This is a genomic window from Serratia sp. S4 (assembly GCF_000347995.1).
Classification (GTDB): domain Bacteria; phylum Pseudomonadota; class Gammaproteobacteria; order Enterobacterales; family Enterobacteriaceae; genus Serratia; species Serratia quinivorans.
This window is the reverse complement of sequence record NZ_KB661120.1, coordinates 3392527-3449333: the sequence shown is the minus strand read 5'-3', so window position 1 is coordinate 3449333 and position 56807 is coordinate 3392527. Positions and strand designations below refer to the sequence as shown.

Sequence of the window (56807 nt, the reverse complement as noted above, 5' to 3'; positions counted from 1 at the left end):
CAGTGCTGGGCTTCACGCTGGCGCTGCTTCTGGCATTGGCGATTGCCTTTATCTCCAACCTGACCGGTTTTGGCTGGCTGAGAGCGGCGCTGCAGTCGCTGCCGTCGCTGTTTGTCTCGGTGCCGACCTTCTGGCTGGGGATTGTGCTGATCCAGGTTTTCTCGTTCCAACTCAAGCTGATCCCGGTGATCAATCCGGGTGAGTGGCAGGGGCTGATCTTGCCGATTGTGACATTGGCGGTGCCGATCTCCGCCCCCTTGGCGCAGATCCTGATCCGCAGCATTGATCAGGTGCAGACTCAGCCGTTTGTTGCCGTAGCTCGGGCCAAAGGTGCCAGCCGTAGCGGGGTGCTGTGGCGGCATGTGGCGCGTAACGCCATGCTGCCTGCACTGACCATCGCCGGCATTCTGCTGGGTGAATTGATAGCCGGGGCGTTGATTACCGAAACCGTATTTGGCCGTAGCGGGCTGGGACAACTCACCTTACAGGCGGTGCTGAACCAGGATGTGGCGGTGTTGCAGGCGATAGTCGTCATTTCCGCCGCCGCTTTCGTCACCCTCAATCTGCTGGTGGATCTGCTGTTCCCACTGTTGGATCCACGACTGAAAACCCATACAGGAGCCGCCGTATGAGCAGTATCTCCTTTGAAAAGACCGTCGTGCCGGAGCGTGACCTGGGGGGCGTGGAAAGCGAAGGCACGTTATCGACCAGCCGTTCACGTCGTCGACGCGTGCCTCTGACGTTGCTGCTGGCCTGGGGGGTGATCGCCATCGCGGTGCTATGGGCGCTGGCCCCTCAGTTATTCACCGCTTACAGCGGCACTGAAGGCATCGCCGGGGCGCAGCGCCTGGCGCCGGGTGGCGCACACTGGCTGGGTACCGATCAACTGGGTCGCGACCTGTACGCACGCATCGTTTATGGCGCCTCGCAAACGCTGTCCGCGGCGCTGGTGGCGGTCGCATTGGGGCTGCTGCTGGGCACTGCGCTGGGGCTGATTGCCGGTGCGGTGGGGGGCATTGCGGACGAGGCGGTGATGCGCTTTGTCGACGTCTTGCTGTCGATCCCTGGCCTGCTGCTGTCGCTGAGCATCATTATTTTACTGGGATTTGGCACGGTGAATGCCGCCATCGCCGTCGGTATTACCTCGGTTGCCAACTTTGCCCGCCTGGCGCGTGCCGAGGTGGTGCGGGTGCGCCACAGTGATTACGTCGAGGCGGCCTATGGCAGCGGCGGCACCTTCTGGGCGGTGCTGTGGCGGCACATCCTGCCGAACTCGCTGACGTCGGTGATCGCCTTCTCGGCGCTGCAGTTCGGCAGCGCTATTTTGGCGATCGCTACCCTGAGTTTTCTGGGTTATGGCACCCCGCCGCCGACGCCGGAATGGGGACTGTTGATTGCCGAAGGGCGCAACTATATTTCCACCGCCTGGTGGTTGACCACCTTTCCGGGGTTGGCGGTAGTGGCGGTGGTGCTGGCGGCCAACCGCATTAGCCGTGCGCTGGGGAGAGGGCAACCATGAGTATTCAGACGGCATTACAACGGGCGGCGGCCACGCCGGTGCTGGAGCTGGAGCAGGTGTCGATTGCCTACCAGGGCGCGAACGGTAGCCAACGGGTGGTGCATCAGGTGTCCTTCGCCATTCAACCGGGGGAAGTGGTGGCGCTGGTCGGTGAGTCTGGATCGGGGAAAACCACTACCGCGCAGGCGATCATTGGCCTGCTGACGGAAAACGGCCGTCTGGAGCAGGGCGCCATCCGTCTCAACGGTACCGATATCAGCCGCTGGTCGTCCCGACGGCTGGACGCGGTGCGCGGCGCGCAAATCAGTTTGATCCCACAGGATCCGTCCAGCTCGCTCAATCCGGTGAAAACCATTGGCGAACAGGTGGCGGAGATCCTCAATATTCATCACAGGTTACCGCGTAAGCAGGTGCAACAGCGGGTGGTGGCTCTGTTGACCCGCGTAGGTCTGACGCACCCGGAGCTGCGGGCTCGTCAGTATCCACATGAGCTTTCCGGTGGCATGAAACAACGGGTGTTGATCGCTATTGCCATCGCGCTGCAACCGGCGCTGATTATCGCCGATGAGCCGACCAGCGCGCTGGATGTCACGGTGCAAAAGCGCATTCTCGATCTGATCGACGAGCTGCGGCAGGAATTTGGTACCGCGGTGTTGCTGGTGACCCACGATCTGGCGGTGGCGGCAGAGCGTGCCGACCGGCTGCTGGTGTTTCGCCATGGTCGGGTGCAGGAGCAGGGCGTGACCGCCGAAGTGCTGCGTGCACCCACCAGTGACTACACCCGGCGGCTGTTTGCCGACGTGCCGTCGTTGACCCGTGCGGCTGTGCCAAAACCTAGCGAGGGCTTGCAAGAGTTGGCGATCCAGGTGAATGGGCTGGTGAAAGATTTCCGCCTGGCTGGTGTCGGGGGAAAAACTTACCGCGCGCTGGATCAGGTGTCGTTCAGCGTGCCGCGCGGCACCACCCATGCGCTGGTGGGGGAGTCTGGTTCCGGCAAGACCACACTGGCGCGCTGCCTGCTCGGTTTCCAACGGCCGGACGCCGGGCAAATCATTATCGACGGCGTCGATTTCACCCAGTTGAAGGGCGAGGCGCTGCGGCAGTTCCGTCGCCGTATTCAGTTGGTGTACCAGAACCCGTTCGGCTCGCTCGATCCGTCGCAGACGCTGTATCAGGTGATTGAAGAGCCATTACTGAACTTTGAGCCGCTGGGCAAAGCCGAGCGCTATCGCCGGGTACGTGAGCTGTTTGAGCGTGTGGCGCTGCCGGACGAGCTGCTGAGCCGTAAACCCCGCGAACTGTCTGGCGGCCAGCGCCAACGGGTGGCGATTGCCCGGGCACTGGTGCTGCAACCCCGGGTGCTGGTGCTGGACGAAGCGACCTCGGCATTGGACGTTACGGTGCAGGCGCAGATCCTGCGGCTGTTGCAGGATTTGCAGCAGGAACTGGGGCTGACCTATTTGTTTATCTCACACGATCTGGCCACGGTGCGGCAGATTTCACACAGCGTTTCGGTATTGCACCGGGGGATACAGGTGGACAGCGGCGCGACCGGCGAGCTGTTCGCCATGCCGGGCAGCGATTACACCCGTCAGTTGATTGAGGCCATTCCCGGCCGTCAGTTTTATGCCGAACAGCCCAAGAGTGAGGACGTATTCTATGAGCAGTAAAAGACTGGGGTTTTTCACCCGCCTGTTGGATCAGGGCAGTGCGCAACAGCGCTACCGGTTGGCGACAGAGCAAATCCTGCATGCCGAGCGGGCCGGGTTTGATAGCGCCTGGGTGGCGCAGCACCATTTTCACGAAGATGAAGGCGGTTTGCCCTCACCATTGGTGTTCCTGGCGCAGGTGGCGGCACGAACTCGTCATATCCGGCTGGGCACCGGGGTGATCACGCTGCCGATGGAGTCGGCCATTCGGGTGGCGGAGGATACCGCGGTGTTGGATCTGCTGTCCGACGGCAGGCTGGAGGTGGGGATTGCCGCCGGCGGTACGCCGTCTGCGTTTGGCGCCTTCGGTCTTGACGCTCAGCAGCGCCACGCGGTGTTTGCCGACAACTTCAGTACCCTGCTGCGCGCCTGGCGCGGCGAGGCATTGGGTGGCGAAGATAACCGGTTGTACCCGGCAGCGCCACAGTTGGCAGAGCGGGTGTGGCAGGCGACTTTTTCTGTCGAGGGGGGTGAACGTGCGGGGCGGGCCGGCGATGGTTTAATGCTGTCGCGCACGCAACCGCGCCCGGCGGATGTGCCAGATCTGCCGCTGGACGAATTGCAGAACCCGATTATTGACGCCTATCTGGCGGCGCTGCCGCCCGGCATCGCGCCGCGCATTATGGGCTCACGTACTGCATTAGTGACCGATAATAGCCAACAGGCGCGGGATTTTGCCGCGCAGGGGCTGGGCCGGGGGCTTGAACGTCTGCGTGCCAGCGGCCACCGACCGGCTGACGAATCGCTCGATGGGCTGATCCGCGCCTTTGACGTGCATCTTGGCACTCCGGATCAGGTGATTGCTTCGTTGCAGCAAGACAGCGCGTTGGCGCGCGTGACCGACTTGGCCTTCCAGGTGCATTCCATCGATCCGCCGCATGCCCACATTCTGCGTTCTATTGAGCTGATTGCCCGTCACGTTGCCCCTGAACTGGGCTGGCAACGTCGCACTCCTGTTTCGAACTCCTACGAACATCACGCTGAGGAAAAGGTATGACTGCAACATTGAATAATGACGACCTGCTGGCCGTGCTGGCAGAGATCGCACCCGATTCCGCATTGGCGCAGGCCAGAGTGACGCGGCAGGCGGCGACGGATGCGATTCAGGCCAGCTATCTGGCGTTGTTCGCACCCGCCGATGCCGGCGATTTTCCGATAGCGCAGCGGCTGCAGACAGCGCTGCGCATCAGCGAATGGCATGCGGACAAACCCCTGGCGGCCCATTATGCGGCGTTGCTGCAACAGCAGGGCGGTGCAGAGGATAGTCCGCGTTTGCAGGCGGCGCTGGATCATGCCGAACGGTTGGCGTTCAAACCCGCCAGTGCTGACGCGCAGCATTTGCAGGCATTGCAGCAGGCCGGTTGGTCACTGGATGATATTGTCACCCTGTCGCAACTGATCGCTTTTGTCAGCTTCCAAAGCCGTTTGCTGACGGGCTATCGGCTGCTGAGTGGCAAGCCGGTCGAAAGTGGCAGTGCCTCATCCGTCAGAGCCGGCAGTTGGCGTACCGAGTCCGCTACCCTGAGCGGCCGCCATGCTCCGCCAAAGTTCACCCGTCAGGAGTTGGGTTGGGAACCGTGGATCGCCGCCAAACCGCTGGCGGAGTTTGATGCATCAGGTCAGGCGTTGTTAACGCGTTTCGGGCATAGCGACTCGGATTATTTTCGCCTGTTGGCACGTAACCATCCGGTACTGGAACAGCGAACGCTGGCGGACCGAGCCATTTTCTATACTCCGGGCGGGTTGGAACGTAAGGATCGCGAACTGGCGGCGACGGTCGCCAGCAAGGTGAATGGTTGTATCTATTGTGCCTCTGTACATGCACGCAAGGCGGCCCAGTTGTCCAAGAAAACGGACGAGGTGCAGCGCCTGCTGGACGTGGCTCCGGGCGGTGTATTGAGTGAGGGGCAAGGGGAAGCGTGGCGCGCACAGATAGACTTTGCCGCCGCGTTGTCCGCTACGCCGCCGCAGGCTAATGCCGATCATCTGGTAGCGCTGCGTGCGCAGGGGCTGGATGAGCTGGCGCTGCTGGATCTGGTGCAATCGACGGCGTTCTTTGCCTGGGCAAATCGGCTGATGCTGACCCTCGGCGAACCCTTCGACGATCGCTAAGCCTTCTGCCGATAATTCCCGTTTAAACCGGGGCGAAAGTTTTCGCCCCTGAGCAATTTAAGATAATAATTACTTTTTTAGTCAAGCTTTTAACGTTATTAACAAATTGAAATAACTCTTTTCGTAATCATGTCGAATAACTCAAATTGCATAAATTGCCCGCTGTCATGAATGCTCAGATACTCAACCCATCAATGAATTTAATTTTTATCAGATAAATCTTTGTTGGCATGGATGCATTTTTGATGGGAAATAGGCTCGATGGGAAGTTTTTTTAAGCAGATATATCGTTATTCTCATTCTCGCCCTTACAGGCATAATGAAAATCTCTGGCCCTATGTGAAAATTGAACGTGCAGCCAGTGGAGAGATTAGCGTACTTCATTATAAACATCAGAGTGTTCCTATAGTCGGGCTGTCCGCTTTGAAAGACAGTTGTCAGGGCCCAATACTGTTGACGGCTACTGGGCCATCGGTAAATTCCATTTGTTTTGACGATATTCCTGAAATGCCGGCTCTTGGGGTCAATGGTGCTTATTATTTAAGCGCCAAGGTGAGTTTTCGCTTTTATGTCATTGTCGATATGGGGTTTATCGATCAACGCCCCGACATTATAGAAGAGATCATTCTGGCAACGGATTTAATCCTGTTCACTACGGTCCACGGCGTGGCGAAAATAATCGATCGTTTCTCGTTGGCTGGTGTGAAGTGCCAATTCGCCGTAATCGAAGATGCGACCTTCAAAATCTATCGCCCAAAAATAAGTCCGTCGGCACTCTGGGATCATTACCGCCACGACGGCAACGTTCATTTTTCTTCTGTCTGTAAATTCATCGCCTTTAGCCATGATATTCGACGTGGCATCTTCGATGCGGGGACGGTAGTTTATTGGGCCTTGCAGATCATTTCCTTCCTGGGGTTTAAACAACTTTTTATTGCCGGGCTGGATATGAACAATTTCCATTTACCGCGATTTTATGAAACGCCAGAGAATAAATTGCCGACACTTTTGCCTGAGAAAGTGGATGACCTGATCATTCCGGCTTTTAGCCATGCGAGTGAAAGAATGAAAATCAACAATATCGCTATAAAGAATTTTTCATTGGCGAGCGCCATAGACACCCGTATTTTTGAAAAGGTTGATTGCAGTGATTTTTTCAAAAAAAACTGATGTCACCAACCTGATCGCTGTTTACGCTTTTTTTGCCTTTTCATTTTTTAGCGCCATTTATTGCGGCCACACCCGGGTGAATAATTTATTCCATATCTCAGCGATTTTTTTCCTGCTGACGCTGGCCACCCGACCGGAATTCCGTCAGGCCTGGCTTGGCAGGCGTGCTGCACTCATCGGTATAGCCTTGGTAGCGTATTTTTTGGCGTACTACTCCGCCAGTAATTTCTGGGGAGGCACGCCGGAAGATGCGCTGTCTGCCCTGACGCACAGCGCTTATATTCTGATTTATCTCGGCCTGTTGGTCTCGGTGTTGGATAGCCCTCGCCGCAATCTGTTACTTTGCGCCGTGATTGCCGGTATCACCTTGCTGTGCCTTTATCTGGCATGGGGGGATTACCACCAAATTTATACCCTCAGAGAGACCTCGGACATTAACCCCGGTCCGCGCAACGTGATCGATCTTGCCGGTTATGCTGCATTGGGCATTATTTTAAGCCTGATGGTTTTTCGGGATACACAACAGAAAAAGGTCCTGCTGGCGATCCCGCTGCTTTTTGCCTTTATGGTACTGACACAAAGCCGCGGGCCGCTAATTGCCTTATTGGCGGCGCTGGCGTTAACCACATCTTACCGGGCGCTGAATAAAAAGTCGGTAATGTTCATTGTGGCCGCAATGATATTTACGGCAGGCGTAGTGCTATGGTCGTCCATCGGTGAAATGCTGATAACGCGGTTTACCCAGCTGTATCAGCAGAGCTTTGTGCGGATGAGCATTTGGCGACACAGTTTCTCGTTGATAGAGCAGGCACCGTTTTTTGGCTATGGATTTGATAGAGAGCTGACTTTTACCAACTATACCGGCGAGTTTATTCATACCACTCACAGCCTGTATCTGGGCGCGTTGCTCAAAGGCGGGTTGGTGGGCTTTTGCCTGTTCATCGCGTTGCTGACTTTTGGCGCGCGGCTTGCCGTGGTTCACCTTAAGGCAGGCCGACGTCTGGAGGCGGCGTTATACCTGTTTATGCTGATCTTCTACTGTTCGCAGGGCATGTTTGTTATCGCGAATCCGGCCGAATTTTGGTACCTGTTTTGGTTCCCCCTGGCGGTGGTGTTCGCACAACCCACCTCAAATGCGCGTTAGTGCCAACGCGCTCGTCACTTTTTCAAACACCTGACTTTCAGTGATGATGCTGAGGGGTTGGCGGCGTTGAGCCGTAGTGAGCGTTTGTGCATCAACCGACACGTTCATTACCTGATGCAGGTCGCGATTTTGATAAGGGCCGGTGTGCTGCGGATTGGCGGTGACAAACAGGCTGATGGTTGGGGTTTTCAGGGCAATGGCCAGGTGCAATGGGCCGGTGTCGCCAGTGACCAATACCTGCAGGTTCGACATTACTGCCAGCAGTTGTGGCAGGGTGGTTTTGCCGATATGGCTGACCACGCGTTGCCGTTCGGCTTCTGTCAGCCCCGCGATAAATTCTCGCTCAATAGGCAGCTCTTTTGGCGAGCCGATTAATTCGATTTGGTGATGCGGCGACTGCGCCAGCAACAGTTTTGCCAGGCGAATAAACTGACCGACGGGCCAGCAACGCAGCGTTTCAGAAGCGCCCATTTGAAAACCGATCGGGATTTTATCCGCGGTTTTGCTAATCGGCGCAAACTCAACGGGAATAAACATTTCGCTGTTGTCGGTCTTGCAGCCCAACTGTGCTACTAAATCCAGCTTGCGCTGAATTAAATGGCCGCCGGTACTTTGGCTCACGCCGCTCAACCAGGGCTCCATGCCGGTGGCCTTGTTGCCATAGGCGTCCTTGAACACATATTGGCAACCGGCAGTAATGGCGACAATCACGTCGTAAGGGGATTTGGAATGCAGGATGATCGCCAGTTGCGGCTTATGTTTACGCAACTGGTGAATAATGCTGAGCATGTCTTTGGCTTTATGATCCCAATAAATGACGGCATTAAAGTAACGGCTGGTCGCGACCAGCTGTTTATTTTTATGGCTGGAAATCAGGGTGATACTGGCCGTTGGGTAGCGTTCGCGCACCGCGCGGATGGCCGGGGTATTAAACATCAGGTCGCCAAGGGCGGTGGTAGAAAAAATAACGATACGCTCAAAGGCCAGTTCCGGCTTGAAACTGGCTTTCTGCTGGAAGTTGCCGCCCAACCGGGTGTACATCTTAAGACAGGCGTTTGCCGCTGTTATTTTCCACTGTTTCGACATCTTGTTCACTTCGAGTTAATTGGCGCGCCGGTCTGGCATCTGCATCATATGATGTTTGTCCTGGTGGGCCAATGGTCGGCAATAGTTTGCTACATATGCTTGCGCAACCTTGATAAAGGGGCAGCAGACGTGCCCCATGTATTGAGTCAATCTTGCCAAACCTGCGGGCTACGTGGCGTATCCATCCGGTAATCAGAATAGTGACGCGTGAAAATTTCGCGGCCCAGATCGCGGGCGGCCTGTAGTGGATTACGCGGATCACGGCTGACCTCACCCCGATTGTTGCCCGCACCCTGAACCATCCCTACAAACTCGCAATGCGAATAACGGCTGAATTCCTGAATTTGATGCACGATCCCCATAGCTCCGCCGGGGTAGGTTTCCTCCGAGGCTACCGTCAGCCCGATGCGTTTGCCACTCATACGCTGATGTACCTGTTCGGCATCAGGGTAGGCGTTGGAGTAATAGCTGAAAGAGCGATCGAAAAAGGCTTTGGTTTGCGCCGACATGCCGTACCAGTAGAGCGGGGTACAAAATACCGCCGCATCCGCCGGCAAGAAATGCTCCAGAAACAGTTCGCCATAGCGATCGGCTGGTGGCGCGGCATTACGTTCATCCGTCAGAAAACCGCTGATGTAATCATCCAAAAAATGCAGACTGGCTTCGGTGCCGGCTTCGGCGGCTCCTGCCATCACGGCCTGTGCCAATGCTGCACTGTTGCCGTCACGCCGTGGGCTTCCGACCAGGACGATAAGGCGCTTGGGTTGTTGAGATGAATTCATGTCACTCTCCGTTTTATTGGTCATGGATATACGATTGCCAATTTACGGTGCTCAAAGAGTCAGTGACAAATGACGGCTATTCTTTCAGGATGAGTTAAATTCATCTGTATGGGATTTAATCATGTTTGCCACGCTTCCGGTTACTGCATTGCGCACCTTTGAATCCGCCGCCCGCCTGCGCAGTTTTAAACAGGCTGCACTGGAGCTGGCTGTAACCCCGACGGCGGTATCGCATCAGATCAAGGCGCTTGAGCAGCAACTGGGTTTTGCCTTGTTCGATCGGGTGCCGCGCGGTGTGCGGTTAACGCAGAAGGGCGAGCGTTTGTTCGCTGGGGTGCATACCGCTTTGCTCGATGTGGCAACCACGCTGGATGCGCTACGACCGGTTCCCAGTACCGGCTCACTGTGTGTTTCCGTCACCCATTCTTTCGCTGCATTGTGGCTGGTCCCGCGCCTGGGGCGCTTTTATCAAGCTTACCCGTACTACCTGGTACGCCTGGAGGCCTGCGGTGAGGTGATTGATCTGCAGCAGGACGCCAGCGTGGACATTGCCATTCGCTACAGCAGCACTGACTATCCGCAGTTGCATCGGGCAGCGCGGTTGGAAGAGAGCTTTGGCGTTTACGGCGCCCCGGATTTGTGTGCAACTGAGCAACAAGCGCCCACGCTGATCACCGTTCACTGGCATGACTCCACTCTTTATGAAACCGGCTGGCGCCAGTGGTGCCAGGCTGCGGGTGTCGACTGGTGGCAACGGCATACCGCGTTGCGGGCTTATGACGAAGAGCATTATGCTTTGCAGGCAGCGGTGGCCGGGCAGGGGCTGGTGCTGGCCAGTTCGGTGATGGTGTCGGATCTGGTGCGTAACGGGTTGCTGGCATCCTATCGGCCGGAAATTTGCGTACCGGGTGCGGCTTATAGCGCGCTGTGCGTGCCTGGGCGCGAACGGCATCCGCCGGTACGGGCGTTCCTGGCCTGGCTGCAACAGGAAATTTTGCGCTGAACCACAGCACAAAATAGAAATTCTTCTGGCGTGAGGCATGGGAATATCAGATAACTTTGTTATTCCCTTCCCATGAGAGAGATGTCCATGAGCCAGCCAAGAGTTTCTGATTACCCCATTGATGCACAGTTTATTGAACGTTGGTCGCCGCGCGCGCTGGCAAATGATGCAATCGACGATGAGACCCTGCTGAGCTTCTTTGAAGCGGCGCGCTGGTCACCTTCGGCCTATAACATTCAGCCGTGGCGCTTTGCCTACAGCAAGCACGGCTCTGCCAGCTGGGACAACTATCTGGATTTCCTGATTGAGTTCAATCGCGGTTGGGCGCAGCACGCTTCGGCGCTGGTGGTGGTGATATCCAAAACCACCAGTCTGAACGGTGACCAGGAAGTCAGTAACCCGAGCCATGCTTTTGATGCCGGGGCTGCCTGGGCCAACCTGGCGCTGCAGGCTCATCTGAAAGGTTGGCTGACCCACTGCATGGGCGGTGTTCATCACGACAAAATCAAGGCTGCGTTAAACCTGCCGGACAACTATCAGGTACACGGCATGGTGGCGATCGGCAAAGCGGGTGATAAATCCCTGCTGCCGGAGTTTCTGCAGCAAAAAGAGATCCCTTCAGGGCGCTTGCCGCTGGAGCAGACGGTGGTGGAAGGGCTGAACTTTACCCTGTAATTATCCGGATTTGAGGCTTACAGGCCCGCTGAGTTTCGCTCTGCGGGTTTTTTTATGCGCTCACATGACGAGGTAAAACTTTGTGAGTATGTCCAGCGGCGCGATAATCGTTATATAATTATTTATATAGCGATTATCAAAGGAGGGGGATGTCATGAACAATCACTTCGGCAAGGGGCTGATGGCCGGTTTGGCCGCGCAGAACGCCGGACCAGCTTCGGAGCTTTCCCGGTTTTGTTGTGATTACAAACGTGGCTTCGTGCTGGGGTATGCACACCATTTGGCGGAAAGCCTGGGTGACGAAAATCAGGCCGCATTCGAAGCAGGCTTGCTGTGCCGGGCGTACAGTCTCAATGGGGAAGTGATGAGCGAGTTCTTTTCTGGCGGCGCTAATCGTCTGGCCGAAAAGTTTTTCTGCGCCGGATATAACCGCGAGCAGTAAAACCAGGCCTGACTATCATATGGCCTGACAGGCTCAGGCCATATTCAGTACTGGGGCGAACGCAAGTTTCAGGATAAGGCAGCGGCAACATTGCGTAGCTCCGGCAAAATCCCCAGATTTTTTTCCTGCACCAGATCCTGGTAAATTTTAAGGATCACCGCTTTCACCACATCAGAATTCCGTGTCAGGCTCTGTTGTTCCATTATGCTATTTAATTCAGCCAGTTGCTTTTTACTGACTTTCATCGACAAGCGCTTCGATGATTTTGCATTCGCCAGCTCGCTGCCTAACAGCGTTTTCAGTTCTTGCTGCTGATAGCGGCCGGTGGTGAGCGCATGGAGGTAGTAAAGGATCAGCGTTTTATGAAAGTTTTCATCCAGCGAATCATCTATTTTCTGCGTGGCAACGTTCAGAATATCGAGATAGTGCGCCGGAACTCGCACTTCCAGCGCTGATTTAGCCTGCTCAAACTCACTTTTAATGCGCGGCGTGGACTGGGCAGGGACACTGACCACCGCATTACACTGATTGCAGACGGCGGCTAAAATATTTCTTACTGTGCCGCAGCGATCGCTGAAGTCCACATCACGTAAACGATAAGTTGCCATTGTTCGGCCGCAGTTTTGGCACAGAACGCTGCGCGTATCGCCTTCTTTAACAATTCTCATTGTGAGCTCCTTGCTGAAGACAGCGTATGGCGAGTTGTTTTACGTCCTTGAATCCCATCTTACCTCCCTATGATGTACGATAACTTACGTACACGCAAGTCGTTAGACGAATTTCATCGCAGCCAAGTGTACTGAGGGAAGAGGCAGGACAGCCAAGCAATGTGGGTGAATAACCGGAGAAAAAGATGAAAAGGCGGGAAGCCTCGCAGACTAATGTAACGGGCATTTTCCTGCATATTCAGTTTGACGGGCAACAACAGCCCAGTTCAAACATGAACTGGGCTGCAAACACTATCTGGCGTCAATAACTGATGGTTTCCTGGGAGACCGAATTGGCCTGGACATCAGTGTCGCTGAGCCATGTACGTTTGTTTTTCAAATAACCGAACAATGACAGCTGATCGTCAAAATGTTTTGAGCGTTTCCCGTCTGGAGCAATAAAACCGGACTGGCCTGGAGGTGTCACCTCGACACCGGTAACTCCTTCATGGGTAAAGACCACCATGTCATTTTCGGTCCCGCGGTTCATGGCAAGACGATTCTGAAGGTGTTCGTCTGAGCCTGCTTGCGGAACATTCAGGAAGTTTTTGGTTTGATAAGTGGTGTTTGACACCCTGGTCTGCCACGCAGACATCTTCCCGCCTTGTGATTTGTTCAGATCGTTAACGGCGAGCCGCAGTGCTTCCATCATCAGGCTATCGACGTCCCTGCCTTTGAAGATATCAAAGCCCGAGCTCTTGCTGCCGGCGGTCATGCCCTGATAAAGAATTTTGGTACCCACCGAAATATTCTGGCTGCCCGTGGTGCTCTCTCCCGGCGTCATATAGCCGGTATCAAGGAACCACGAGGCCTGTTCCGCAGGCAATATTCCGCCCAGAGACAGAGTCAGCATATGTTGCAGCCAGGTGCGGAAAATGGGTGTCGCCGGGGTATCGTAATAACCGTCGTTATTCAGATCCCGCTCCTCATAGTCCCATTTACCGAGGATAGCGGCAGCTTCGCGTAGTTTCGGGTTATCACTTTTGCCGGCGACCTTGACCAGGCGGGGCACAAAAAAGCGCGCGTTAGGATCTTCGAATGCCGCATCCATCAGCAAATTCCATAACTGCGTGGGGGTAAAGCGCGGCTGACTATCAATGCGGGTGAATAACGACTGGATACGGTCGGCGGTATTCCAGGAGTACCACCATTCGTCCGGATTGGGGAAGCCTTCCGCCGGGCGGTTGTTCCAGTTGGCGATGTAACCCGTTTTGGGATTGTAAACCTGAGGATTGGTGGAAAATGGCATGAAACCTTGCCATTCGGAACTGCCGTCGCCAGGCATAGGTAGCCGGTTATCGTGCCCCTTAAGGCGTATTGGATAACGTCCGCCCAAGGCATAACCGATGTTGCCTTTTTTATCGGCGTAGTACCAGTTGACGTTGATGGCGGAATGTTGGACCTGATCGAGCCATTGTTGATGGTTTTTCGCTTTGCCAACTTTATTCCAGGCCAGTAAAGTGGCGACTTCCTCGCCTTCCCAGCCACGACGTTTGGCATAGGCCAGACCCTGCCTGGGATTGTAGTCGATGACGGCACCTTGCACGCTACGGTACACCGTCAAATGCCGGGTTTCGCCATCCTTCACCGCGATGGTCTCTATGCGTTTTTCCAGAGGGCGGTATTTCCCCTGATAAAAGTACTCTTCAGGATTTTTAGGGTTCAATTTCAACTGGTATATGTCGACATTATCACCAGCCCCCCAGGTACTTCCCCAACTGATGTCGCGGTTGTAGCCGAACTCCACCATCGGATAGCCGAAAGGACTGTTTCCCACCGCGTCATAACCCGCGCCATGTAACCCAACAGAATAGGTGTAAGCGGGTTGATAGAAACCGAACTGAGGCCCGTTTAACAGAATGCTTTCGGCACCTTCAGATTTACGGGAGCCCAGGACGATGATGTTACTGAAGGCTTTTTCCTTCGGTGGCTTCCAGCGGGGCGTTTGTTCGTTGGTTGCGGTCTCTGTCGGGAGCGTTGCATGGTTCAGAGCGGTTGTCGCCGGCGGGGCAGAAACGTAGGCTCCATCGCGTACCGAAGGCTGCCATTCCCCCTTGGAGACTGTGGTGGGTGCGCCTGCGTTGTCTTGAGAAAGCAGCAGGTTAAATATCGCTTTGCCTTGCGTCTCGCCATCCTTTTTTATCAGCCCGGCGAGTAATTGCTGGTTTTCCAACTCGGTGTTGTAGTCTCCGAATCGGTTAACCATGGACCCGATGAACACCATGGCTACATCGAAGTCCGTCCAGGGAGCCGGTTTAAAATTATGGTCAATAAACTGTTTTGGCATCAATTGCTGCGGGTTGGCATCGATTTTCTTCAGCCATGCATTAATGCCCTGGGCATAGCCATCGAGAATATCGCGATCGCTTTGGGGCAGCGCGGCCAACTGAGCTTTTATTCTGGCAGGGGAATACTGTTGGCGAATGCCTATATCAAACGACAGATAGTCTTTGCCCAACACTTCGGCGACACGCCCTTCAGTACTACGCCGGGACATTTCCAACTGGTATAGACGGTCCTGAGCGATGGCATAACCATAGCCATAAAACAGTCCGTAAACGTCATTGGCGTAAATGTGAGGGGTGCCATAGGTGTCTCGTTTTATCGTCACATCGGCGGCAAAAGTTTGGGCTATCACCAGGTTGCAGCCCAACCCAAGGGCCAGTAGCAAAGCAGAACGCGTTTGAAATAACAATTTCATGCAGTTTCCTCGTCAACTCGCTGTTATCGCGGCGGTGGTTTGTTCGCTCAGGGAGGGCGAGCCTGCCGTGAGAGTTCAGTTAGCTTGCTACATAAAATCAACAAAGTGATACATAATTTTAACTTCAATGTTGTTTTGTGTGTCCAAAATCACTGTTCAAGGAATGCTCTATTTATCGAGGTGGCCATTAATCTAATTATTAATTCGCTGATTTATGCTGAGGCTTTGTGATGGCTGCGGGTTATTGAGAGTTGAAGGGATACTTGATTTTAATTTTTACCTTGAAGAGTAAATCATGACTTAAACATAGCTACTGAGGTGGCAATAGGGTAAGCGGGATGGTTTGGTTTCTTTCCGTGATATCGGCCATATGAGGTATCTTGTAACCCTATATGGCCCGTCATCTGTTTTGTTAAGGGGAGCTTTGATATTCTCTGGGCCAACTCCGAGCTGTGACCTAATTATCAAATGGTCACTCGTTGTTAATCAGGGCTCATTGAGCTAAGCTGGAAAAATGACTAAACATATAAATGAAAATCCCCCCAGGGGACCCTCGGATCACAGCGTCCGCGATCAGGTCGTCGAAGCTGCCACAGAGCATTTCGGGCATTTTGGTTATGAGAAAACCACCGTATCGGAACTGGCTAAATCAATAGGTTTTTCAAAATCTTATATTTATAAGTTTTTCGATTCCAAGCAGGCGATCGGTGAGGTTATCTGCGCCAATCGGCTGGCAATGATCATGGCGATTGTCAATTCAGCGATTGCAGATGCACCGTCGGCCTCCGAAAAATTGCGGCGTTTATTCAGAGCACTGACCGAAGCCGGCAGTGATTTGTTTTTTCACGATCGCAAGCTTTATGACATTGCTGCCGTTGCGGCGCGGGATAAGTGGCCTTCGGCAGAGGCCCATGAAGAGCGTCTGAGAAAACTGATTGAGCACATCATTGTAGAAGGGCGGCAGGCGGGAGAGTTTGAACGGAAAACGCCGCTGGATGAGGCCGCGCATGCGATATATCTGGTCATGCGGCCTTACATCAATCCGGTTCAACTGCAATACAATCTGGAAACGGCATCGGCGGCTGCTGCGCTGCTGTCCTCACTGATACTGAGGAGTTTATCACCCTGAGTTGTGACTATTGACAATATTGGTCACTAGTCTGAGAATGCGGTTACTGTCCTGCCAAATTAATTGAGGGAACCCATGCTCAGGCTTAATCCTGCCACCTTTGCTGTTTGCCTGTTGCCGCTTGCCCTTGTGGCCTGCGGTGACTCTTCCAGCACCGAAGATCCCCGTACTCAGCCTCCTCTGGTAAGGTCTGCGACCGTGGTGAGTGCTGTCGATGCTTCCCGCGCATTTACCGGCGTTGTCGTAGCCCGAACTCAAAGTGACCTCGGTTTTAGAGTACAAGGCAAAATCCTTGAACGTCTGGTCGATACCGGCCAGACCGTTAAACGCGGCCAGCCATTGATGCGTCTGGATCCGGTTGACCTGAGCCTGCAGGCACAGGCTCAGCAACAGGCCGTCGCGGCGGCAAGGGCCCGTACAAGACAAGCTGCTGATGACGAGGCGCGTTACCGCAGTCTGGTCACTACGGGGGCTGTGTCGGCATCGGCCTACGGTCAGATAAAGGCCGCAGCCGATACGGCCAAAGCGGAACTCAGTGCTGCACAGGCACAGGCGAATGTGGCACAAAATGCGACTGGCTACGCCGTGCTGCTGGCCGACGCCGACGGAGTGGTCATGGATACGCTGGCTGAACCCGGACAGGTTGTCAGTGCCGGGCAAGCGGTCATCCGGCTGGCCAGAGCAGGGCAGCGCGAGGCCATCGTGCAGTTGCCTGAGACACTACGCCCGGCTACCGGAAGCGAGGCCGAGGCAACGTTGTACGGTACCGATAAACAGTCAGTCCCTGCGAAACTGCGGCTCCTTTCCGATGCGGCCGATCCCGTAACGCGCACCTTCGAGGCGAGATATGTGCTGGAGGGGGCACTGGCAAGTGCGCCTCTGGGATCCACCGTTACGCTTCATATTACTGACGAAAAATTACCGGGCCAGATGATGCAGGTGCCTTTAGCGGCAATCTATGATCCGGGCAAAGGGCCGGGTGTCTGGGCGATTTCGGGTAAGCCGGCCAAAGTGTCATGGCGGCCTGTTCAACTGCAGGGGTTGGGTGACGATGTTGCAAGGGTGACCGGTACCCTTAAGCCGGGTGAACAGGTGGTCGCTCTGGGGGCGCATCTGCTGCATGACGGTGAGGCGGTACGCCTGGCTGAACAGAGCGATACCCGCATCGCCGGGAGCCGGCCATGAGCGCGGGGCGATTCAATCTTTCAGCGCTTGCCGTTCGTGAGCGCTCGATCACTCTGTTCCTTATTATTCTGATCACGGTCGCGGGTATTCTCTCGTTTTTCGAACTGGGGCGGGCTGAAGATCCCCCCTTTACCGTTAAGCAGATGACGATTATTACTGCCTGGCCGGGTGCCACCGCGCAGGAGATGCAGGATCAGGTTGCCGAACCGCTTGAAAAGCGTATGCAGGAGCTGAAGTGGTATGACCGTAGTGAGACCTACACGCGTCCCGGTCTGGCTTTTACCATGTTGTCACTGCAGGACCGCACACCGCCCGCACAGGTGCAGGAAGAATTTTATCAGGCGCGCAAGAAGCTCGGTGATGAGGTTAAAAACCTGCCGGCAGGCGTGATAGGGCCGATGATCAATGATGAATTCTCCGACGTAACCTTTGCCCTCTTTGCGCTGAAGGCGAAAGGGGAGCCACAGCGACTGCTGGTGCGTGATGCGGAATCTTTGCGCCAGCGTCTTTTACATGTGCCGGGGGTCAAGAAGGTCAATATCATCGGCGAACAGGCCGAACGCATCTTTGTCTCGTTCTCGCATGACCGGCTGGCCACGCTGGGCATTTCTCCACAGGATATTTTCTCCGCCCTCAACAGCCAGAACGTACTGACGCCCGCAGGTTCGATTGACACCAAAGGGCCGCAGGTCTTTATCCGCCTTGACGGTGCCTTCGACGAACTGGAGAAAATCCGCGAAACGCCCATTGTTGTACAGGGCAGAACCCTACAGCTTTCTGATGTGGCAACGGTTGAGCGTGGTTATGAAGACCCTGCAACCTTCTTGATCCGCAACCAGAGTGAACCGGCGCTGCTGCTGGGGATCGTTATGCGTGACGGCTGGAACGGCCTGGATCTGGGGAAGGCGCTGGATGCGGAAACCGCCAAAATTAATGAGAGCATGCCGCTCGGCATGAACCTGACGAAAATAACCGATCAATCAGTCAACATCAGCTCCGCCGTTGACGAGTTTATGATCAAGTTCTTTGTCGCGCTGCTGGTGGTCATGGTGGTGTGCTTCGTCAGTATGGGATGGCGCGTGGGCGTGGTGGTCGCCGCTGCCGTGCCCTTGACGCTGGCTATCGTTTTTGTGGTGATGGAGGCTTCCGGCAAAAACTTTGACCGCATTACCCTGGGGTCGCTGATCCTGGCGCTCGGGTTGCTGGTGGATGATGCCATCATCGCCATCGAAATGATGGTGGTAAAAATGGAAGAGGGCTACGACCGCATCAAAGCCTCGGCCTATGCCTGGAGCCACACGGCGGCTCCGATGCTGGCGGGCACGCTGGTCACCGCCGTCGGTTTCATGCCCAACGGTTTCGCGCAATCCACCGCCGGCGAGTACACCAGCAACATGTTTTGGATTGTGGGGATTGCCCTGATTGCTTCCTGGGTCGTGGCGGTGGTGTTTACGCCTTATCTGGGGGTGAAAATGCTACCGAAAATCAAAACGGTGGAGGGAGGACATGCGGCGATTTACGACACCCGCCATTACAACCGTTTTCGCCGGGTACTAACCCGCGTTATCGCGCGAAAATGGATAGTGGCCACTACCGTTATTGCCGTCTTTATTGTCGCTATTCTCGGTATGGGGCTGGTGAAAAAACAGTTTTTCCCCACTTCCGATCGGCCTGAGGTATTGGTTGAAGTCCAGATGCCTTATGGCACAGCCATTGAGCAGACCAGCGCCACAACGGCGAAAATTGAAGCCTGGCTGAAAAAGCAGAAAGAGGCAAAAATCATTACGGCCTATATCGGGCAGGGGTCGCCGCGCTTTTATCTTGCCATGGCACCAGAACTGCCCGATCCGTCGTTTGCGAAGATTGTCGTGCTGACGGACAGTCAGGAAGCGCGTGAGGCGCTCAAATTCAGACTGCGTGAAGCAGTGGCCAGCGGCCTGGCGTCTGAAGCGCGCGTGCGCGTGACTCAACTGGTGTTTGGTCCGTATTCACCTTATCCGGTGGCTTACCGAGTCATGGGGCCGGATCCCACCAAACTGCGCGAAATTGCAGACGAGGTAGAAAGGGTGATGCAGGCCAGCCCGATGATGAGGACCGTCAACACCGACTGGGGACCGCGGGTGCCGGCGCTGCATTTCACGCTCAATCAGGACCGCCTGCAGGCGGTGGGGTTGACATCGAATGCGGTTGCACAGCAGCTTCAATTCCTGCTTTCAGGGGTTCCGATCACCTCTGTGCGTGAAGATATCCGTTCGGTGCAGGTCATGGGACGCGCGGCGGGAGATATCCGGCTTGATCCGGCAAAAATAGCCGGTTTTACCTTAGTGGGCTCTTCCGGCCAGCGCATTCCGCTATCTCAGATAGGCAAGGTTGAAGTGCAAATGGAAGATCCTGTTCTGCGTCGTCGCGATCGCACCCCGACGATTACCGTGCGGGGGGACATTGCCGAAAATCTGCAACCGCCGGATGTCTCCACAGCAATCATCAAGGCGTTGCAGCCGGTCATCAATCAACTTCCGTCGGGCTACCGCATTGAACAGGCTGGTTCGATTGAAGAATCCGGCAAAGCCACCCAGGCTATGGCTCCGCTGTTCCCTATCATGATTGCCATGACGCTGTTGATTATTATTCTGCAGGTGCGGTCGATGTCGGCGATGGTAATGGTATTCCTCACCGCGCCACTGGGGCTGATTGGGGTAGTGCCAACACTGCTGCTCTTCAACCAGCCGTTTGGCATCAATGCGCTGGTAGGATTAATCGCGTTATCGGGGATCCTGATGCGTAACACCCTGATCCTGATAGGGCAGATCCATCACAACGAACAGGAAGGGCTGGCACCATTCCATGCCGTTGTTGAGGCGACGGTGCAGCGAGCCAGGCCGGTGTTGCTCACGGCAATGGCCGCCATCCTGGCGTTTATCCCGCTGACGCATTCGGTGTTCTGGGGAACGCTGGCCTATACCCTGATTGGCGGAACCTTTGGCGGCACCATCATCACGCTGGTCTTTCTACCGGCAATGTATGCCATCTGGTTCAGGATACGGCCTGACAATCAGTCGCAGAGTGAAAGGCCTGCATCCGGCTAGATCTGTTTCTGGCGAGAACAAATGAACCGTGTTTTTGTCACTTAGTCTCACCACAGATCATTGTCATTGGGAAATGGTCTGTGGTTTTTACAGTATCGACTGAGAAATTAAGGAACCGGATAAGAGGGAGCTGTGCGCCCAAACATTTCCTCACATCGTGTTTTAGGCCTTTTGCGATAACGCCCTGTTCATTGCGAGAATCGTGCCTAACAACGAGAGGAGTAGAAGTCCGATAACACCCCATGCAAAGGACGCCAAGCCTGTTCGATCCAGCAAAATACCTCCCACAATCCCACCGGCGGCAACGGCGGTGTTCCAACCAGTCGGAGAGCAGATTGTTAGCGCAATTGAGAGTATTGTTTTAGTAAACAGCTGCCACATTTTGCGTCTCGAAGCAGGGAGTCACCAGCAACCTGCCATAGCACTGTATCGCAGATGTAGGTATGAGATTTGCGATGCTTTCCCTCCTCATGCTGCAGACCCCTTAAGTGTATTTATGTGCAAAGAAATATAAATCATATAAATTAAATCTTTCTGCGCCCTGCTAAAGAGTTCTACATGTTGAGCGGACTAAATCACATCACCCTTGCAGTGAGTAACGTAGCAAACAGTCTGAATTTTTATGTTGAGACGCTTGGGTTCACACTTAAAGCCAAATGGGCTCATGGAGCTTACCTTTCGTTGGGTGAACTCTGGCTGTGTCTTTCAGGGGATAAAGTATCTGTTGGTGATGACTACACGCATTATGCATTCAGTATTCCTACTGAAGAATTCGATGTGTTCGTTGAACGGTTGAGGTCTTCTGGTGTTACAGAATGGAAAACTAACAAGAGCGAGGGGAAGTCGGTCTATTTTTTAGACCCCGATGGTCACAGGCTTGAGATCCATGATGGAGACCTTGAGAGCCGCCTCCGTGCTTGCCGTATTCAGCCATACGAAGGAATGGAGTTTTTCTGAATGTTCAAACCAAGGAAGTAAGATGCTTTTGCCAGATGTAAGCTATAACGGCTGGGTTTTATGCCGTAATCAAGGAATGATTGAAGACGCAACAATGCAGGTGATTTTCGAGATCTACAGAGTGCCTGGATGATGCACCACGTTCTTGCCATGGGCAGTTTTGTGCCAGAAGCGGAAGTTGTCGCCTCAATGTACTTTAGCTACTCTTATGCTAATAATTTGACGGAAAAGAAGGGGGCATTCATGCGGGAAATCGTTGTGGAGCCATACGATGAAAAATGGCCTGCTATGTTTAACGCTGAAAATTTTCTGTTACAAGCATTGCTTGGTGACGTGGCTAGGAAGGTTCATCATATTGGCAGTACGTCAGTGCCTGGCCTCTCAGCAAAGCCTGTGATTGATATACTTCTGGAAGTTGCCGATATCAACCAACTGGATAAATGCAACTCTGGAATGGTCGACGCCGGATACGTTGCTCGCGGTGAAAACGGCATTGCAGGACGCCGGTACTTCATTAAGGGGGGGATCAGCGTAGCCATCAAGTGCATGCGTTTTCAGTAGGGGACATTCAGATACTAAAACATCTTTCTTTCCGCGATTATCTGAGGAAAAACAGTGATATCGCAGGCGATTACGCTGAGATAAAGCGTACAGCAGCATTGCTATGTAAGAACGATGCACATCGTTATAGCGCATTAAAAACGAACTTTATAGAGCATCATCTGCAACGTGCGCTGATTGATCTGGAACGATAGATATTGAGTTTGTCACTGTGATGTTTTGTTTAACATAATGCAAATGCCCTATCTCAGGGAGTAACTTGCCCGCCAACTCTGCCTATATGCGCTATGAAACTTCCGCACCTCGCTCATAGCAGACTTGGCGGTCTTGCTTTCCTTCCGCTCTGCGCCAGAAGCGGGCGCTACTTAACCTGATAAGTGAAATGCGAACAAATTCTGCGTTAACTATTGTGGCCAGTGAATGATTCAGATGGCTTTCACACTGGCCAGTCGTCATATCTTCTAATTCAGCTCTGCAGCATGCCCGGTTTTATCCGTAAGACCGGACAACATCGCAAGTATCAGTGCAATAACAGACAATATAGCTCCCGCCCAGTTAGGTGATTGCAGACCGAACCCCGCAGCAATCACCGCGCCACCAAGCCAGGCTCCTACAGCATTACCGAGGTTGAAAAGACCGATATTAACCGCAGCGGCCAGCGTGGGTGCACCTGCTGCCCGTGCTTTACACTTATCCGTAAACCCACCGGAAGAAAATTATGCCTTCGGTGCAGAAGTTATCTATGACTCCGTTTCACGATCAGACGACGTGAAAGGGGAAGATACAGAAAACATCCTTACTCTGTTCCCGGGAACACATATCACAACAGTCAGGATGATGACGCTGAAGCCCGGGCCGAGGCTTGAAAAAGCAAAACGCCCGCTTAAGTTTCCTTAAGCGGGCGTTTCTAATTTGGCTCCTCTGACTGGACTCGAACCAGTGACATACGGATTAACAGTCCGCCGTTCTACCGACTGAACTACAGAGGAATCGTTTGAACGGGGCGAATAATAACGGGGTGGCCCTGGCTTGTAAAGTCAGAAAAGGCCTTGATGTTTCGTTTGCTGCAAGATTATTCAACCTGCTGCTTTTTATGGCTTTTATTGCTGCACTGCTGCGCAGTGGTTCACGACCTGCCACTTATCTTCATCACCATGCTTTATGCTGGTGCAGGCTTTGGTGGTTTTCCGCCAGTGAGGGGAACGTCACTACCGACGCCAATATCATTTTTTCTTATTTTTCCGTCGATTAGTTGACGCTTTCTCTTATTCCGTCTGTCTGGCCCGGATCTTGCTGCGGTTTATCTCAACCCAGCCAAGTGGCATGACGGAGGCAGTATGAATTTCAGACGTCTTAAGTATTTCGTGAAAATCGTCGACATCGGCAGCCTGACCCAGGCGGCAGAAGTGCTGCATATCGCCCAACCGGCTCTCAGCCAACAATTGGCAACGCTGGAAGGAGAGCTGAAACAGCAGTTGCTGATCCGCACCAAGCGCGGGGTACAGCCTACCGAAGCCGGTAATATTCTTTATGCCCATGCCCAGACTATTTTGCGCCAGTGCGAACAGGCGCAAAGTGCGGTTAATAGTGCCGGGCAGGCGATGAGCGGGCAGGTCTCTGTCGGGCTGGCCCCGGGCAGTCTGGCGTCACAGTTGGCGTTGCCGCTGTTGCAGGCGGTGCGCGATCAGCATCCGGGGATTTTGCTCAGTCTGAATGAGAATATTGGCTCGACGCTGGCCGGCCAGGTCGCCAACCAGAATCTGGATATGGCGGTGATCTACGGCGCTAAAATGCCCGCAGGTTTGCAGGCCACGGCCTTAATGCGCGAAGATCTCTATCTGGTGGCGACGCGTGCGGTGCCAAACCCTGGCAACAGTGTTGAGCTGCTGGACGTTGCGCGGCTGAATTTATTTCTGCCGCGTGAGGGGGACGTGGTGCGCAGCCAGGTGGACGAAGCCATGGCGATACGCAAGTTAACGGCCAACGTGATTGGTGAAATTGAATCGCCTGGCACCTTGAGTGCGGCTATCGCCAGTGGTTTGGGGGCCACCATTTTGCCAGAGTCGGTGGCGCGCGCGATGATTGGCCCGGCCAAGGCATGGATGGCGCGTATCAATGCTCCATCGCTGAGCGTGCCGCTTTCGCTGTGCATTTCCGGCCAGCAATCCTTGTCGGCACCGGCGCTGGTGGTGAAAGAGATCCTGCTGTCCATCGCCGCCAGCCGCAGTCAGGAAAAACGCGTGCTGGCGTTGGTGCAATAAATCAGGTCGAACTCGATTAGCTGAGTTGGTAACGGCTGTCCGGCTGGGTGGCGGCGGGTAAATCCGTCTCGTCATTCATTTCGCGCAGGTTGATCTCAATCGCATTGCACATGGCATTGAGCGGCAGATCGTTGGCGGCGGTGCCGAACGGATCTTCCAGCTCTTCTGCCAGGGAGTCCAGCGAGATAAAGGTGTACGAAATAAATACCGAAACCAGCGGCGTCATGTAGTGCAGATCCGGCACCAGCGCGAAGGGCAGCAGGGTGCAGAACAGGTAGACGGTGCGGTGAACGATCAGGCTGTAGGCAAAGGGGATCGGCGTATTGGCAATGCGCTCGCAGCCACCGAGGATCTCCGACAGCCGGTTAAGGTTCTGGTCAATGCTATGAAAAAGTACGTCTGACAACTGAGCCGATTGCCGTTTCTCGCCCAGCCATTGGCCCATCATCAACAACAGTCGGTTGCAGGGGGAGGCGCTGTTTTTAATGGCCAGCAGGTCGGCATTGGGCAGCAGGCGCTGCAGATCCTCGCTGCTATCGCTGCCGCGCAGTTGGTGTTTCAGACAGTAGCTAAATGCCATCAGCAGGGCGGCAAACTCACGCGCTGCCTGATCTTGTTGCGGTAGCAGGCTTTTAATCTGCCGTAGCAGCGAGCGTTGAACAATTAACAACCCTCCCCACAGTAACCGAGCCTCGGTGAAACGCGCATAGCTGACGCTGTTGCGAAAGCCAAGAAAGATGGCGATCGCCACGCCCAGCAGGCTGAAGGGGGCCAGCGTGAGTTTGACGCCCAGGTGTTCGTACCACTGAAAACACAGTACCGCGACAATTGACATCGCCACGTTAAGGCTGAGGCGAAACAGAATTTTAGAGAGCACCGAACCGTGCCAAACGAATAGCCGTCTGAACCAGTGTTGCTGAGGTCTGACAATCATAGGAGTGATAATGACTGGGGGATGGAAGCCGCTGTTGTAACAGATTTACGGTGTGTTCATCAACGGTCTGGGCGTTAAAAGTTAAAAAGCCCGCATCGCGGGCTTTAGCCATCCGCCGTTAACGGAACGGCGGTTCGTTAAAGGTACGCAGCTTGCGGGAATGCAGCCGATCGCCCTCGGCGCGCAGCAGGTCGATAGCGCAAATGCCGATCTGCAGATGCTCCGAGATCGCGCCTTCATAGAAACGGTTGGCCTGCCCGGGCAGTTTGATTTCGCCGTGCAGCGGTTTGTCGGACACGCACAGCAATGTGCCGTAAGGCACCCGGAAACGGTAACCCTGAGCGGCGATGGTGGCGCTTTCCATGTCCACCGCCACGGCGCGGCTGAGGTTAAAGCGCAGCGCCGAGGCCGAGTAGCGCAACTCCCAGTTACGGTCGTCGGTGGTGACTACCGTGCCGGTTCGCAGGCGTTGTTTAACCTCTTCGCCGGGCATGCCGCTGACCATTTTGGTGGCGTCATACAGCGCGCGCTGCACCTCGGCAATGCTGGGGATTGGGATGTCCGGCGGCAGTACCGAATCCAGCACGTGATCGTCGCGCAGGTAGGCGTGGGCCAAAACGTAGTCGCCAATCGACTGGCTTTCGCGCAGGCCGCCGCAGTGGCCGATCATCAGCCAGGCACTGGGGCGCAATACTGCCAAATGGTCGCAGATGGTCTTGGCGTTGGACGGGCCGACGCCGATATTGATCAGGGTGATGCCCTGGCCGGTACGAGAAATCAGATGGTAGGCCGGCATCTGGTGGTTCTTCCAGGCCAGGTCGGACACTGCCTGGTCCGGCGCGGTGGTTTCCGGCGTGATATAGATGCCACCGGCACTCGACAGCGCAATGTAAGGGCTGGCCGGATCGGCTATCTCGGCGCAGGCCCAGCGAACAAACTCATCCACGTAGCGGGTGTAGTTGGTGAACAGCACGAACGGCTGGAAATGCTCTACCGGGGTACCGGTGTAGTGCCGCAGCCGCGCCAGCGAAAAATCGGCCCGTAAGGCGTCGAAATGCGAAAGCGGGAAGGTGCTGGTGGCATGGAACAGGCCGTCGGCGGTTTCGTCGCCAATTTGCGCCAATTCGGTGGTGGGGAAATGCTGTGCCAGGCTGGCGCTCATGGAGCGATCCAGCATCAGATTGGAGCCGTCAATCACGTAGGGGAAAGGAATTTCCTGCTGTGATGGCCGCACTTCGATATGCGCATCGTATTCACTCGCCAGCATGGTCAGTTGTTCGGTCAGATAGTGGCGAAACAGCTGCGGGCGGGTAATGGTGGTGGTGTAGCAGCCGGTATGGGTGAAACGGCCATAGGCGCGGGTTTTGGTCTGACCGGGCGATTTTCCATCCCAACTGACCCGCAGTTCTGGGTAAACAAACAGCCCTGTGGCGCGGGTCTGCGCGTCGGGCAGCCCACCGTGATTGATAAAATCCCCAACCGCCTGGCGCAGCGCTTCAACCGAGGCTTCGTACAGCGCTTCCAGTTGTTCGATCGCCTGAGCGGGGGTGAGGCCGGTGCCGGATTGCTGACTGCTCATACTCTCTCCTTGGTTCTCCCGGCTATGCGGCGGGAGGCATACGGATGCCAATATCAATTCACAGCAACAGGTTAGCCGAAGACGGGCGTAAAATCTTTATTGAAGGGGAAAAGAAAACGCAGCGGCATGGCGTCTGCCGCTGCGGTGTCGCGATCAGGATGCGGGGGCGGCCTGTTCCACTTTCAGCGAGACCAGGCCAATGCCCAGTTTTTTCGGCGTAAAGCCGCCGCTGGCGCCTTCCTGTGGCTCGGTCGGTGCCGGTGGTGTGATACGGATGTTCTGCGCACCGCCAGGGTTAGCAAAGCGTAGCGTCACGGTAGTGTCCTGCTCGGTGAGCGTCACAAACTGTTCCTGGTCACCGACGCGTACCGAAATTGGTTCGCCAACGTTTTTGCCGTAGGCGCGTGCGCGCAGCACCAAATCAAAGGCTGAAGGCAGTGGGTCGACATAGTCGATGTTCACCGTCGGTGCCAGATTGGCGTCCGACCAGCGGCCCCAGTCCTCGACGGCGGCAACACCGGTAATCGCCTTCACCTGTTCCGGCATGCCCGGCAGCATAAAGGCAATGGCATCTGCGTGATATTTAACCGCCGCATCGTCCACTTTCAGCCGCTCGACGGCATTTTGATATGCGGCCACGCTATCCCCTTCCGGGCTGCTAAAGTTGACCTTGCCACGATAGTTGCCCCCTTTAGCCTGCACGATGTGCGGTGGGGCGGCCAGATTGCCTGAGGCAACGCAGGTCTCGGTACTCAGCGCCAGTTCAGGCGCCCATACCCGGCCAATTTCATAGCACTTGTCGACCCAGACGAATTTTTCACCCGCTCCCAAACCGGCGAGCTGTTTTTTCAGCGGCGTGGACAGATAGACGTTAAACATCGGCTCAATTTTATTGTCCGTCACCTTCAGGATAAACGGCACCTTAAAGGTGATGCCAGAGAAGCTAAAACGGCTGCCCTGGTTATCCAGGTTAAAGTTGCTGATGTTGTTGGGGAAGCCCCATTGTTTCACCACCGCCGGTTTCCAGGCGTTGATTTTCTCATCGATATTCAGGAACACGGTGGCCAGCGTTGGGCTGGAGAGGCTGCTGCGGCCAAGGCCAATGTAGTTATCGCCGCCCATCACGTCCAGCACCGTGGCGCCGTTGTCCAGCGTGCTGCGTTTCTCGTTATGCAGCGCGGTCTGTGGGTGGGTGCCGTCGATAATAAAGAACAGATTGCGGCGTTTCTGCTTGGTCAGAATGTCATAAGCGGTGTTGTTCATCGCCAGGTGATCCGAAGACACCACGATAACGGTATTTTTGAAGTACTCGGACGCTTTGATTTTGTCGATTAGTGCCGCGATATGTTGCTGGCTACAGGCCACCGCGCTTAGCGAGCGGTTTTCCTTGTTCTGCCAACTGAACGACTTTTTGCTGCAACTGGCGGAGATAAAACCGTCCGGGTGATGGGTGTCGACGGTCAGCGCAAACAGCGAGAACTTTTTATCCTGTTTCGACAGCTCGACAAACTTGTCGAACACCAGATCCAGCACGGTATCGTCGTACCAGCCCCAGTCATTTTTGTAGCCCGGATCGCTGACCTGCCCACGCAACTCCTTGAAGCCATACGCATGGTCAAAACCGTGCGATTTCAGGAAGGTATCTTTGCCGGCGAAGGCCAGTTCGGCACCCTGATAAAAGTAGTTGTCGTAACCGGCGGATTTCAACACGTCACCCAGGCAGACGTTTTCCGGATAAAAGGTGGAAACGGCGCTGGAGGCGTTGCCGTCAAAGGGGGCAAACAGCGGGATCCCGCACTGCGAAGACACCATACCGGCAATGGTATAGCCGGTGCCGGGTAGCTGTTGGGTATTGCTGAAATCGATACTGTTTGCGCGGTGCTGGTTCAGTTCGTCGGTCAGGCCGGGGAAGAGATCCGCATCCAGATAGGTTCTCTCCAGGCTTTCGGCATAGATATACACCAGGTTCGGCGCTTTACTCTGCATGCTCTTTTTCGGGGCTTTGTAATAGGTATCAAAGTCGGCGGTGTCACCGCTAATCTGGCTTCTGACCAGCAGGGAGATATCCTGAAAGGCCGGGGTGGTGCCGACGGAAAACAGCGCCAGCAGCACGGCGAGCACGCTATAAACCACGCTGCTGCTTTTTGCCTTGCGCCGTACCAGGCTCCAGGTCAGCACGGCGAAGATCAGTGCCAGCACCGCCAACAGGCCGATAAACGGCAGCAGGTATTTACCAACGCCGGCACCCTTCAGGCTGCTGGTGAGGGTGTAGAGCACCGCATCGGTAATGCCATCGCCGGTAAAGTAGTTACTGGCGATCAGCACCACGTTAAGGATCAGATAGCTGCCCAACAGCGTCAGCAGGGCGGCCAGCCACCAGCGGTTGGCGGCGGCTCGGGTCCGGTAGATGAGAATTGAGGCTAAAAAAAGTGCAAATGAAATTAATGCTGAAACCATCCACCGTACCCTGTCTGATTAAAAAGAAAATCTTAACTGCTCTGACAAATGCTATTGAGCCGCGCACAGCGCGAAAGAGGAAGGGTATAGCGCATTGAAAGCACCAGGGTCAATGCGTGTTTGCATTGCCTCGCCGCGGCAGAGTGCGATTGGCGTTTTTTGTGACATTACTGTGACACTAATCACGTCTGAGAGCAGCAGAGCGCAAAATAGGCCCTCTCCTTCGGGAGAGGGTCAGGGAGAGGGGAAACAGACCAACGCGCCCTTTAAGGCAACTCCACCGCATACTGCTCTACCGGGGTGATTTTCTTGATCAGCTTATTGTCGAACAGGAACTGTTCATAGGCCTGATAGCGCGCTTTATCCAGCCTGGCCGGATCGCGGGCGAACAGCGGCAGGCTGGCCTGCCAGGCCTGTTTGTTGAACTCAGTATTGAGTTCCGGGTGGGCCTTGGCGAACGCCAGCCAGCTTTCCTGTGGGTGAGCCTGCAGGTAATCGTTGCCTTTTTTCAGCGCCGTGAGGAATTTTTTGATTTTCGGCTCGCCCACCGCGTCGCGATTGGCGACGATAATCAGTTCGTCGTAGGCCGGCACGCCGTAGTCTTCCACGTTAAACACCACCGGATCCTTGCCCTGCAACTTTAGCTCCAGCGCTTCGATATTACGATATCCGCCAATCACCGCATCAACCTGACCTGCCAGCAGGGCGCTGGTCAGTTGGAAATTAACGTTGATCAACTTACCGTCGCCAGGGTTGAGGTGTTCATGCTTGAACATGGTTGCCAGCGTGGCCTGTTCGATGCCGCTGACCGAGTAACCGATTTTTTTGCCCTTCAGCCCCGCCGGGGTGGTAATGCTTTTATCCAGCGTAATCACGGTATTGAGCGGTGAATTAATCAGGGTACCCACGCGCATCAGCGGCAGACCCTGATCGGCAAAGAAATGCAGCTGCGGCTGATAGGTGATGGCCAGATCGGCCTGTTTTGCCGCCACCAACCTTGGTGGTAACGCCGGATCGGAAGGCGGTACAATCTTGACGTCCAGGCCTTCGGCCTTGAAGGCACCAATCTGCTCGGCCACCATAATCGGCGCGTGATCGGGGTTGATATACCAGTCGAGCACCAGCGTCAGTTTTTCTGCGGCGGTAGCTTGCCCGGCCAGCGTAGTGCAGAGTATCAGTCCGCAGAGGGTATTTTTAATCATTGTGGATCCCTTGTTATCAGTCATTTTCCGGCGCCCAGTCGATCAGGCGCAGCAGCAGCGCGTCTACCGTCACCCAAAGCAGGATGGTCATCAGCACCAGAATAAACAGCGCGGCAAAACAGACGTCGGTCTGCATGCGCGCGTTGGCGTTCAGCATTACGTAACCCAAACCTTCCGCCGAGCCGACCCATTCACCGATGATCGCGCCGATCGGGGCGACGGCGGCGGCCATGCGCAGCCCGGAGCCAAAGGCCGGCAGTGCCGCCATCAGCCGCACGTGCCGCAGTTGCGCCCAGGGAGAAGCGCGCAGGGTGCGGGCCAGATCGAGATAATCGTTATTGACACGGCGCAGTCCGTCGAAGAAGGCTGAGGTGACCGGGAAGAAGATCACCAATACGGCCATCACCACCTTGGCGCTCATGCCAAAACCGAACCACAGCACCAACAGCGGGGCCAGTGCAAACACCGGGATAGCCTGACTGGTCAGCACCAGCGGCATTAGCCAGCGTTGCAGCCGCGGGGAATAAATCATGCACAGCGCCAGTACGGCACCGAGCAACACCCCGGCCAACAGGCCGCAGGCGATCTCGGCGGCGGTGATCAGCGTGTGGTAACCGAGGTAAGCCCGGTCGTTCCACAGCGCCTGCGCGACTGAAGAGGGCGAAGGCAGCAGAAAAGCCGGAATATCACCCAGAGTGACCAGTCCCCACAGCAATAGCAGGCCGGCAAACACCATCAGGCTGCGGCGCATCTGCGACAGACGGCTTTCAATCTGTGGTTTCATCCGGCGGCCCTCACCAGTTGCAACAACAGCTCGCTCTGGCTTTTTAGCAGTTGAGGATCGTCCGGTGCGCGCGGCGGCAAACCTTCGATAACATGGCTATCGTCAATACCGGCGGGATAGCGGGACAGTACCAGCAGGTGATGGCTGAGACGGCAGGCTTCCATTGGGTCGTGGGTAATCAGCAATACGGTGTGCTGCGCCAGCAGTTCGGCGGCCAGTTGCTGGATCATGGCGCGGGTAATGGTGTCCAGCGCCGAGAAAGGCTCATCCATCAGCACAATCGGCTGGCGCTCATACAGGGTACGGGCGATGGCGGCGCGCTGGCGCATGCCACCGGACAGCGCAGCAGGCAAGGCATTGCCATAGCCACTCAGCCCCACGCGTTCCCGCAGGTGTTCCGCCCAGGGCCGATCGACCTTTTCACCGCGCAGCCGCGCGCCGAGGCTGATGTTCTGGTCAATGGTCAGCCACGGATAGAGCAAATCCTTTTGCCCCATATAAGCGATGCGCCCGGCAATCGGCAGGCCATCACTGCCGGTCACCGAGCCGGAGGTGGGTTTTTCCAGCCCGGCAATAATCTTCAACAGGCTGGTTTTGCCCGCGCCGCTGGCGCCGAGCAGGGCAACAAAACTGCCGCCTGCGATATCGAAGCTCAGTCGCTCGAAAATCACCTGCTGACCAAAGCGCAGGGTTAAATCCCGCACCTGAATACCCGGCCGAACGCCATGGTGTTGCGCGTTGCCTATACTCATTGGGCATTCAGCCCCATTTGCCAGAAGGCAGATTCCAGTCGGGTGGCGGTGGTGAAAATCTCTGACAGTTCGCCCAGGCGGCTTTCTGCACCGCGCTGACGGCCGACGTTTTCCAGCAGATCGATAGCGGCCTGCACCCCGGTCAGATAGCCCGGATCGCCATAGTTGCGGATCCACGAGGCGTAAGGGTTGCCCTCCATCACCGTGGCAGGGTCGCCCAGCAGCCGCAGGCCAATCTCGGCATAGCCGGCGACGCAGGGCAACAGCGCCGCCAGCAGGTCGAGAGCGTCCCCGGAGTGGCCGATATCGAGTACATAACGGGTGTAATTGAGGGTTTCTGCGGCTTCTGGCTCGGCGGCAATCTGCGGCTCGCTGAGGTCCCAGTCGGCGCAATAGGCCAGATGCAAAGGCAGCTCGGCGACAATCGCATTGAGCGAGGCGGTGGCCGTGCGCATCTCCGGCAGGGTGCGCAGTTTACTGACCAGCAGGGCGTAAGCGCGGGCAAAGTGGATCAGGAACAGATAGTCCTGGGTCAGATAGCGGCGGAAAGCAGGTTCGGGTAGCGTACCGGCGGCCAGTTGCTGAATAAAGGGGTGAGCGACATAGTCCTGCCAGTGGCTACCGGCGCGCAGGCGCAGTTGGCCGTAGAGACCGTCGTCGAATTGGGGAGTAAACATGGGACCTCCAAAAGTGAGTGGAGATCCGGGCGCGCTGAGGTATGAACAGGCAATGACTGATAGCGTTATTGCCGACCCGTCCCTTCGCTGGCATGACCCAGATCAGGTTCAAAGGGTTCGGCTTGCGCCATCTCAGCCCATTACAGGACACCCCTCGGAGGAGCCTGTTATACGATATTTACTTTTTGATTACAATGTTTGGGCGGGGGGAAGCCTGGAGGATTTTCTCTGCCAAAAACGGTTCGTTTAGTGCGGTCGAAGACAATTTTTCTGGCCTGACAGGGGGCATATTTGTCACTGTAATCCGGTCATAATTGAACCTAAGGACACCACCCATGAAGAAAATTGGATTTCTCTCTTTTGGCCACTGGACGCCTTCGTCACAGTCGGGCACCCGTTCGGCCGGCGATGCGTTGCTGCAATCGATCGACCTGGCCGTCGCGGCAGAAGAGCTGGGGGCGGATGGGGCCTATTTCCGCGTGCATCACTTTGCACGCCAGCTTGGCTCGCCATTCCCGCTGTTGGCTGTCATCGGTGCCAAAACCCAGCGTATTGAGATTGGTACCGGCGTGATCGACATGCGCTATGAAAACCCGCTGTATATGGTTGAAGACGCCGGAGCCGCCGACCTGATTTCAGGCGGACGCTTGCAGCTTGGCATCAGCCGCGGTTCTCCCGAGCAGGTGATTGATGGCTGGCGTTACTTTGGTTACACGCCTGCGGACGGCGAGACCGAAGCCGATATGGCCCGCCGCCACACCGAAGTGCTGCTTGATGCGCTGCGCGGTGAAGGCTTTGCCGAACCCAGCCCGCAGCCGATGTTCCCTAATCCTCCCGGTCTACTGCGCGTTGAACCCTTCTCCGCGGGGCTGCGGGATCGCATCTGGTGGGGTGCCAGCTCAGACGCCACGGCAGTTTGGGCCGCGAAGCTGGGGATGAACCTGCAAAGCTCGACGCTGAAAAACGACGAAACCGGCGAGCCGTTCCACGTGCAGCAGGCCAAACAGATCCGCGCTTACCGCGAGGCCTGGAAGCTGGCAGGGCATAAACGAGAGCCACGGGTGTCGGTCAGCCGCAGCATTTTTGCGCTGATGAACCAGCAGGACCGCAGTTACTTCGGCAATAGCGGGCAGGAGGGCGATCAGGTGGGCTATATCGGCGATCAGACCCGGGCGATATTCGGCCGCAGTTATGCCGCCGAGCCGGAGCTATTGATCAAACAGCTGGCGCAGGATGAAGCCATTGCTGAAGCGGATACCTTGCTGCTGACGGTGCCAAACCAGTTGGGCGTTGAGTATAACGCCCATGTGATTGAGTCGATCCTGAAGCATATTGCACCGGCGCTGGACTGGCGCTGATAAGTCGCGTACCGAAAGCCCGCCAGCCTCTCCGGTGGCGGGCTTGACTTATTTTGCTCATTTTGTATTTTAAGGACATGCATACTTTTCTGATTATCGTCCCCGAAGGGGGCATGTTATTTGAGTCGGCAGGCATCGCCGACATCCTGATGCAAGCCAATCGCTTGAGGCCCAACGACGCTCCACTCTACCGGATGTCGCTGGCCACCACCCAATCTCACCGGGTGGTGCATGGGTCGTCCGGCTTGAATCTGTTGGCCGATCATCGTCTTTCAGATCTCGACCCAGAGCAGGAACGCGACACCATCATAGTGACCGGAAAAGGCGCGACCGAGGAAGAGAGTGCCTATGTTGTCGACTGGCTACGGCGTGCCGCACCCCAGGCGCGGCGTATTGCGTCGGTTTGCGGTGGGGCGTTGCTGCTGGCCGAAGCCGGTTTGCTGGATGGACGCCGGGCGACCACCCATTGGCGATTACTGGAAACCTTGCAGACTCGTTTCCCAAAAGTGCAGGTCGAAAATGGGCCGTTGTACGTGCAGGATGGTTCCGTCTGGACTTCGGGCGGGGTCAGTTCCGGCTTCGATCTCACCCTGGCGCTGGTGGAAGACGATTACGGTTTTGTTCAGGCGCGTGAAGTGGCGCAAGATCTGGTGATGTTCCTGCGTCGGCCTGGTGGTCAGGCGCAGTTCAGCCGTTACCCGTTGAATCAGGCTAAAACCCCTGGCCCAATCCGCGATCTTCAGTCGTGGATCCTGGAGAATCTGGCCGCAGACCTTTCCGTTGAGCAGTTGGCGGAACGGGTTGCCATGAGTCCGCGTAACTTTACCCGGGTGTTCACGCGTGAAACCGGTATTTCCCCCGCCAAATTTGTTGAAGAAGGGCGTTTATATCTGGCCCGGCAACGCCTGGAGCAGAGTGCGGAAGGTATTGAGCAAATCGCCATCAGTTGCGGGTTTGGCAATGGCCTCAATCTGCGGCGCGTTTTTGAGCGGCATTTGCAACTCTCACCTACCGAGTATCGCGAGCGTTTTCATTCCCGCATGTTGGCCTAAATTGATCTACAAACGTCATTTACGTCATATCTCTCCCGGTTTAGATTGGTGACAGAGCCAATAATGAAGGAGTAGATCATGGTCAAAGTAGGCATTAATGGATTCGGCAGGATCGGCAGGAACGTGTTGCGCGCGGCGTTAGGTCGCAGTGACTTTCAGGTTGTGGCAATCAATGATTTGACTGACAGCAAAACCCTGGCGCACCTGCTGAAATACGATTCGCTTTCAGGCACTCTGGCAGCCAGCGTCGAAGCCGGTGAGAACCAGTTGCTGCTCGATGGTCGGCCGATTCATGTTTTCTCCGAAAGAGATCCGGCTGCCATCCCATGGAGCAGCGTGGGTGTTGAGGTAGTGATTGAGGCGACGGGCTTCTTTACCGACAAAGCCAAGGCCGAAGTGCACATCACCCAAGGCGGAGCCAAGCGAGTCATTATCTCGGCACCGGGCAAGGACGATGATATTACGCTGGTGCTGGGCGTTAACCATCAGCAATACGATCCGGCCAAACATTTTGTGGTCAGCAACGGCAGCTGTACCACTAACGGCCTGGCCCCTGCCGCCCAGGTATTGCATCAGGCATTCGGTATTGAATACGGTTTGATGAATACTACCCATGCTTACACCAATAGCCAGGCACTGCATGACCAACCGGAAAAAGACCTGCGCGGTGCCCGTGCCGCAGCGGAGTCGATTGTGCCTTATTCCAGCGGTGCCGCCAAAGCGCTCGGCAAGGTGATCCCGGAGCTGGACGGTCGCCTGACCGGTTACTCGCTGCGGGTGCCGGTACCGGTAGTGTCTATCGTGGACTTAACGGTCACGCTGAAACGTGAAGTGACGGCCGAAGAGATCAACGCGGCTTTCCGCCAGGCCGCCGAATCCGGTCCTCTCAAGGATATTCTCGGCTACAGCGATGAGCCTTTGGTGTCCAGTGATTATAGAGGCGACCCGCGTTCGTCGGTGATTGATGGGCTTTCCACGCTGGTGATTGGCGGTAATTTGGTCAAGATCCTCGCCTGGTACGACAACGAGTGGGGCTTCTCTAACCGGCTGGTGGATCTGGCGGTTCTGATGGAAAAACGCGGTTTGTAAAAGAGTAGGGGCGCTGCATGCTGCGCCCCTGTAGTGAACCCGGTCAAGTTACAGTTGCGCGATCTGCATTAAATCTTGTTTGGCCCCTGGCGCGACCGCCAGCACCGGCCCGCCGCGCAGCAGATGTTCCCCGTCGGTATTAAACGGATGGGTCCAGCCACCGGCTTCATTGACCAGGCAGTAACCCGCCAGACAATCCCATGCGTGCATATAAGGCTCGTAATAACCCACCAGTCTTCCTGCGGCAACCCAGGCCAGCATCATGGCACCGGAACCGTTACGGAAGAAATTGCCGCCCACCGCGGTGATCGCGGCGGCTATTTCGCCAACGCGCTCGGGCGTTACATAGCTGTTGGCACCAAAACCGGTAACGTGGTTTTGCATGGTGCGCTGTGGATCCACCCGCAGCGATTTGCCATTAAGCGTGGCACCTGCACCGCGTGCCGCAACAAAGCACTCTTGCTGACAAGGGGCGACGATCACCCCGATCACCGGCTCACCCTGATGAATAACCGCAATCGATACACACCAGTTCGGCATACCGTTAACGAAAGGGCTGGTGCCGTCGATCGGATCTACCACCCAGGTGTAGCCAGAGTCACCCGGCTGCAGGCCAAACTCCTCCCCCAAAAAACCGTCGTCCGGGAACTGCTGGGCGATTTTCTCGCGGATCAGCAATTCAACTTCGCGGTCGGCAATCGATACCACGTCCTGCGCATCGCGTTTGGTTTCAATCACCAGGCTTTCGCGGCGGTTAAAATAGTCCAGCGCTTTGTCGCCGGCTGCACGCGCCGCCTGTTCGGCCAGCGTCAGGCGTTGGGAAATCAGCTCATTCATTTTAGCTCCTTAATATTTTGCGGCTTACTGGGCAATCAGCGCCAGCCCCTGAGATTTGAAATCAATGGCCACGCGAGTGGTCGGCGTCAGCTGGCGTTCCATCTGCACATCGACAATAAACAACGCGCCGAGGTCGGTCTTCACTTCATATTCGATATGGTCCCCCAGCCAGGCGCTGTGGGTTACTTCGCCATTTAATGCGCCGGTCTGCTCTGGCCGCAGGGTAATAAACTGCGGCCGCACCGAAAGCTGGGCGGCGCCGGGGCGCGCTTTGGCACCCGGCACCCGATACTGACGGCTGCCGAGGGTGATCAGCGCCTCGCCGTTATCCACCCGCTCAATGTCACAGGGCAGAATATTGGCCTCGCCCATAAAGTCGGCGATAAACACCGAAGCCGGTGAGTGATAGAGCTCCTGTGGCGCACCCTGTTGGGCAATATGCCCTTCTTTCATGACGATAATCTTATCGGAGACCGCCAAAGCCTCTTCCTGATCGTGAGTGACATACACTGCAGTAAAGCCGAGGCGCTGTTGCAAGTCGCGGATCTCGGTGCGCACCCGGCGACGCAGTCGCTCGTCAAGATTGGATAGCGGCTCGTCGAGCAGCAGCACCTGGGGTTCTAAAACCAGCGCACGCGACACGGCAATGCGCTGCTGCTGGCCGCCAGAGAGTTCGGCGGGCAGGCGTTGGCCCATGTTTTCCAGACCGACCAGTTTCAAGCCCTCACGCGCCCGATCCTGCGCTTCTTTACGCGGCAGGCCGCTGGCGAGCAGGCCGTACATCACGTTGTCCAGCGCATTCATATGCGGGAACAGGGCGTAGGACTGGAACACCATAGCCACGTCGCGCTCATTGGCAGGCAGATGCGTGACATCTTTGCCGCCGATCAGAATACGTCCTGAAGTGGGGTGTTCCAGGCCGGCCAGCAGGCGCAGGGTAGTGGTTTTGCCGCAGCCCGAAGGGCCGAGCAGCGTCACCAGCGTTCCGGGTTCGACGGTGAGCGAAAGGCCGGGCAGGGCGGTGAAGTCGGCAAACTGTTTGGTGACGTTCTCAAACACCACCGAGCCGGAGCGAATGGCAGTCATAGGGCATTCTCCTGATGTAAGGCCGCGGGTGGCGTCACCGGCGGGGTAGCAGTTATTGCGCGGCGCAGGCGACGTTCGCCAACCAGTAACTGGAAGCTGAGGATCACCGCCAGCATCACCACGATAAGCACCGAGGAGTAGGCGATAGCCACGCCGTATTCCCCGTTTTCGACCAGCCCGACGATGTAGGAGGTGGCCATGTTGTACTGGGCGCTGACCAGGAAAATCACCGCGCTGATCGAGGTAATTGCCCGCACAAAGGCATAAACCAGAGCTGCGCTGATAGCGGGTTTCAGCAGCGGCAGGATCACTTTGCGCAGGGTGCGGAAACTGCTGGCGCGTAGCGTCAGCGAGGCTTCATCCAGGCTGCGATCCAGCTGGCTCATGGCGGCGATGCCACCGCGCACGCCGACCGGCATATTGCGGAACACGAAGCAGGCCACCAGGATCAGTGCGGTACCGGTGATCTCCAGCGGCGGCAGGTTATACGCCATGATGTAACTGACGCCGATCACCGTGCCGGGAATGGCAAAGCTGAGCATCAACATAAACTCAAAGGTCTGGCGCCCGGCAAACTTCTGCCGCACGATCAGCCAGGCGGTGAGCAGGCCAACAATGGCGGTCAGCGGCGCGGCGATCAGGGCAATTTCCAGCGTGGTCCAGAACGAGTTCCAGGCGACCCCGGTCCAGACTATCTGGCCGCTGTTCCACTGGAAACCGAAGGCGCGGGCGTAATGAGCCAGCGTCAGGCTGTTATCCAGCCCCCAGGACTGTACAAAACCACCGATCAGGATCATGCCGTAGACCACCAGCGTGAATAGCCCCCAGGGGATCACCAACGCGTACACGCCATAGCGCAAGCCGCGTGGCAGCCCACAGTGGGTGCCGGAATCTCCTTTGCCGGTGACGGTGGCGAAGTTTTTCCCCGCCAGCCACTGGCGCTGCAAGATAAAGGCACTGAGGGTGAAGCACAGCAGGATGATCGCCAGTACGGCGGCGCGGCTTGGATCGTTTTGCGCCCCCACCACCGAGAAGAAGATCTCGGTCGACAGCACGCCGTGGCTGCCCCCCAGCACCATCGGATTGCCGAAGTCCGCCATGCTTTCGATAAAGCTGATCAGGAAGGCGTTGGCCAGACCGGGGGCCATCAGCGGCAGTGAAACATAGCGGAAAGTGCGCCAGCGGTTGGCGCGCAGCGTCTGTGAGGCTTCTTCCAGCGAGGGGCTGACCCCTTCCACCACGCCAATCAGCACCAGGAAGGCTATCGGGGTGAAAGAGAGCACCTGAGCAATCCAGATGCCGGTCAGGCCATACAGCCAGCGGCCTGGCTCGATGCCAAACAGGCTGGCGAGCAGTTCGGTAACCACGCCCGCGCGGCCAAACAGCAGCATCAGCGCCAGCCCAATCACAAACGGTGGCGTGATGATCGGCAGTACGGTCAGCAGGCGCAGCCCTTTTTTGAACGGCAGCGGCGTGCGGGTGGCGGCCAGCGCAAAAGCCAGGCCGAGCAGCGTGGAACCACTGGCGGTCATCAACGCCAGGGTCAGGGTGCGCCAGGCTGTACCGCAACTGCCGCCTTTCAGGCAACCCAGGCTCCAGATGGCCGGATCCTGCATATTGGCGATCAGGCCGTCGGGTTTAAACGAGCCGTCCACGTCCTGTACCGAGGAGACAAGCATGCTCAGAACCGGGTAGAGCACGAAGGTGGTCACCAGCGCGACCAGCAGCACAATGGCGGCCACCACAAAGGCATCCCCCTTCAGCACGCCGCGTTCGGCCAGTGCAAAAGAGAACAACAGCAAAAAGGTGGTGATCAGCAAAATGGCACCGGCGCCAAAGGCGGGTTGGCCGTCGCTGAGCGTGCCGAACAGCTGCTCGCTCCACTGCCAGTTCCAACCGCTGTAGCCGATGGCGTGGCCTTCAAACAGCAAAAATACGATGCCGACGACGCTGGCGCACATCAGCAGTTGCGAGCGCAGGCGGCTCACCGGCAGCAGGCGTGCCGGCGCGCAAACCAGCAGCATCAGCAGGGCAATCAGCAGCCAGGGGCGTTGAAAGGTCAGTATTTGCCACAGCGCGGGGGCACTGGCCTGATCCCGCCACAGCGTACTCAGCCAGCCAAAGTCGAAGAACCCGGCTTCCTGGCTGTACCAGGGCAGTAGCAATACGGCCAGTGCGCCCAGCACGAGGGCCCCGTCCAGGCGGCGGTTTTGAGCATTCATCATAACCTCGAGAGTTCATTTTTCCGTCACTGCGCTTTGCATGGGCGAGAGTTACCTCGCCCGGTTTGTCTCAGAGCGCGTCACATTCGGGAGGAAAGGGACGTGAATTATTGGGCGCTGGCGCCGATCTCTTTATCCCAGCGGCTGAGCAGTGCCTTGCGTTTTTCTGTCGCGCCGTAGGTTTTAAAGTCGTAATCGATCAGTTTGATGTTCTCAAAGCGTGGCGCATATTCGGAAATCGCCGCGTTACGATTTGACGGCAACTGGAAGGATTTGGCGTCTTTCATGTGCGATTGCGCATCAGCGCTGAGCGCCCAGTCGTACCACACCTTGGCCTCATTGAGGTTGCGTGCGCCTTTGACGATCGACATCGAACCAATTTCAAAACCTGTGCCTTCGCACGGGGCTACTGCTTTGATCGGGAAGCCATCGACCTGCATCGCGACGGCATCATGCATAAACACGATACCGACGGTGGTTTCGCCGCGTGCCGCTGCCTTCACCGGCGCCGAGCCGGATTTGGTGTACTGCGAGATATTGGCGTTGAGTTTTTTCAGGTAGTCGAAGGCCGGTTCTTCGCCCATGATCTGCACCAGCGTGGCGAGGGTGTTGTAAGCGGTACCGGAAGAATTTGGGTTAGCCATCTGGATCTCGCCTTTGTAGGCCGGGTCCAGCAGGTCGCTCCAGCAGGCAGGCACCTTGAGTTTTTTCTCCGCCAATAGCCTGGTGTTGTAACCCCAACCCAGCGCCCCGGCATAAACACCCACGGTGCGGTAACCGGCGCTTTCCGCCTGTTTGCGTGCCCAGTCGTGCTGTTGATCAAGCAACGGGGATTTATAAGGCTGGGTTAACCCTTCGTCCGCGGCCTGCATATGCGGATCGCCAGTGCCTGCCCACCAAATATCGGTGCGCGGATTACGGGCTTCGGTACGAATACGTGCGTAGGCTTCCCCGGCGGAGAGGCGCACCATACTGACTTTGATATCCGGATGCTGTTTCTCGAACAGGTTGGTCATCTGTTCGCAGACCACCACATCGGCGGAGCAGATCATGTTCAATTTCCCAGCGGCGAAAACAGGTGAAGCAGAGAGTGCAGAGCCAGCGGCGAGGACCGCTATCAGAGTAACGCGATGCATGGTGTTCTCCTTGGTTGTGTAGGGTGGCGATACGTTGTCGCCTATTCTTTTTGCACGTGTGTGCAAATAACTAGAGGATAAAAATTGTGCTGTCAATCGCGCAATGAAACAATTCAACCTTCTCGTCACAAAAATGAAACATTTTTACCGATAAAAATTTGCACAGCTTTGCAAAGTGCGGCAAACTTTTCGCAGAGCAGAAAATGGATGGATATGAAGATGGCGGTGGACAAGGCGATGATCAGTGCGAAAGACGTGGCGGAATTGGCTGGGGTTTCCCGATCGGCGGTCTCGCGGACTTATACGTCTGGTGCCAGCGTGTCGGCGGCGACCCGCGAGAAGGTGATGCGGGCGGCTGAAGAACTGGGATATCACGTTAACCATTTGGCTCGGGGATTGGTGCGTAACCGCAGCGGCATTGTTTGCCTGATTGTTTCAGAGTTGGCGACCCCTTACCGGGCCAGCCTGGTGCGTTTGCTGACCCAGCATTTGCAGGATGCGGGTAAAATCGCCATGTTGATTAACACCGATCGCTCCGATGACAGCGTCTCTCAGGCGCTGCAACAGGCAATAAACTTTCGGGCGGATGCCTCCTTTGTGCTATCCGGCATGCCCGACAGCGCCATTGCCCGGCTGTGTCACAGGCACGGCCAGCGGCTGGTGCTGATTAACCGTGATGACACCTTGCCCGGCTCACTCAGTATCCGGCTGGATAACGAAGAGGCGGCGGGCAGGGTGGTGATGGCGTTTGCTCGTGCGGGCTGCCAGCGCATTGCTTTTGCCAACTCTTTGGCCTGTACGCCCAGCCTGATGGCGCGTGAACGGGGTTTTCTGCAGGCAGCGGAAGCGGCGGGGTTACCGGTGAGCGTCGAGCGCTTCGGTACCACCTCCTATGAGAGCGGTCAGATCCTGGCGCACCGCCTGTTGACCCGGCGCGAGCGGCCTGATGCTGTGTTTTGCGTCACGGATTTATTGGCCTGCGGCTTTATGGACGAGGCGCGCCATCGTTTTGGGCTGCGTATTCCTGAAGATCTTTGTGTCGCGGGCTACGACGATATTCCGCAGGCGGCCTGGTCTTCTTACCATCTCACCACTTTTACCCAGCCGGTGGCGATATTTGCTCAGGATTCGGTTGCGTGGCTGGTGGCCGAAGAAAAGAAAGAAGAGAGCATGATGCCGGCACTGGGGCAGGAGATGCCGGGTGAAACCCGGCTGTACCATGCCGATTTTGTCTGGCGTGGCACCATTCGCGGGGCCTGAGTTTACTTCATTTCAGATCGCGGCGGGCGGGTGGCTTTGCAGCCACTCCTGACAACAACCCGTTACCCGTTCGGGCTTGTCATCTGTTGGTCGTTCTACGATGTTTTCTGCATAGGGAGGAAGGGTGGCAAGAACGGGCCTCAAAAATTCTGCTCGAAGCGAGATTGTGTCCAAAGGGCTCTGACAGTCTGCTGTTGCCAAAGCGGACGTTACTGATTTTAACCTTCAGAAAAGGTAGGCGTACCAACCGATGTAACAAATGTCTGCTAAAATTTCATATGGTTTTTTAAGGAGAATAGATTTCATATGCGAATTCCTGATTATCCTTCGCGAGATTCTGATAAATGGGCACAGGTAGACGCCTGGTTTTCTGAAAAGCTCGCCCCTGAAGACTCAGATTTAAAATACACTCTCGCTAATAACATAGATCAAGGATTGCCCACACACGATGTATCTGCTTTGCAGGGGAAAATGCTGGCCATTTTCATTCGTATGTCACGTGCTGTCCGTGTTCTTGAAATAGGCACGCTCGGGGGGTATAGCACCATATGGATGGCCAGGGCTCTCCCACCACATGGAAGCGTAACGACAATTGAATTCAACGAGTATCATGCAGAGGTTGCTCGCCAGAATATAAACAAAGCGGGGCTGGCTGAGCGCGTAACGTTGCGTATTGGGGCAGCTCTTGATGTCTTGCCAACACTTAAAGCCCCCTTTGACCTGATTTTTATCGATGCTGATAAAGTGAATAACCCACACTATCTTGAATGGGCTATCAAACTGTCGCAACAAGGTACTGTTATCGTTGGGGATAACACTGTGCGCGGTGGCGGTGTAATCGACTCCAGCAGTGATGATCCGAACGTTAAAGGTCTGCGAGAGTTTGTTCAGATGATTTCTGAGGATGAGCGACTTGAAGCTACAGCAGTACAGACTGTTGGTGAAAAAGGATGGGATGGTTTCGTCATGGCTATCGTTAAAGCCCGGTGATTATATTTTTCGCTAAGAAGAACGAACTCACCGCCAACTCTTAATCACAACTTCTAAAGGATTGTCAAAAGCTGTGCTGCTTGAGTTATGCCCAGAGCTTCAGCTCCTCGCTCAAAGCAGCCCTAAGTTTTGCCTTTGTCTGCTTCGTGCCAAAAGCTGACGTTTCCAACATCTGCTAGCACTAATCGGTGAAGAACAGATCTCACTGCATAGCAATGCAGACGCGCCGGAATTATCAGGGGTGTGTTTCAGGATTCTTGACGGAGAAAGGTAGTGGAAACGGCCCGCCCGTGCCAGAATCGCGCTGAGGGGCCCTGCGGGTGTCAAGGTTCAGTAAAAATGTCTAATCACTGGCTCGGTAGAAATGTCCATATGTTGAAAAGGCCACTGCAAATTTCTCCCGCAGCGACCTCTTTAACATATCGTTATTATGCGAACCAATTTTTTATGACATTATCATATAGTATTGATGCAATGACTGAACTTAGCACTCCAAATAAAACAACTGAAATCAGTGATATTGCCAGCGATAAAATAGGGTGGGACTTTATAAAGTCTGCCCATCTATAATATCGAGTTTTTCTTATTCCATTTAATTCTTTCTTGACTGTTTCAATCAAATTAGTAGGAACTTTTTTTGTGGCTAGTTTATGTTCGCAATCTTTGCATATTATTGGTTTATCGCAAGACTCTATCAAGTCTGTTTTCAACCCATTCATATCAAAAAGACACCCTTTGGTTTCATCATGTGTGAATCCTGGAGTATCGTCATAACTGGGAAGTCGATCCTCAGAACGCTTGTAAGCAAGTGAATATGCATACAAAATTCTATAGACAACATTTTCAAGAGGAATATTTTCATCTTTCAAAAAGTCTTTAACCATGTGAAAGGTGAATACAACTTTATTCTCATTTAATCTACGTGAATACCAATCATATTGTAAAGGGACGCTGGTTATTGCAATTAAGATATCAGCATCATTACAACTTGGTAACTGTTCAGAAATTAAATTATCAGAGAAAGCCCAATAGCCAGGAATATCAGAATCACAGGTTAATGGGTGATCGTCAATAACGCTATTGATTTCAAAGAGACTGGATTTATACTCTGCTATTTTATCTTTATTGAAGCGGGCAGGCATATGACCAAGTGTTACTATTTTTATTCTTACCTTTGACATTATTTATCCTGCAAGGATTACTTATGTGTTTATTAAAAGTTAAATTTCATCGGAGTTCTGTGACACCCGAACTTTATCCCGGTTTCCCGACGTTTTTATTTGTATATTATATCATTGAAGTTATTTGCATTTCTCAGAAATCTTCTCAGGGAGTGATTGCAGTAACTGCAACACAGCGCCAATAGTCAGTGAGTCTGGGGGGGCTGTCAAGTTCACCTTTTACCAAAGATGGCCTCAGATCTCCCCTGAAGCTTTATCATGACTTCAAGCAGGTCATCTTCGTTCAGCGAGCGCAGGGATTTGTTGATGCTCGTAGCATGACGTCTTCGGGAAGGTTCATCGCCAGAAGGTACCGACTGTGTATTTTCAACGTCCGCTCCTCGTTCATAGCAGACCTCGCCACGCTTCGGGCGGTCCGCTATGTGCCAACAGCGGACCTCACACTACCGATTTACGCAGGCGATGAGCTTAAGTACTCTTACCCTCCCGTCCCCTGCTAATGAGACACTGCATGCTAAACGGACTGAACCACATAACAATCGCCGTAAGTGATGTTTCAACAAGTTTTGATTTTTACGTTAATATTCTTGGTTTTATACCTAAGGCCAGATGGGCCAGCGGCGCTTACCTGTGTCTGGGAAATCTGTGGTTATGTCTTTCTGCTGATGTAGTAACTACACGGGAGGATTACACTCATTACGCATTCAGCATCCGAAGCGAAGATTTCGATGTGTATGCTGAACACCTAAAATCATCGGGTGTTACAGAGTGGAAAACAAACAAGAGCGAAGGGAAATCTATCTACTTTTTGGATCCTGATGGACACAAGCTGGAAGTTCATGACGGAGATTTGGATAGCCGCCTCAGCGCCTGTATAACTCATCCTTATGAAAAAATGGAGTTCTTCTAGCCCTTTGAAAGGATGCCAACGCTGTCGTTTGGATAAACCTGATTAAACGGCGTAGGCCAGCCCTGACTCTAAGGAAGCGCTTCTACTTTCAGTACATTTGAAAGTTAACATCCGCTCCTTGCTCACCGATTCGCGCTGACGCGCCAGCTGCCCCGACGGACGAAGAGGGAGGCAGTTATTCATACGAAGGAAGTAAGATGCTTTTGCCAGATTCAAGCTTTACAAAAAACCTATATCAATCGTCATTTGAACAATGAGTCGTCAGCTGTTTGTTGCTCTGGATGGGCCCAAGGGAGCCGGTAAAACCACACTGTTGGAAGCCATTACGAAAGTACTAAGGGCAGACAACAAGAAGGTGATCCGACTTTGCGAGAAAAAAAGCGATCCCTACAGGGGGGAAACAATGGCCCTTGTTAACCAGCTCGCCAGAAATCCCAACCTGGATTTGGAATTGGAGGTCTGTAAGCGCTTTGCTGATAGCCGTGCATGGATTTCCCGGCACGTGCTGACTAAACAGCCGCCGGACAGCATTATCCTGATGGATCGCTGGTATCCCTCGGATGCCGCGTTTCGTCGGATGGTTCCATTTGCAGAGATTTTACAGCTTAACATTGAACGAAACGTGCGAACGCCAGACCTGCATGTCGGGGTTGTTACTGCGCCAGATATTTCATGGGCGAGGGCCGCGGCCAGGCCACGTGGGCTAAGCAGTACGGTGATTCATAAGCTGGAAGAGCATGTTGCTTGTACCCGCGCGTTCGAGCGGGAAATTGCAAATCGCGGCTGGTTTTTATGCCGTAATGAAGGAATGATCGAAGACGCAACGATGCAGGTGATTTCTGAGATCCACAGAGTGCTGGGATACCCATAGTCATTCGTATACCGCTCGAAAGCTCTGACGCTATACCTTCAACGCCGTTAACGCGGCATCGTTATGGATAAAATCTGATTCTGTCAGAGATTCAATAATACCAAACGGCAAAAGACCCGCCTAAGTCTCCTTAAGCGGGTCTTTCGAATTTGGCTCCTCTGACTGGACTCGAACCAGTGACATACGGATTAACAGTCCGCCGTTCTACCGACTGAACTACAGAGGAATTGTCTGAACGGGGCGCATCATATCCAGCCACCCAGAATGTGTCAACGCTAAATTCGCCTATTCGGTGCGACTGCTCAGCATCTGAGCAAAGCGGGCTGGATTATGGGGCTTCTGCGCCATTTTCAGCCTGAAGCCGCTGTAAACGTGCGAGAGGATCCTGCTTATAGAAGCGGCTAAAATGCTGGTACATCACCGGAAAACGGTTGGCCAGCAGTTCGGGCGCACTGAAAAAGTACTCCGACAGCACCGCGAAACACTCAGCCGGATCGGTCGCCGCGTAGGCGTCCATACTGGCGGCCTCTTCGCCGACCATGTCGATCTCGTCCTGCAGGTTTTCCATCGCGGCGTGCAGGTCATGTTCCCAGGCGGCGATATCGCGTAGCGGGATCGGCGGGATACCGGTGGCACTGCCGCCGTTGCGCATGTCCAGCTTGTGTACCGCTTCGTGGATCACCAGGTTAAAGCCGGAGAGATCAAAAGAGTCCTGCACATCCTGCCAGTTGAGCACTATGGGCCCTTGTTCCCAACTTTGGCCGGATTGCACCACCGGCCCGGAGTGCACCAGGCCGAAGTCGTCCTGCCATTCATCTTCCACAACAAACGGCGTAGGGTAGAGCAGGATCTCATTGAAACCGTCAAGGCACTCGGCGCCCAGTTCCAGCACCGGCAAAGCGAACAACAGGGCAATACGCGCCTGCATTTGCGAGGTCAGCACCAGCCCTTGCAACGGGACAATACTTTTTTGCTGCAAGATCTGCCCGGCAACGACGATCAGCCGTTGTTGTTCCCGCTCATCCAGCGGAGAGAGCAGGGGAATTGCCAATGCGTCCTGCCACTGGGCAAGCGTCTCCGCCTGCGGTTGATGCGTTTTCCACGGCCATTTAATCATCACGTTGCTCGTAAAGTCGTCACTTGAACATTCGGCTGGAGGCTAACCCTGTAAAAATGCCGCAAAAAGGGGCATGATAGCAAGCACTAGAAGGAGAGATGCCGGAGCGGCTGAACGGACCAGTCTCGAAAACTGGAGTAGGGGCAACTCTACCGGGGGTTCAAATCCCCCTCTCTCCGCCATTATTCAATCACTTAGATAAAATTCTTTCAACGATCCCCGTCACAGATAGCCCTTCACAGCATCACCGAATTCCACCGCTGCCAGTAAGAATGACCGGCTTATTTTTCCGTAACGCGAAACTCCTTGCGATATAAAGACGGCGACGTCTTGAACTGCCGCTGAAAATGCCTGCGCATTGACAACGCAGTGGCGAAACCTGCGGCCTGCGCAATGCGCTCGACGGGCTGGTCGGTTTTCTCCAGAAAACGTTGCGCCATCGCCAGCCGCTGATTCAGCAACCACGGCATGACGCTGGTGCCGGTAGTTTGCTGAAAGCGCCGGGTAAAGCTGCGGCGACTCATGCAGGCTTTGTCCGCCAGTGCATCCAGCGTCAGCGGTTGCTGCAGATTTTCCGTTGCCCAACTCAGCGTTTGCATGAAACGGTCACCGCCCACAGTGTTATACACCGGTTGCTCGATAAACTGTGCCTGGCCGCCCTGACGGTGTGGCGGCACCACCAATTGCCTGGCCACCGCGTTGGCGCTCTCCGCACCACAGTGCTTGCGTACCAGGTGCAGGCAGCAGTCGATGCTGGCGGCGGTGCCGGCGGAAGTGACAATATCGCCGTCATCCACGTACAGCACATTCTGGTCTATCGACACCTGGGGATATCGTCGCAGAAAATCCGCCATCCATTGCCAATGGGTGGTTGCCGGACGGCCGTTGAGTAAGCCGGCCGCCGCCAGAACGAAGCTTCCGACACACAGGCCGACCAGGGTAGCACCACGCGCATGGGCGTCTAGCAGGGCGTCGATAAGTTGTGGTGATGGCGGGACTTCGGGATTGCACCAACTGGGTACTATCACCATATCGGCTTGCGCCAACGCCGCTAATCCATGATCTGCCACTATCGAGAAACCAGCGTTGGTCTTTAATGGGCCGGGTTCGGTGGCGCAAATCAACAGCTGATAGGCCGGTTCCCCGTTGCTGTTCAGTGCCTTCTCAAACACCGCACAGGGCACCGAAAGGTGAAACGGGATGATGTTGTTAAAAACTACGATACCCACTTTAAGTGGCGCCATACTGCTTCCTTTTTATTATTAACCCTATGTGGACGATTTGGCCCGATGATATCGCTTTTGGTTATTAGACTACCTGTTGCCATATCACTGCAACCTGCAGAATTGAACCCGACCACAGCAGGAAACGACGTGCTGTTTTGTTGTTCTCTCAAGGATAAACCAAAATGAAAAAACTGATTTCCGGTACTGCACTGGCACTCTCGATGGCCACCTCCAGCCTGGGTTTTGCCGATGATAAGCAAAGGGCACCTACCATTCGTACCATGAGCGGTGCGCAGGCAAGTACATCTTTACCGGTTAACGCTACAGCGCTATTGGTGATTGATTTTCAGAATGAATACTTCATCGGCAAGATGCCCATCCCCGACGGAAATAAAGCGCTGATGAACACGCAACGGTTGGTCAGTTTCGCCCATCAGCACAAGATGCCGGTGTTTTTTATTCGACATATTGGCCCGGCAAATGGGCCGTTGTTTGCCGAAGGTAGCAAGTTCGCCGAGTTCCATCCGGATCTGCAGCCGTCCGGCATTGATCGGGTGATCACCAAAGCCACCCCCAGTTCATTTGTGGGCACCGATCTGGATAAGCAACTTAAGCAGGCGGGTATCAAGAAGCTGCTAGTGAGTGGGTTGATGACTCATATGTGCGTCTCTTCAACGGCGCGCGATGCGGTGCCGTTGGGCTATGAGGTGATTATTCCCGAGGATGCCACCGCCACCCGCGATCTGGCTACCTGGGATAACCAAATTGTGAATCACGCCGTGCTGCAACGCGCTGCGCTGGCCGGGGTAGCCGATGTGTTTGCTGAAATCAAAACCACCGATCAGGTCTTGGCGCTGCCGGTGAATTAAGCGGTTTTCGAGGAAGCAGGCCACCGGCCACTTTGCAATATTTCACGGCTCGCCTAAGCTGATTTCAACCATCACTTTTTTATGGGTAATCACTATGTTGACTGTGTTACGCACTTCAGTTTTGGGCGCTGCGGCCTTGTTATTCCTCGTGGGCTGCCAGCAAAAGGCACATCAGCCGCCGCCACCACTGCAAGTACAGTTGGAAAAGCTTTCTACCATGCTGGCTGGTAGTCACTTCCTGCGGCAAAACTGTCACCGTTCGGACATCCCGGATGACGTTAAATTGCAACGTACCGCGATGCGCGTGGCGGAACATCGGGGCTGGGACACCCAGGCAGCGGGTTATCAGCAGTTGCCGGCACTGGCTCAGGCTCGTTATCTGGCCATACTGGAGGATCGTCAGTTGCTGACGGACAAATGTGCCGCGCTGAACAATCGTACTGCAAACTTTGTTGCCGCAGCCAAGTCCGATCAGGAAGACTACATGGAGTAGTCCCCGTATGCACGGGCGCGGCATGCGGCGCCCGTCATCCCCCAATCCACCTCTGCGTTTAAAATATTCTTTGCAGGATAAGCATCTGTCGCTCATTATTTGAAATGTTGTTTCACTTTTATCCCATGAGCCGATCTTGAAGCCATATACCGCCTTGCGTCAGCGAGTAGAAAATACCCCCTGGTACCCAAAACGCAAAAGTTATCGCGTCCTGTTTTGGCGTGAAATCACGCCGCTGGCGGTGCCGATCTTTATGGAGAACGCCTGCGTTCTGCTGATGGGAGTGCTGAGCACCTTTCTGGTGAGCTGGATCGGTAAAGAGGCGATGGCCGGGGTCGGGCTGGCGGACAGCTTCAACATGGTGATTATCTCCTTCTTCGCCGCGGTGGATCTGGGCACCACGGTGGTGGTGGCCTTCAGCCTGGGCAAGCGCGATCGCAAAAGAGCACGCTCGGCGGCACGCCAGTCGCTGGTGTTGATGACGCTGGTGGCGCTGGTGCTGGCGGTGGGCATCCATTTTGCCGGCGAGCAGATTATTGATGTGATCGCCGGTGCCGCCACGCCGCAGGTGAAAGCATTGGCGCTTTCTTATCTGCAAACAACGGTCTGGAGCTATCCGGCGGCGGCCATTGCGCTGATTGGCAGCGGTGCGTTGCGCGGGGCCGGGAACACCAAGATCCCGCTGCTGATCAACGGCGGCATGAATATCCTGAATATCATCATCAGCAGCATCCTGATTTATGGCATGTTGGGTTGGCATGGGTTGGGCTTTGTCGGTGCCGGATTGGGGCTGACCATTTCCCGCTATATCGGCGCGATAGCGATTATCTACGTGCTGATGATCGGCTTTAACCCGGCGTTGCATATCACGCTGAAAAGTTATTTTAGTCCATTGAAGCTGGCCATCTTGTGGGAAGTGTTGGGGATTGGCATCCCCGCCAGCATTGAGTCGGTGTTGTTCAACGGCGGTAAGTTGCTGACCCAAATGTTCGTCGCCGGTATGGGTACCAACGTTATCGCCGGTAATTTTATCGCTTTCTCTGTCGCTTCATTGATCAACTTGCCGGGCAACGCCCTGGGGTCTGCATCGACCATTATTGTCGGGAAACGTCTGGGTAAAGGGCAGATAGCCCAGGCGGAACGGCAGTTGCGGCACATCTTCTGGCTGGCGACGATTGGACTGACGGTGATCGCCTGGGGCACGGCGCCGCTGGCGGGAATGTTCGCCTCGTTTTATACGCAACAAGATGATGTGAAGGAGGTGGTGAAGGTGCTGCTCTGGCTCAACGCCGCCTTTATGCCCATCTGGGCCGCTTCCTGGGTGCTGCCCGCCGGTTTGAAAGGCGCGCGCGACGCTCGTTTCGCCATGTGGGTGTCGATGCTGGGCATGTGGGGTTGCCGCGTGGTGGCCGGCTATACGCTGGGCATTGTGCTGGGGATGGGCGTGGTCGGCGTCTGGTTAGGGATGTTTATGGATTGGGCGGTGCGCGGTGCGTTGTTTTATTGGCGTATGGTCAGCGGACGTTGGCTATGGAAATATCCGCGGCTAAAACAGCCTGATGTGGCGGAAAAATACCCATCCGATATCTGATGCGAAAGGCCCGGTTCAGCCAAGGAACCGGGCATCAAGCGATGAATATTCAGCCTTTGATATTGACGTCACTGCAGCTATAAAAACCTTCGCCAACTGGGTCTATGCGCTGCCAACGAACGTAGAGCACATGTTTGCCGGTATAGTTTTTCGCATCGACGGCGAATTTATATTGCTGGTTCACCGGAGTCACGTTTTCAACTTTGCCTAACAGCTCAAGATCGCTCCATTTTAATTCGGCTTTTTCAGCATCGTAATCGGCTTTGGAAATATAAACTTCAAAGAAGCTTGGATCATGCGTTGCCGTTGCATCATAAACAATATCGATTTTACCATTTGCATTTTTCTGGATATCGCTAGTGCGCCAAGGGGCTTTAACGTCCAACCCTGACTTGTCATTCCAGACTTTGTCTCTGTCATCCCATTCGGTACCCACGTTCCCCGCAGAGCAGAGCTGCCCATCGGGTATCGCGGCCTTAACGGCGGCGGGGTTGTTGTAATCGGCGACGTTTTTGGAGACTTCGTTCCATTGCCTGAATTGATAGTTAGACTGTTCAATCAGGTTAACTTCTTGCTTGCTGCTATTTTTATTGCCTTCTTTTTTCGGTGAAACAAAGCCGGGCTTGTTAAGATATTTATTGTAAATGTATTGATATGCCGCCCGGCAATCACTCTCTTTTATACCTGAACCGTCCGCCGGCCAATAAAACCCGCCTTCTTTAAAACATTGGTATTGGCGTGAAATAGGGGTAGCGACAGAACCGTGTCTAAGCTGTGCCGAAGCCTGCTCTTTGGTAGTGGAAACTTGCTCCTGAGCCAATGCGGCGGTGGAAAATAATGAACATGAGGCTAATACCAAAAGGGTTTTCTTTAATAACATTGAAGTTGTTCCTCTATGATTTAAACCCGTCATAATTGAGGCTGCATCTGTATCGTCTTGATGCAACGCCAAATATTGGGCGTAACGGCAAGTGGATAAATGAGTCGATAAACGTTTAGGTAACAGCACTAAAAAAATACTTAAGTATTATTGCTGATATCTCGATAAAATTAGTGATATTCATCACAATAATGTGAGATGGTGAGATTTAATTAATTAACTTATTGAATGCTTCACAAGGTGAAGAGAAAAGTTTCTTCTCTGAACATCGCTCTCAGAGACCGATAGCGAGTGGGGGGAAGGGTCAACGATGTGATGGCTTAACCTTTGTGGCAAGGCGGGGCGTTGTCCGGTTGATTTTCCTGCCGCCATTGGGCCGGTGATACGCCGTGGACCTGTTTGAAGGCTTTAGAAAAATGCAGTTGGTTTTCATAGCCGACCGAGATCCCCACCACTTTTATCGCCGTCCGGCTGTTACGCAGCAGGCTGGTGGCGAGCGTCATGCGAAAGTTAAGCAAGTACTCCTTTGGCCCGATACCGTAAGCTCCCTTGAACAATCGGCACAGGTAACTGCGGTTGATATTGCAGTAGGCGGCCAGGCGCTCAATGGTCAGGTGTTCGTGGTAACGGTTTTCAATCAGTTTGACCGCTTTGTGCAGATGTTGCGTCTTGTCGCTGGGGTGTTCATCGCTGCCCTGTAGCGCATTGTCGATCAACGCAGAAAAAAACAGATAGCTCAGGCCGAGGGTCTTCAATCGATGTTCATCATCATGGCTAACGAGCTGTCGCAGGTAGCTCAGGGCCTGGGGAGTCTCGTCAGTCTTGCGGGGGCGATAAATCGGGAACTGGCGGCTCAGGCGGCACTCTTCGAAAATCTTGCCGGCCACCAGTCCGTCGACCTCCAGCCACATGTAATGCCAGGGATCTTTTTTATCGGCGCGATAGGTGGTTACGTCGTGCGGATGGATCAAAAAACCTTCACCAGCAACGACTGGAAATGCACCGTATTCGCTGTGCAGTACGCCGGTTCCGCTTATCACATAATGAAATAGATAGTGCTGCCGCACCGCCGGGCCGAAGCTGTGCCCTTTGTCGCAGTTCTCCTCACCATATTGGTACAGATTCAGCTCAATATTGTCGGTGCGGTTTAGGGTGAAACTCTTATGCATCAGGCGATGTCCTGGTTTTCTTGTCCACGCTAACAGTGTAGCGGCCATGCGTTAGGTGGGTAAACGCCAAATCCAGACCTGGCTCACAGTTTTTGCGCTGCGTCGTTTTTCGCCATAATGAGGTCACATTCATCCATATCCGGCTTAGGGATTGCAGGGTAATTTCAGCCTATCGAAAACCAGTGCAGCGGAGAAATACGATGATTAAAGTAACTTTTATGGGCGCAGGCAGCACCATCTTCGCCAAGAACGTACTCGGCGATATCATGGCAACGCCGGCATTGAAAGAGGTGGATATCGCGCTGTACGACATTGATAGCGCCCGTCTCAATGAATCTTTCGCCATGCTCAGCAATATCAATCGCAATATTAACGCCGGCAGGGCGAAGATCACTCCCTACCTCGGGGTGGAAAATCGTCGTTCGGCGTTGAAAAATGCCAATTATGTGGTTAACGCCATCCAGGTTGGCGGTTACGATCCTTGCACTATCACCGATTTCACCATTGCTAAAAAGTATGGCCTGCAGCAAACCATTGCCGATACCCTGGGGATAGGCGGCATCTTCCGTGCGCTGCGCACCATTCCGGTGATGTTTGACTTCGCCAGGGATATTGAAGCGGTATGTCCGGATGCCTGGCTGCTGAATTACACCAACCCGATGGCGGCCTTAACCGGCGCCATGCTGCGCCATACCGAAGTGAAAACGGTGGGGTTGTGTCACAGTGTGCAGGTCTGTGCAGAGACGCTGCTGAAAAGCGTGGATATGCCTACCGATGATGTCCAGTTCCACATCGCAGGCATTAACCATATGGCCTGGTTGCTGGACGTTCGTCGCCATGGCGAGGATCTGTACCCGGAAATCAAGCGTCGCGCCAATGCGCTGCAGGGCAAGCACGACGATATGGTGCGCCATGAAATCATGAAAACCTTTGGCTATTACGTCACCGAGTCTTCGGAACATAACGCCGAGTACATGCCTTATTGGATCAAGCGTAACTATCCTGAATTGATTGAGCGCTTCAATATTCCGCTGGACGAGTACCCGCGCCGCTGTGTTGAGCAGATCGAACAATGGCAACAGCGCAAGCTGGCGCTGACTAATGACGCCAACCTGACTCATACCCGCACTCATGAGTATGCGTCTTATATTATTGAAGCGATGGAAACCGATCGCCCGTACAAGATTGGTGGCAATGTGCTCAACAGCGGTTTAATTACCAACCTGCCTGCCGAAGCCTGCGTTGAAGTGCCTTGTCTGGTGGATGGGCAGGGCATCTCGCCCTGTTACGTCGGTCATTTACCGGAGCAACTGGCGGCGCTCAACCGCACCAATATCAATACCCAACTGCTGACTATCGAAGCCGCGGTAACCCATAAACGCGAAGCGATTTACCACGCGGCACTGCTGGATCCGCATACTTCAGCCGAGCTTTCGATTGATGATATCCGTAAACTCTGCGATGAACTGATTGAGGCCCACGGTAACTGGCTTCCCGCCTACCACTGATCGCCAAACTAACTGTATTACCTCCTCAAAACGCACAAGGCGCGGGGCTTCCTGCGCCGTCATAAATGGGATGGTGAGCCATGTTTTATTTAAAGAACAAGAACTTTTGGATCTTCGGTGCCTTCTGTTTTTTCTATTTCTTTATCATGGGGGCGGTGCTGCCGTTCTTCCCGATCTGGTTGCATGACGTCAACCAACTCGACCAGCAACAAACCGGTTTGGTATTCGCCTGTATGGCGCTGTTTGCGCTGGTGTTCCAACCGATTTTTGGTTTTGTCACCGACAAATTTGGCCTGAAGAAACACCTGTTGTGGATGATCATTTTCCTGCTGCTGTTTCTGGCGCCGCTGTTTATTTATGTCTTCTCGCCGCTGCTGCAAACCAACTTTGTGCTCGGGGCGCTCTTGTGCGGGATTTACCTGGGGTTGGTGTGCAGCGGAGGCTCGCCGGCAATTGAAGCCTATATCGAGAAGGTGAGCCGCCGCAGCCAGTTTGAGTATGGTCGTGCCCGGCTGTTTGGCTGTATCGGCTGGGCGATTTGCGCGTCGATCGTTGGCTATATGTTTACCATCAACAACCAGTTTGCGTTTTGGCTGGCGTCGAGTTTTGCACTGGTGTTGGCCGGCCTGCTTTATATGTTCAAACCTGAGCAAAACAACACGCTGGCGGTGGCGGACGGGTTGGCGCTGAACCATAAACCGATCAAGTTGAAAGCGGCGTTGAGCCTGCTGAAAATGCGCAAGTTTTGGTGCCTGGTGATGTATATCGTCGGGGTGGCCTGCGTGTACGACGTGTTCGATCAGCAGTTCGCCAACTTCTTCACTTCGTTTTTCAGCGATCGACATGCCGGGACTCAGGCGTTTGGCTATGTCACCACGCTGGGTGAGTTCCTCAACGCTTTTATCATGTTCTTTGCGCCATTGATCATCAACCGCATTGGCGGCAAGAACGCGCTGCTGATTGCCGGGGTGATTATGTCGGTGCGGATTATCGGTTCGTCTCAGGCTGACTCGGTGACTGCGGTGATTTTCCTCAAAACCCTGCATATGTTTGAGGTGCCGTTCCTGCTGGTGGGCATTTTCAAATACATTACCACCCAGTTTAATGTGAATCTTTCCGCATCGATTTACCTGTGGGGTTTCTGCTTCTTCAAGCAGCTATCGGCTATCGGCATGTCCTATGCGGCGGGCCTGATGTACGTCAACTACGGTTTCAAAACCTCGTATCTGATTCTCGGATGCATTGCCTTGCTGTTTACCCTGATCTCGGCCTTTGCCCTGAGCGGCAAGGTCGCGGTGGTAAAACAAGAGACTGTGCTGCCGGTGGCGGCGAATTAATCAATACAGTA

General features: G+C 54.8%; 49 protein-coding genes, 3 tRNA genes, 4 pseudogenes and 1 riboswitch (2 of these 57 only partly in view). Of the genes and pseudogenes, 31 read left to right on the top strand and 25 right to left on the bottom strand.

Translation table 11 applies throughout. The features are described 5' to 3' along the window. From SERS4_RS0116860 to SERS4_RS0116830, 7 genes are all read left to right on the top strand, one after another. Positions 1 to 632 carry the 3' portion of an ABC transporter permease gene (locus tag SERS4_RS0116860; RefSeq protein ID WP_017893376.1) on the top strand. Its footprint begins 313 nt before the window's first position, so only the last 632 of its 945 coding nucleotides appear in the window; its start codon lies off the left edge, out of view; it ends in the stop codon at positions 630 to 632. After that, a complete protein-coding gene (locus tag SERS4_RS0116855) occupies positions 629 to 1519 on the top strand; it encodes an ABC transporter permease (protein WP_017893375.1) in 891 nt (296 codons plus the stop codon). Before SERS4_RS0116860 ends, SERS4_RS0116855 begins: the two co-directional genes overlap by 4 nt. Beyond that, positions 1516 to 3189, top strand: a complete 1674-nt coding sequence (locus SERS4_RS0116850; protein ID WP_017893374.1) for an ABC transporter ATP-binding protein — start codon at positions 1516 to 1518, stop codon at positions 3187 to 3189. Before SERS4_RS0116855 ends, SERS4_RS0116850 begins: the two co-directional genes overlap by 4 nt. Continuing rightward, positions 3179 to 4225 (top strand): putative FMN-dependent luciferase-like monooxygenase, encoded by a 1047-nt coding sequence (locus SERS4_RS0116845; RefSeq protein WP_017893373.1) that lies wholly within the window; start codon positions 3179 to 3181, stop codon positions 4223 to 4225. Before SERS4_RS0116850 ends, SERS4_RS0116845 begins: the two co-directional genes overlap by 11 nt. After that, complete coding sequence (locus SERS4_RS0116840) at positions 4222 to 5340, top strand: alkylhydroperoxidase domain protein (RefSeq protein ID WP_017893372.1); 1119 nt, start codon at positions 4222 to 4224, stop codon at positions 5338 to 5340. The genes SERS4_RS0116845 and SERS4_RS0116840 overlap by 4 nt, the downstream gene beginning before the upstream one ends. 261 nt (positions 5341 to 5601) lie before the next feature. After that, positions 5602 to 6510, top strand: coding sequence for a sugar glycosyltransferase (locus tag SERS4_RS0116835; protein ID WP_017893371.1), 909 nt, complete (start codon positions 5602 to 5604; stop codon positions 6508 to 6510). Beyond that, positions 6488 to 7654, top strand: coding sequence for an O-antigen ligase (locus SERS4_RS0116830; RefSeq protein WP_017893370.1), 1167 nt, complete (start codon positions 6488 to 6490; stop codon positions 7652 to 7654). The genes SERS4_RS0116835 and SERS4_RS0116830 overlap by 23 nt, the downstream gene beginning before the upstream one ends. On the opposite strand, the gene SERS4_RS0116825 is transcribed toward SERS4_RS0116830, so the two are convergent. Continuing rightward, positions 7640 to 8740 (bottom strand): glycosyltransferase family 9 protein, encoded by a 1101-nt coding sequence (locus SERS4_RS0116825; protein WP_026142440.1) that lies wholly within the window; start codon positions 8738 to 8740, stop codon positions 7640 to 7642. The two genes, SERS4_RS0116830 and SERS4_RS0116825, sit on opposite strands and share 15 nt — an antisense overlap. 146 nt (positions 8741 to 8886) lie before the next feature. Next, positions 8887 to 9522 (bottom strand): flavodoxin family protein, encoded by a 636-nt coding sequence (locus SERS4_RS0116820; protein WP_017893368.1) that lies wholly within the window; start codon positions 9520 to 9522, stop codon positions 8887 to 8889. A 121-nt stretch (positions 9523 to 9643) separates the two neighbouring features. On the opposite strand from SERS4_RS0116820, the gene SERS4_RS0116815 reads away from it, so the two are divergent. From SERS4_RS0116815 to SERS4_RS0116805, 3 genes are all read left to right on the top strand, one after another. Then, positions 9644 to 10525: a LysR substrate-binding domain-containing protein gene (locus SERS4_RS0116815; RefSeq protein WP_017893367.1), complete on the top strand. Its 882-nt coding sequence runs from the start codon at positions 9644 to 9646 to the stop codon at positions 10523 to 10525. A gap of 87 nt (positions 10526 to 10612) precedes the next feature. Next, positions 10613 to 11200 (top strand): nitroreductase family protein, encoded by a 588-nt coding sequence (locus SERS4_RS0116810; protein ID WP_017893366.1) that lies wholly within the window; start codon positions 10613 to 10615, stop codon positions 11198 to 11200. Positions 11201 to 11354: 154 nt separating this feature from the next. Further along, complete coding sequence (locus SERS4_RS0116805; protein WP_017893365.1) at positions 11355 to 11642, top strand: DUF2623 family protein; 288 nt, start codon at positions 11355 to 11357, stop codon at positions 11640 to 11642. A 68-nt stretch (positions 11643 to 11710) separates the two neighbouring features. Here the strand turns inward: SERS4_RS0116805 and SERS4_RS0116800 are convergent, their stop codons facing one another. Together SERS4_RS0116800 and SERS4_RS0116790 are read right to left on the bottom strand one after the other, a co-directional pair. Beyond that, a complete protein-coding gene (locus tag SERS4_RS0116800) occupies positions 11711 to 12310 on the bottom strand; it encodes a hypothetical protein (RefSeq protein ID WP_017893364.1) in 600 nt (199 codons plus the stop codon). A gap of 301 nt (positions 12311 to 12611) precedes the next feature. Then, complete coding sequence (locus SERS4_RS0116790) at positions 12612 to 15050, bottom strand: penicillin acylase family protein (RefSeq protein ID WP_017893362.1); 2439 nt, start codon at positions 15048 to 15050, stop codon at positions 12612 to 12614. 514 nt (positions 15051 to 15564) lie between these two features. Between SERS4_RS0116790 and SERS4_RS0116785 the strand changes: the two genes are divergently transcribed. The 6 genes and pseudogenes from SERS4_RS0116785 to SERS4_RS27350 all read left to right on the top strand — a co-directional run bounded on the left by SERS4_RS0116785 (position 15565) and on the right by SERS4_RS27350 (position 22162). Next, complete coding sequence (locus SERS4_RS0116785; RefSeq protein WP_012145859.1) at positions 15565 to 16179, top strand: TetR/AcrR family transcriptional regulator; 615 nt, start codon at positions 15565 to 15567, stop codon at positions 16177 to 16179. 75 nt (positions 16180 to 16254) lie between these two features. After that, positions 16255 to 17364, top strand: a complete 1110-nt coding sequence (locus SERS4_RS0116780; RefSeq protein ID WP_017893361.1) for an efflux RND transporter periplasmic adaptor subunit — start codon at positions 16255 to 16257, stop codon at positions 17362 to 17364. Continuing rightward, the gene (locus SERS4_RS0116775; RefSeq protein ID WP_017893360.1) at positions 17361 to 20450 is read left to right on the top strand and encodes an efflux RND transporter permease subunit; all 3090 of its coding nucleotides are present in this window, start codon (positions 17361 to 17363) and stop codon (positions 20448 to 20450) included. The genes SERS4_RS0116780 and SERS4_RS0116775 overlap by 4 nt, the downstream gene beginning before the upstream one ends. A gap of 558 nt (positions 20451 to 21008) precedes the next feature. Beyond that, a complete protein-coding gene (fos, locus tag SERS4_RS0116765; RefSeq protein ID WP_017893358.1) occupies positions 21009 to 21407 on the top strand; it encodes a fosfomycin resistance glutathione transferase in 399 nt (132 codons plus the stop codon). A gap of 49 nt (positions 21408 to 21456) precedes the next feature. Continuing rightward, a pseudogene (locus SERS4_RS27355) lies at positions 21457 to 21540 on the top strand (thymidylate kinase); the annotation flags it as partial. A 110-nt stretch (positions 21541 to 21650) separates the two neighbouring features. Next, positions 21651 to 22162, top strand: a pseudogene (locus tag SERS4_RS27350) (GrpB family protein). A 267-nt stretch (positions 22163 to 22429) separates the two neighbouring features. Here SERS4_RS27350 and SERS4_RS27345 read toward each other — a convergent pair. After that, a pseudogene (locus SERS4_RS27345) lies at positions 22430 to 22654 on the bottom strand (MFS transporter); the annotation flags it as partial. A gap of 227 nt (positions 22655 to 22881) precedes the next feature. Then, a tRNA-Asn gene (locus tag SERS4_RS0116750) sits at positions 22882 to 22957 on the bottom strand. 5 nt (positions 22958 to 22962) lie between these two features. On the opposite strand from SERS4_RS0116750, the gene SERS4_RS27050 reads away from it, so the two are divergent. Together SERS4_RS27050 and nac are read left to right on the top strand one after the other, a co-directional pair. Beyond that, positions 22963 to 23220 (top strand): hypothetical protein, encoded by a 258-nt coding sequence (locus SERS4_RS27050; RefSeq protein WP_156816657.1) that lies wholly within the window; start codon positions 22963 to 22965, stop codon positions 23218 to 23220. Between the two features lie 85 nt (positions 23221 to 23305). Continuing rightward, the gene (gene nac / locus SERS4_RS0116745) at positions 23306 to 24229 is read left to right on the top strand and encodes a nitrogen assimilation transcriptional regulator NAC (RefSeq protein ID WP_012145849.1); all 924 of its coding nucleotides are present in this window, start codon (positions 23306 to 23308) and stop codon (positions 24227 to 24229) included. A 16-nt stretch (positions 24230 to 24245) separates the two neighbouring features. Here nac and SERS4_RS0116740 read toward each other — a convergent pair whose 3' ends face one another. The 7 genes from SERS4_RS0116740 to tenA all read right to left on the bottom strand — a co-directional run bounded on the left by SERS4_RS0116740 (position 24246) and on the right by tenA (position 32614). Then, positions 24246 to 25163, bottom strand: coding sequence for a bestrophin family protein (locus SERS4_RS0116740; protein ID WP_012145848.1), 918 nt, complete (start codon positions 25161 to 25163; stop codon positions 24246 to 24248). A gap of 118 nt (positions 25164 to 25281) precedes the next feature. Beyond that, positions 25282 to 26742, bottom strand: a complete 1461-nt coding sequence (locus SERS4_RS0116735; protein WP_012145847.1) for an AMP nucleosidase — start codon at positions 26740 to 26742, stop codon at positions 25282 to 25284. Positions 26743 to 26895: 153 nt separating this feature from the next. Next, positions 26896 to 29199 (bottom strand): phosphatidylglycerol--membrane-oligosaccharide glycerophosphotransferase, encoded by a 2304-nt coding sequence (gene opgB, locus SERS4_RS0116730; RefSeq protein WP_017893355.1) that lies wholly within the window; start codon positions 29197 to 29199, stop codon positions 26896 to 26898. 266 nt (positions 29200 to 29465) lie between these two features. Further along, on the bottom strand, positions 29466 to 30401 hold the full coding sequence (locus tag SERS4_RS0116725) for an ABC transporter substrate-binding protein (protein ID WP_017893354.1): 936 nt from the start codon (positions 30399 to 30401) through the stop codon (positions 29466 to 29468). 16 nt (positions 30402 to 30417) lie between these two features. Continuing rightward, entirely contained in the window at positions 30418 to 31185 is a 768-nt protein-coding gene (locus SERS4_RS0116720; RefSeq protein ID WP_017893353.1) for an ABC transporter permease, read from the bottom strand. Further along, positions 31182 to 31937, bottom strand: coding sequence for an ABC transporter ATP-binding protein (locus SERS4_RS0116715; protein ID WP_017893352.1), 756 nt, complete (start codon positions 31935 to 31937; stop codon positions 31182 to 31184). The genes SERS4_RS0116720 and SERS4_RS0116715 overlap by 4 nt, the downstream gene beginning before the upstream one ends. Continuing rightward, on the bottom strand, positions 31934 to 32614 hold the full coding sequence (tenA, locus tag SERS4_RS0116710; protein ID WP_017893351.1) for a thiaminase II: 681 nt from the start codon (positions 32612 to 32614) through the stop codon (positions 31934 to 31936). Before tenA ends, SERS4_RS0116715 begins: the two co-directional genes overlap by 4 nt. A gap of 62 nt (positions 32615 to 32676) precedes the next feature. Further along, a riboswitch (TPP riboswitch) is annotated at positions 32677 to 32779 on the bottom strand. A gap of 170 nt (positions 32780 to 32949) precedes the next feature. Between tenA and SERS4_RS0116705 the strand changes: the two genes are divergently transcribed. From SERS4_RS0116705 to gap, 3 genes are all read left to right on the top strand, one after another. Then, positions 32950 to 33972, top strand: coding sequence for an LLM class flavin-dependent oxidoreductase (locus SERS4_RS0116705; RefSeq protein WP_017893350.1), 1023 nt, complete (start codon positions 32950 to 32952; stop codon positions 33970 to 33972). 77 nt (positions 33973 to 34049) lie between these two features. After that, entirely contained in the window at positions 34050 to 35024 is a 975-nt protein-coding gene (locus tag SERS4_RS0116700; RefSeq protein WP_017893349.1) for a GlxA family transcriptional regulator, read from the top strand. 78 nt (positions 35025 to 35102) lie between these two features. Then, the gene (gene gap, locus SERS4_RS0116695) at positions 35103 to 36113 is read left to right on the top strand and encodes a type I glyceraldehyde-3-phosphate dehydrogenase (protein ID WP_012145839.1); all 1011 of its coding nucleotides are present in this window, start codon (positions 35103 to 35105) and stop codon (positions 36111 to 36113) included. A gap of 48 nt (positions 36114 to 36161) precedes the next feature. Here gap and SERS4_RS0116690 read toward each other — a convergent pair whose 3' ends face one another. From SERS4_RS0116690 to SERS4_RS0116675, 4 genes are all read right to left on the bottom strand, one after another. Beyond that, on the bottom strand, positions 36162 to 36950 hold the full coding sequence (locus SERS4_RS0116690) for an inositol monophosphatase family protein (RefSeq protein ID WP_017893348.1): 789 nt from the start codon (positions 36948 to 36950) through the stop codon (positions 36162 to 36164). A gap of 24 nt (positions 36951 to 36974) precedes the next feature. Continuing rightward, positions 36975 to 38036 carry an ABC transporter ATP-binding protein gene (locus SERS4_RS0116685; protein ID WP_017893347.1) on the bottom strand — a complete coding sequence of 354 codons (1062 nt, stop codon included), beginning with the start codon at positions 38034 to 38036 and terminating at the stop codon, positions 36975 to 36977. After that, entirely contained in the window at positions 38033 to 40258 is a 2226-nt protein-coding gene (locus SERS4_RS0116680) for an iron ABC transporter permease (protein WP_026142438.1), read from the bottom strand. The genes SERS4_RS0116685 and SERS4_RS0116680 overlap by 4 nt, the downstream gene beginning before the upstream one ends. A 107-nt stretch (positions 40259 to 40365) precedes the next feature. Continuing rightward, positions 40366 to 41394: an ABC transporter substrate-binding protein gene (locus SERS4_RS0116675; RefSeq protein WP_012145835.1), complete on the bottom strand. Its 1029-nt coding sequence runs from the start codon at positions 41392 to 41394 to the stop codon at positions 40366 to 40368. A gap of 219 nt (positions 41395 to 41613) precedes the next feature. Between SERS4_RS0116675 and SERS4_RS0116670 the strand changes: the two genes are divergently transcribed. Both SERS4_RS0116670 and SERS4_RS0116660 read left to right on the top strand, forming a co-directional pair. Next, entirely contained in the window at positions 41614 to 42654 is a 1041-nt protein-coding gene (locus tag SERS4_RS0116670; protein ID WP_026142437.1) for a LacI family DNA-binding transcriptional regulator, read from the top strand. A gap of 306 nt (positions 42655 to 42960) precedes the next feature. Further along, positions 42961 to 43644: an O-methyltransferase gene (locus SERS4_RS0116660; protein WP_017893343.1), complete on the top strand. Its 684-nt coding sequence runs from the start codon at positions 42961 to 42963 to the stop codon at positions 43642 to 43644. A gap of 428 nt (positions 43645 to 44072) precedes the next feature. Here the strand turns inward: SERS4_RS0116660 and SERS4_RS0116655 are convergent, their stop codons facing one another. After that, positions 44073 to 44825 carry a hypothetical protein gene (locus SERS4_RS0116655; RefSeq protein ID WP_017893342.1) on the bottom strand — a complete coding sequence of 251 codons (753 nt, stop codon included), beginning with the start codon at positions 44823 to 44825 and terminating at the stop codon, positions 44073 to 44075. A 212-nt stretch (positions 44826 to 45037) separates the two neighbouring features. Then, positions 45038 to 45184, bottom strand: a pseudogene (locus SERS4_RS27450) (ISNCY family transposase); the annotation flags it as partial. A 152-nt stretch (positions 45185 to 45336) separates the two neighbouring features. Here SERS4_RS27450 and SERS4_RS0116650 point away from each other — a divergent pair. Together SERS4_RS0116650 and SERS4_RS0116645 are read left to right on the top strand one after the other, a co-directional pair. Further along, positions 45337 to 45735: a VOC family protein gene (locus SERS4_RS0116650; RefSeq protein ID WP_017893341.1), complete on the top strand. Its 399-nt coding sequence runs from the start codon at positions 45337 to 45339 to the stop codon at positions 45733 to 45735. Between the two features lie 253 nt (positions 45736 to 45988). Further along, positions 45989 to 46606: a dTMP kinase gene (locus SERS4_RS0116645; RefSeq protein ID WP_017893340.1), complete on the top strand. Its 618-nt coding sequence runs from the start codon at positions 45989 to 45991 to the stop codon at positions 46604 to 46606. A 150-nt stretch (positions 46607 to 46756) separates the two neighbouring features. Here SERS4_RS0116645 and SERS4_RS0116640 read toward each other — a convergent pair. Further along, positions 46757 to 46832 (bottom strand) — tRNA-Asn (locus SERS4_RS0116640). Positions 46833 to 46934: 102 nt separating this feature from the next. Next, a complete protein-coding gene (gene mtfA / locus SERS4_RS0116635; RefSeq protein ID WP_017893339.1) occupies positions 46935 to 47723 on the bottom strand; it encodes a DgsA anti-repressor MtfA in 789 nt (262 codons plus the stop codon). A gap of 92 nt (positions 47724 to 47815) precedes the next feature. On the opposite strand from mtfA, the gene SERS4_RS0116630 reads away from it, so the two are divergent. After that, positions 47816 to 47905 (top strand) — tRNA-Ser (locus SERS4_RS0116630). A gap of 99 nt (positions 47906 to 48004) precedes the next feature. Here the strand turns inward: SERS4_RS0116630 and SERS4_RS0116625 are convergent. After that, positions 48005 to 48967 carry a GlxA family transcriptional regulator gene (locus tag SERS4_RS0116625; protein WP_017893338.1) on the bottom strand — a complete coding sequence of 321 codons (963 nt, stop codon included), beginning with the start codon at positions 48965 to 48967 and terminating at the stop codon, positions 48005 to 48007. Between the two features lie 164 nt (positions 48968 to 49131). Here SERS4_RS0116625 and SERS4_RS0116620 point away from each other — a divergent pair, with 164 nt between their 5' ends. The 3 genes from SERS4_RS0116620 to SERS4_RS0116610 all read left to right on the top strand — a co-directional run bounded on the left by SERS4_RS0116620 (position 49132) and on the right by SERS4_RS0116610 (position 51902). Then, on the top strand, positions 49132 to 49818 hold the full coding sequence (locus SERS4_RS0116620; protein ID WP_017893337.1) for a cysteine hydrolase family protein: 687 nt from the start codon (positions 49132 to 49134) through the stop codon (positions 49816 to 49818). 94 nt (positions 49819 to 49912) lie between these two features. Beyond that, positions 49913 to 50311, top strand: coding sequence for a type II secretion system pilot lipoprotein GspS (gene gspS, locus SERS4_RS0116615; protein ID WP_012145827.1), 399 nt, complete (start codon positions 49913 to 49915; stop codon positions 50309 to 50311). A gap of 136 nt (positions 50312 to 50447) precedes the next feature. After that, on the top strand, positions 50448 to 51902 hold the full coding sequence (locus tag SERS4_RS0116610; RefSeq protein ID WP_017893336.1) for an EmmdR/YeeO family multidrug/toxin efflux MATE transporter: 1455 nt from the start codon (positions 50448 to 50450) through the stop codon (positions 51900 to 51902). Between the two features lie 49 nt (positions 51903 to 51951). Here SERS4_RS0116610 and SERS4_RS0116605 read toward each other — a convergent pair whose 3' ends face one another. Then, positions 51952 to 52782, bottom strand: coding sequence for a lytic polysaccharide monooxygenase (locus tag SERS4_RS0116605; protein ID WP_017893335.1), 831 nt, complete (start codon positions 52780 to 52782; stop codon positions 51952 to 51954). A 320-nt stretch (positions 52783 to 53102) separates the two neighbouring features. Next, the gene (locus SERS4_RS0116600; RefSeq protein ID WP_017893334.1) at positions 53103 to 53951 is read right to left on the bottom strand and encodes an AraC family transcriptional regulator; all 849 of its coding nucleotides are present in this window, start codon (positions 53949 to 53951) and stop codon (positions 53103 to 53105) included. Positions 53952 to 54151: 200 nt separating this feature from the next. On the opposite strand from SERS4_RS0116600, the gene SERS4_RS0116595 reads away from it, so the two are divergent. Both SERS4_RS0116595 and SERS4_RS0116590 read left to right on the top strand, forming a co-directional pair. Then, on the top strand, positions 54152 to 55459 hold the full coding sequence (locus tag SERS4_RS0116595) for an alpha-glucosidase/alpha-galactosidase (protein WP_012145823.1): 1308 nt from the start codon (positions 54152 to 54154) through the stop codon (positions 55457 to 55459). Positions 55460 to 55539: 80 nt separating this feature from the next. Continuing rightward, positions 55540 to 56796, top strand: coding sequence for an MFS transporter (locus SERS4_RS0116590; protein ID WP_017893333.1), 1257 nt, complete (start codon positions 55540 to 55542; stop codon positions 56794 to 56796). Here the strand turns inward: SERS4_RS0116590 and SERS4_RS0116585 are convergent, their stop codons facing one another. Then, a protein-coding gene (locus SERS4_RS0116585) for a hypothetical protein (protein WP_017893332.1) crosses the window boundary here: on the bottom strand, positions 56797 to 56807 show its end. Its footprint extends 184 nt past the window's final position; 11 of the gene's 195 nt are visible here — the last part of the coding sequence; its start codon lies off the right edge, out of view; it ends in the stop codon at positions 56797 to 56799. It abuts the gene before it with no gap.

Bases quoted from the DNA above. Each gene is read 5' to 3' on its own strand.
- SERS4_RS0116645 (WP_017893340.1), top strand. From the start codon at position 45,989: ATGAGTCGTCAGCTGTTTGTTGCTCTGGATGGGCCCAAGGGAGCCGGT.
- SERS4_RS0116590 (WP_017893333.1), top strand. From the start codon at position 55,540: ATGTTTTATTTAAAGAACAAGAACTTTTGGATCTTCGGTGCCTTCTGT.
- SERS4_RS0116625 (WP_017893338.1), bottom strand. From the start codon at position 48,967: ATGGCGCCACTTAAAGTGGGTATCGTAGTTTTTAACAACATCATCCCG.
- SERS4_RS0116845 (WP_017893373.1), top strand. From the start codon at position 3,179: ATGAGCAGTAAAAGACTGGGGTTTTTCACCCGCCTGTTGGATCAGGGC.
- SERS4_RS0116670 (WP_026142437.1), top strand. From the start codon at position 41,614: ATGGCGGTGGACAAGGCGATGATCAGTGCGAAAGACGTGGCGGAATTG.
- SERS4_RS0116675 (WP_012145835.1), bottom strand. From the start codon at position 41,394: ATGCATCGCGTTACTCTGATAGCGGTCCTCGCCGCTGGCTCTGCACTC.
- SERS4_RS0116850 (WP_017893374.1), top strand. From the start codon at position 1,516: ATGAGTATTCAGACGGCATTACAACGGGCGGCGGCCACGCCGGTGCTG.
- SERS4_RS0116840 (WP_017893372.1), top strand. From the start codon at position 4,222: ATGACTGCAACATTGAATAATGACGACCTGCTGGCCGTGCTGGCAGAG.
- SERS4_RS0116685 (WP_017893347.1), bottom strand. From the start codon at position 38,036: ATGACTGCCATTCGCTCCGGCTCGGTGGTGTTTGAGAACGTCACCAAA.
- SERS4_RS0116650 (WP_017893341.1), top strand. From the start codon at position 45,337: ATGCTAAACGGACTGAACCACATAACAATCGCCGTAAGTGATGTTTCA.
- nac (WP_012145849.1), top strand. From the start codon at position 23,306: ATGAATTTCAGACGTCTTAAGTATTTCGTGAAAATCGTCGACATCGGC.
- SERS4_RS0116700 (WP_017893349.1), top strand. From the start codon at position 34,050: ATGCATACTTTTCTGATTATCGTCCCCGAAGGGGGCATGTTATTTGAG.
- fos (WP_017893358.1), top strand. From the start codon at position 21,009: ATGTTGAGCGGACTAAATCACATCACCCTTGCAGTGAGTAACGTAGCA.
- opgB (WP_017893355.1), bottom strand. From the start codon at position 29,199: ATGGTTTCAGCATTAATTTCATTTGCACTTTTTTTAGCCTCAATTCTC.
- gspS (WP_012145827.1), top strand. From the start codon at position 49,913: ATGTTGACTGTGTTACGCACTTCAGTTTTGGGCGCTGCGGCCTTGTTA.
- SERS4_RS0116605 (WP_017893335.1), bottom strand. From the start codon at position 52,782: ATGTTATTAAAGAAAACCCTTTTGGTATTAGCCTCATGTTCATTATTT.
- gap (WP_012145839.1), top strand. From the start codon at position 35,103: ATGGTCAAAGTAGGCATTAATGGATTCGGCAGGATCGGCAGGAACGTG.
- SERS4_RS0116820 (WP_017893368.1), bottom strand. From the start codon at position 9,522: ATGAATTCATCTCAACAACCCAAGCGCCTTATCGTCCTGGTCGGAAGC.
- SERS4_RS0116690 (WP_017893348.1), bottom strand. From the start codon at position 36,950: ATGAATGAGCTGATTTCCCAACGCCTGACGCTGGCCGAACAGGCGGCG.
- SERS4_RS0116680 (WP_026142438.1), bottom strand. From the start codon at position 40,258: ATGAATGCTCAAAACCGCCGCCTGGACGGGGCCCTCGTGCTGGGCGCA.
- SERS4_RS0116790 (WP_017893362.1), bottom strand. From the start codon at position 15,050: ATGAAATTGTTATTTCAAACGCGTTCTGCTTTGCTACTGGCCCTTGGG.
- SERS4_RS0116725 (WP_017893354.1), bottom strand. From the start codon at position 30,401: ATGATTAAAAATACCCTCTGCGGACTGATACTCTGCACTACGCTGGCC.
- SERS4_RS0116740 (WP_012145848.1), bottom strand. From the start codon at position 25,163: ATGATTGTCAGACCTCAGCAACACTGGTTCAGACGGCTATTCGTTTGG.
- SERS4_RS0116800 (WP_017893364.1), bottom strand. From the start codon at position 12,310: ATGAGAATTGTTAAAGAAGGCGATACGCGCAGCGTTCTGTGCCAAAAC.
- SERS4_RS0116600 (WP_017893334.1), bottom strand. From the start codon at position 53,951: ATGCATAAGAGTTTCACCCTAAACCGCACCGACAATATTGAGCTGAAT.
- SERS4_RS0116810 (WP_017893366.1), top strand. From the start codon at position 10,613: ATGAGCCAGCCAAGAGTTTCTGATTACCCCATTGATGCACAGTTTATT.
- SERS4_RS0116835 (WP_017893371.1), top strand. From the start codon at position 5,602: ATGGGAAGTTTTTTTAAGCAGATATATCGTTATTCTCATTCTCGCCCT.
- tenA (WP_017893351.1), bottom strand. From the start codon at position 32,614: ATGTTTACTCCCCAATTCGACGACGGTCTCTACGGCCAACTGCGCCTG.
- SERS4_RS0116655 (WP_017893342.1), bottom strand. From the start codon at position 44,825: ATGTCAAAGGTAAGAATAAAAATAGTAACACTTGGTCATATGCCTGCC.
- SERS4_RS0116785 (WP_012145859.1), top strand. From the start codon at position 15,565: ATGACTAAACATATAAATGAAAATCCCCCCAGGGGACCCTCGGATCAC.
- SERS4_RS0116620 (WP_017893337.1), top strand. From the start codon at position 49,132: ATGAAAAAACTGATTTCCGGTACTGCACTGGCACTCTCGATGGCCACC.
- SERS4_RS0116595 (WP_012145823.1), top strand. From the start codon at position 54,152: ATGATTAAAGTAACTTTTATGGGCGCAGGCAGCACCATCTTCGCCAAG.
- mtfA (WP_017893339.1), bottom strand. From the start codon at position 47,723: ATGATTAAATGGCCGTGGAAAACGCATCAACCGCAGGCGGAGACGCTT.
- SERS4_RS0116735 (WP_012145847.1), bottom strand. From the start codon at position 26,742: ATGAGCAGTCAGCAATCCGGCACCGGCCTCACCCCCGCTCAGGCGATC.
- SERS4_RS0116815 (WP_017893367.1), top strand. From the start codon at position 9,644: ATGTTTGCCACGCTTCCGGTTACTGCATTGCGCACCTTTGAATCCGCC.
- SERS4_RS0116825 (WP_026142440.1), bottom strand. From the start codon at position 8,740: ATGTCGAAACAGTGGAAAATAACAGCGGCAAACGCCTGTCTTAAGATG.
- SERS4_RS0116775 (WP_017893360.1), top strand. From the start codon at position 17,361: ATGAGCGCGGGGCGATTCAATCTTTCAGCGCTTGCCGTTCGTGAGCGC.
- SERS4_RS0116660 (WP_017893343.1), top strand. From the start codon at position 42,961: ATGCGAATTCCTGATTATCCTTCGCGAGATTCTGATAAATGGGCACAG.
- SERS4_RS0116780 (WP_017893361.1), top strand. From the start codon at position 16,255: ATGCTCAGGCTTAATCCTGCCACCTTTGCTGTTTGCCTGTTGCCGCTT.
- SERS4_RS0116720 (WP_017893353.1), bottom strand. From the start codon at position 31,185: ATGAAACCACAGATTGAAAGCCGTCTGTCGCAGATGCGCCGCAGCCTG.
- SERS4_RS0116805 (WP_017893365.1), top strand. From the start codon at position 11,355: ATGAACAATCACTTCGGCAAGGGGCTGATGGCCGGTTTGGCCGCGCAG.
- SERS4_RS0116715 (WP_017893352.1), bottom strand. From the start codon at position 31,937: ATGAGTATAGGCAACGCGCAACACCATGGCGTTCGGCCGGGTATTCAG.
- SERS4_RS0116705 (WP_017893350.1), top strand. From the start codon at position 32,950: ATGAAGAAAATTGGATTTCTCTCTTTTGGCCACTGGACGCCTTCGTCA.
- SERS4_RS0116855 (WP_017893375.1), top strand. From the start codon at position 629: ATGAGCAGTATCTCCTTTGAAAAGACCGTCGTGCCGGAGCGTGACCTG.